55 protein-coding genes (1 of these 55 cut by a window edge) are annotated in these 56,665 nt (G+C 61.4%); 27 read left to right on the top strand and 28 right to left on the bottom strand.

The window, feature by feature from the left end:
• The 4 genes from AB3X95_RS37310 to AB3X95_RS37295 form a co-directional block, all read left to right on the top strand.
• Positions 1-421, top strand: the end of a protein-coding gene (locus tag AB3X95_RS37310) for an ABC transporter ATP-binding protein (protein ID WP_368623882.1). 755 nt of this gene lie to the left of the window's left edge; the window shows 421 of its 1,176 coding nt (coding positions 756-1,176); its start codon lies off the left edge, out of view; it ends in the stop codon at positions 419-421.
• Entirely contained in the window at positions 414-1,298 is an 885-nt protein-coding gene (locus tag AB3X95_RS37305; RefSeq protein WP_368623881.1) for a 2-aminoethylphosphonate ABC transporter permease subunit, read from the top strand. Before AB3X95_RS37310 ends, AB3X95_RS37305 begins: the two co-directional genes overlap by 8 nt.
• Positions 1,282-2,082, top strand: a complete 801-nt coding sequence (locus tag AB3X95_RS37300) for an ABC transporter permease subunit (RefSeq protein WP_176123549.1) — start codon at positions 1,282-1,284, stop codon at positions 2,080-2,082. The genes AB3X95_RS37305 and AB3X95_RS37300 overlap by 17 nt, the downstream gene beginning before the upstream one ends.
• A gap of 158 nt (positions 2,083-2,240) precedes the next feature.
• On the top strand, positions 2,241-3,884 hold the full coding sequence (locus AB3X95_RS37295) for a Na/Pi cotransporter family protein (RefSeq protein ID WP_176123550.1): 1,644 nt from the start codon (positions 2,241-2,243) through the stop codon (positions 3,882-3,884).
• Between the two features lie 30 nt (positions 3,885-3,914).
• On the opposite strand, the gene AB3X95_RS37290 is transcribed toward AB3X95_RS37295, so the two are convergent.
• Entirely contained in the window at positions 3,915-4,832 is a 918-nt protein-coding gene (locus AB3X95_RS37290) for an AraC family transcriptional regulator (RefSeq protein WP_184227730.1), read from the bottom strand.
• Positions 4,833-4,931: 99 nt separating this feature from the next.
• Here AB3X95_RS37290 and AB3X95_RS37285 point away from each other — a divergent pair, with 99 nt between their 5' ends.
• Complete coding sequence (locus tag AB3X95_RS37285; RefSeq protein ID WP_184227729.1) at positions 4,932-5,681, top strand: SDR family oxidoreductase; 750 nt, start codon at positions 4,932-4,934, stop codon at positions 5,679-5,681.
• Between the two features lie 38 nt (positions 5,682-5,719).
• Here AB3X95_RS37285 and AB3X95_RS37280 read toward each other — a convergent pair whose 3' ends face one another.
• The gene (locus tag AB3X95_RS37280) at positions 5,720-6,460 is read right to left on the bottom strand and encodes an SDR family NAD(P)-dependent oxidoreductase (RefSeq protein ID WP_176123680.1); all 741 of its coding nucleotides are present in this window, start codon (positions 6,458-6,460) and stop codon (positions 5,720-5,722) included.
• Positions 6,461-6,581: 121 nt separating this feature from the next.
• Here AB3X95_RS37280 and AB3X95_RS37275 point away from each other — a divergent pair, with 121 nt between their 5' ends.
• Positions 6,582-7,472 (top strand): LysR family transcriptional regulator, encoded by an 891-nt coding sequence (locus AB3X95_RS37275; RefSeq protein ID WP_176123553.1) that lies wholly within the window; start codon positions 6,582-6,584, stop codon positions 7,470-7,472.
• A gap of 33 nt (positions 7,473-7,505) precedes the next feature.
• Here AB3X95_RS37275 and AB3X95_RS37270 read toward each other — a convergent pair whose 3' ends face one another.
• Positions 7,506-8,396, bottom strand: a complete 891-nt coding sequence (locus AB3X95_RS37270) for a LysR substrate-binding domain-containing protein (protein WP_368623880.1) — start codon at positions 8,394-8,396, stop codon at positions 7,506-7,508.
• 101 nt (positions 8,397-8,497) lie between these two features.
• Between AB3X95_RS37270 and AB3X95_RS37265 the strand changes: the two genes are divergently transcribed.
• Positions 8,498-9,088 carry a LysE family translocator gene (locus AB3X95_RS37265; protein ID WP_176366770.1) on the top strand — a complete coding sequence of 197 codons (591 nt, stop codon included), beginning with the start codon at positions 8,498-8,500 and terminating at the stop codon, positions 9,086-9,088.
• A 52-nt stretch (positions 9,089-9,140) separates the two neighbouring features.
• Here AB3X95_RS37265 and AB3X95_RS37260 read toward each other — a convergent pair whose 3' ends face one another.
• The 4 genes from AB3X95_RS37260 to AB3X95_RS37245 form a co-directional block, all read right to left on the bottom strand.
• Positions 9,141-9,377: a hypothetical protein gene (locus AB3X95_RS37260; protein ID WP_368623879.1), complete on the bottom strand. Its 237-nt coding sequence runs from the start codon at positions 9,375-9,377 to the stop codon at positions 9,141-9,143.
• 76 nt (positions 9,378-9,453) lie between these two features.
• A complete protein-coding gene (locus AB3X95_RS37255) occupies positions 9,454-9,651 on the bottom strand; it encodes a hypothetical protein (protein WP_176111829.1) in 198 nt (65 codons plus the stop codon).
• A gap of 86 nt (positions 9,652-9,737) precedes the next feature.
• On the bottom strand, positions 9,738-11,087 hold the full coding sequence (locus tag AB3X95_RS37250) for an NAD(P)/FAD-dependent oxidoreductase (protein ID WP_368597624.1): 1,350 nt from the start codon (positions 11,085-11,087) through the stop codon (positions 9,738-9,740).
• 379 nt (positions 11,088-11,466) lie between these two features.
• Positions 11,467-11,937, bottom strand: coding sequence for a ribonuclease (locus AB3X95_RS37245; protein WP_176111827.1), 471 nt, complete (start codon positions 11,935-11,937; stop codon positions 11,467-11,469).
• Between the two features lie 257 nt (positions 11,938-12,194).
• On the opposite strand from AB3X95_RS37245, the gene AB3X95_RS37240 reads away from it, so the two are divergent.
• The 3 genes from AB3X95_RS37240 to AB3X95_RS37230 all read left to right on the top strand — a co-directional run bounded on the left by AB3X95_RS37240 (position 12,195) and on the right by AB3X95_RS37230 (position 15,145).
• Complete coding sequence (locus tag AB3X95_RS37240; RefSeq protein ID WP_368623878.1) at positions 12,195-12,815, top strand: NnrS family protein; 621 nt, start codon at positions 12,195-12,197, stop codon at positions 12,813-12,815.
• 465 nt (positions 12,816-13,280) lie between these two features.
• The gene (gene phbB / locus AB3X95_RS37235; RefSeq protein WP_368623877.1) at positions 13,281-14,024 is read left to right on the top strand and encodes an acetoacetyl-CoA reductase; all 744 of its coding nucleotides are present in this window, start codon (positions 13,281-13,283) and stop codon (positions 14,022-14,024) included.
• Between the two features lie 701 nt (positions 14,025-14,725).
• A complete protein-coding gene (locus AB3X95_RS37230) occupies positions 14,726-15,145 on the top strand; it encodes a DUF1810 domain-containing protein (protein ID WP_176366773.1) in 420 nt (139 codons plus the stop codon).
• Between the two features lie 72 nt (positions 15,146-15,217).
• Here the strand turns inward: AB3X95_RS37230 and AB3X95_RS37225 are convergent, their stop codons facing one another.
• Together AB3X95_RS37225 and AB3X95_RS37220 are read right to left on the bottom strand one after the other, a co-directional pair.
• Complete coding sequence (locus AB3X95_RS37225) at positions 15,218-16,180, bottom strand: lyase (RefSeq protein WP_368623876.1); 963 nt, start codon at positions 16,178-16,180, stop codon at positions 15,218-15,220.
• A 120-nt stretch (positions 16,181-16,300) separates the two neighbouring features.
• Entirely contained in the window at positions 16,301-17,140 is an 840-nt protein-coding gene (locus AB3X95_RS37220) for a quinone oxidoreductase (RefSeq protein ID WP_368623875.1), read from the bottom strand.
• A 368-nt stretch (positions 17,141-17,508) separates the two neighbouring features.
• Here AB3X95_RS37220 and AB3X95_RS37215 point away from each other — a divergent pair, with 368 nt between their 5' ends.
• The 3 genes from AB3X95_RS37215 to AB3X95_RS37205 all read left to right on the top strand — a co-directional run bounded on the left by AB3X95_RS37215 (position 17,509) and on the right by AB3X95_RS37205 (position 20,332).
• Complete coding sequence (locus AB3X95_RS37215; RefSeq protein ID WP_368623874.1) at positions 17,509-17,868, top strand: hypothetical protein; 360 nt, start codon at positions 17,509-17,511, stop codon at positions 17,866-17,868.
• A 581-nt stretch (positions 17,869-18,449) separates the two neighbouring features.
• Positions 18,450-20,135: an FAD-dependent oxidoreductase gene (locus AB3X95_RS37210; RefSeq protein ID WP_368623873.1), complete on the top strand. Its 1,686-nt coding sequence runs from the start codon at positions 18,450-18,452 to the stop codon at positions 20,133-20,135.
• A 5-nt stretch (positions 20,136-20,140) separates the two neighbouring features.
• Entirely contained in the window at positions 20,141-20,332 is a 192-nt protein-coding gene (locus AB3X95_RS37205) for a DUF2783 domain-containing protein (protein WP_013094246.1), read from the top strand.
• A gap of 7 nt (positions 20,333-20,339) precedes the next feature.
• Here AB3X95_RS37205 and AB3X95_RS37200 read toward each other — a convergent pair whose 3' ends face one another.
• On the bottom strand, positions 20,340-21,194 hold the full coding sequence (locus AB3X95_RS37200) for an IclR family transcriptional regulator (protein WP_368623872.1): 855 nt from the start codon (positions 21,192-21,194) through the stop codon (positions 20,340-20,342).
• Positions 21,195-21,199: 5 nt separating this feature from the next.
• A complete protein-coding gene (locus AB3X95_RS37195) occupies positions 21,200-22,003 on the bottom strand; it encodes an IclR family transcriptional regulator (protein ID WP_368623871.1) in 804 nt (267 codons plus the stop codon).
• Positions 22,004-22,208: 205 nt separating this feature from the next.
• On the opposite strand from AB3X95_RS37195, the gene AB3X95_RS37190 reads away from it, so the two are divergent.
• Both AB3X95_RS37190 and AB3X95_RS37185 read left to right on the top strand, forming a co-directional pair.
• The gene (locus AB3X95_RS37190) at positions 22,209-23,168 is read left to right on the top strand and encodes an MBL fold metallo-hydrolase (RefSeq protein ID WP_176123564.1); all 960 of its coding nucleotides are present in this window, start codon (positions 22,209-22,211) and stop codon (positions 23,166-23,168) included.
• A gap of 124 nt (positions 23,169-23,292) precedes the next feature.
• Entirely contained in the window at positions 23,293-24,618 is a 1,326-nt protein-coding gene (locus AB3X95_RS37185; RefSeq protein WP_368623870.1) for an MFS transporter, read from the top strand.
• Between the two features lie 83 nt (positions 24,619-24,701).
• On the opposite strand, the gene AB3X95_RS37180 is transcribed toward AB3X95_RS37185, so the two are convergent.
• The 9 genes from AB3X95_RS37180 to AB3X95_RS37140 form a co-directional block, all read right to left on the bottom strand.
• The gene (locus AB3X95_RS37180) at positions 24,702-24,926 is read right to left on the bottom strand and encodes a hypothetical protein (RefSeq protein ID WP_176123566.1); all 225 of its coding nucleotides are present in this window, start codon (positions 24,924-24,926) and stop codon (positions 24,702-24,704) included.
• 168 nt (positions 24,927-25,094) lie between these two features.
• Positions 25,095-27,869 carry a hypothetical protein gene (locus AB3X95_RS37175; protein ID WP_368623869.1) on the bottom strand — a complete coding sequence of 925 codons (2,775 nt, stop codon included), beginning with the start codon at positions 27,867-27,869 and terminating at the stop codon, positions 25,095-25,097.
• Between the two features lie 15 nt (positions 27,870-27,884).
• Positions 27,885-28,628 (bottom strand): hypothetical protein, encoded by a 744-nt coding sequence (locus AB3X95_RS37170; protein WP_368623868.1) that lies wholly within the window; start codon positions 28,626-28,628, stop codon positions 27,885-27,887.
• A gap of 13 nt (positions 28,629-28,641) precedes the next feature.
• Positions 28,642-28,971: a hypothetical protein gene (locus AB3X95_RS37165; protein WP_176123569.1), complete on the bottom strand. Its 330-nt coding sequence runs from the start codon at positions 28,969-28,971 to the stop codon at positions 28,642-28,644.
• An 18-nt stretch (positions 28,972-28,989) separates the two neighbouring features.
• Positions 28,990-29,397, bottom strand: coding sequence for a hypothetical protein (locus AB3X95_RS37160; RefSeq protein ID WP_368623867.1), 408 nt, complete (start codon positions 29,395-29,397; stop codon positions 28,990-28,992).
• 45 nt (positions 29,398-29,442) lie between these two features.
• Complete coding sequence (locus AB3X95_RS37155) at positions 29,443-29,733, bottom strand: hypothetical protein (RefSeq protein ID WP_176123571.1); 291 nt, start codon at positions 29,731-29,733, stop codon at positions 29,443-29,445.
• A gap of 13 nt (positions 29,734-29,746) precedes the next feature.
• Positions 29,747-31,126: an HlyD family type I secretion periplasmic adaptor subunit gene (locus tag AB3X95_RS37150; RefSeq protein WP_368623866.1), complete on the bottom strand. Its 1,380-nt coding sequence runs from the start codon at positions 31,124-31,126 to the stop codon at positions 29,747-29,749.
• Positions 31,123-32,889 (bottom strand): type I secretion system permease/ATPase, encoded by a 1,767-nt coding sequence (locus AB3X95_RS37145; RefSeq protein ID WP_176366782.1) that lies wholly within the window; start codon positions 32,887-32,889, stop codon positions 31,123-31,125. The genes AB3X95_RS37150 and AB3X95_RS37145 overlap by 4 nt, the downstream gene beginning before the upstream one ends.
• A gap of 2 nt (positions 32,890-32,891) precedes the next feature.
• A complete protein-coding gene (locus AB3X95_RS37140; protein WP_368623865.1) occupies positions 32,892-34,232 on the bottom strand; it encodes a TolC family outer membrane protein in 1,341 nt (446 codons plus the stop codon).
• A gap of 366 nt (positions 34,233-34,598) precedes the next feature.
• On the opposite strand from AB3X95_RS37140, the gene AB3X95_RS37135 reads away from it, so the two are divergent.
• The 5 genes from AB3X95_RS37135 (at position 34,599) to AB3X95_RS37115 (ending at position 39,412) form a co-directional block, all read left to right on the top strand.
• Entirely contained in the window at positions 34,599-34,748 is a 150-nt protein-coding gene (locus AB3X95_RS37135; protein ID WP_176123534.1) for a hypothetical protein, read from the top strand.
• Between the two features lie 68 nt (positions 34,749-34,816).
• Entirely contained in the window at positions 34,817-36,694 is a 1,878-nt protein-coding gene (locus AB3X95_RS37130) for an extracellular solute-binding protein (RefSeq protein ID WP_368623864.1), read from the top strand.
• A gap of 16 nt (positions 36,695-36,710) precedes the next feature.
• Entirely contained in the window at positions 36,711-36,920 is a 210-nt protein-coding gene (locus AB3X95_RS37125) for a hypothetical protein (RefSeq protein WP_176111811.1), read from the top strand.
• A gap of 128 nt (positions 36,921-37,048) precedes the next feature.
• Positions 37,049-38,944 (top strand): FAD-binding monooxygenase, encoded by a 1,896-nt coding sequence (locus tag AB3X95_RS37120; protein ID WP_368623863.1) that lies wholly within the window; start codon positions 37,049-37,051, stop codon positions 38,942-38,944.
• Between the two features lie 27 nt (positions 38,945-38,971).
• Positions 38,972-39,412 carry a MarR family winged helix-turn-helix transcriptional regulator gene (locus tag AB3X95_RS37115; RefSeq protein ID WP_176123576.1) on the top strand — a complete coding sequence of 147 codons (441 nt, stop codon included), beginning with the start codon at positions 38,972-38,974 and terminating at the stop codon, positions 39,410-39,412.
• 40 nt (positions 39,413-39,452) lie between these two features.
• On the opposite strand, the gene AB3X95_RS37110 is transcribed toward AB3X95_RS37115, so the two are convergent.
• From AB3X95_RS37110 to AB3X95_RS37100, 3 genes are all read right to left on the bottom strand, one after another.
• Positions 39,453-40,076, bottom strand: coding sequence for a c-type cytochrome (locus AB3X95_RS37110; RefSeq protein ID WP_368623862.1), 624 nt, complete (start codon positions 40,074-40,076; stop codon positions 39,453-39,455).
• The gene (gene soxC / locus AB3X95_RS37105; RefSeq protein ID WP_368623861.1) at positions 40,069-41,358 is read right to left on the bottom strand and encodes a sulfite dehydrogenase; all 1,290 of its coding nucleotides are present in this window, start codon (positions 41,356-41,358) and stop codon (positions 40,069-40,071) included. The genes AB3X95_RS37110 and soxC overlap by 8 nt, the downstream gene beginning before the upstream one ends.
• Positions 41,359-41,498: 140 nt before the next feature.
• On the bottom strand, positions 41,499-41,699 hold the full coding sequence (locus tag AB3X95_RS37100; RefSeq protein ID WP_184227714.1) for a hypothetical protein: 201 nt from the start codon (positions 41,697-41,699) through the stop codon (positions 41,499-41,501).
• A gap of 233 nt (positions 41,700-41,932) precedes the next feature.
• On the opposite strand from AB3X95_RS37100, the gene AB3X95_RS37095 reads away from it, so the two are divergent.
• Both AB3X95_RS37095 and AB3X95_RS37090 read left to right on the top strand, forming a co-directional pair.
• Positions 41,933-42,760 (top strand): MetQ/NlpA family ABC transporter substrate-binding protein, encoded by an 828-nt coding sequence (locus AB3X95_RS37095; RefSeq protein WP_368623860.1) that lies wholly within the window; start codon positions 41,933-41,935, stop codon positions 42,758-42,760.
• A gap of 104 nt (positions 42,761-42,864) precedes the next feature.
• Positions 42,865-43,830: a sulfonate ABC transporter substrate-binding protein gene (locus tag AB3X95_RS37090; protein ID WP_176366791.1), complete on the top strand. Its 966-nt coding sequence runs from the start codon at positions 42,865-42,867 to the stop codon at positions 43,828-43,830.
• 31 nt (positions 43,831-43,861) lie between these two features.
• Here AB3X95_RS37090 and AB3X95_RS37085 read toward each other — a convergent pair whose 3' ends face one another.
• Entirely contained in the window at positions 43,862-45,262 is a 1,401-nt protein-coding gene (locus AB3X95_RS37085; protein ID WP_368623859.1) for an MFS transporter, read from the bottom strand.
• 240 nt (positions 45,263-45,502) lie between these two features.
• Between AB3X95_RS37085 and AB3X95_RS37080 the strand changes: the two genes are divergently transcribed.
• From AB3X95_RS37080 to AB3X95_RS37060, 5 genes are all read left to right on the top strand, one after another.
• Positions 45,503-46,051, top strand: coding sequence for a DUF488 family protein (locus AB3X95_RS37080; protein WP_368623858.1), 549 nt, complete (start codon positions 45,503-45,505; stop codon positions 46,049-46,051).
• 45 nt (positions 46,052-46,096) lie between these two features.
• Positions 46,097-46,723, top strand: coding sequence for a uracil-DNA glycosylase family protein (locus AB3X95_RS37075; RefSeq protein WP_176366794.1), 627 nt, complete (start codon positions 46,097-46,099; stop codon positions 46,721-46,723).
• A 387-nt stretch (positions 46,724-47,110) separates the two neighbouring features.
• Complete coding sequence (locus tag AB3X95_RS37070) at positions 47,111-48,220, top strand: sugar ABC transporter substrate-binding protein (protein ID WP_176111801.1); 1,110 nt, start codon at positions 47,111-47,113, stop codon at positions 48,218-48,220.
• On the top strand, positions 48,220-49,230 hold the full coding sequence (locus AB3X95_RS37065; RefSeq protein ID WP_176111800.1) for an ABC transporter permease: 1,011 nt from the start codon (positions 48,220-48,222) through the stop codon (positions 49,228-49,230). The genes AB3X95_RS37070 and AB3X95_RS37065 overlap by 1 nt, the downstream gene beginning before the upstream one ends.
• Positions 49,230-50,060: an ATP-binding cassette domain-containing protein gene (locus AB3X95_RS37060; protein ID WP_176111799.1), complete on the top strand. Its 831-nt coding sequence runs from the start codon at positions 49,230-49,232 to the stop codon at positions 50,058-50,060. Before AB3X95_RS37065 ends, AB3X95_RS37060 begins: the two co-directional genes overlap by 1 nt.
• A 15-nt stretch (positions 50,061-50,075) precedes the next feature.
• On the opposite strand, the gene AB3X95_RS37055 is transcribed toward AB3X95_RS37060, so the two are convergent.
• The 4 genes from AB3X95_RS37055 to AB3X95_RS37040 all read right to left on the bottom strand — a co-directional run.
• A complete protein-coding gene (locus tag AB3X95_RS37055; protein WP_368623857.1) occupies positions 50,076-52,232 on the bottom strand; it encodes a TonB-dependent siderophore receptor in 2,157 nt (718 codons plus the stop codon).
• Positions 52,233-52,694: 462 nt separating this feature from the next.
• A complete protein-coding gene (locus tag AB3X95_RS37050) occupies positions 52,695-53,843 on the bottom strand; it encodes a hypothetical protein (protein WP_368623856.1) in 1,149 nt (382 codons plus the stop codon).
• A gap of 33 nt (positions 53,844-53,876) precedes the next feature.
• Entirely contained in the window at positions 53,877-55,115 is a 1,239-nt protein-coding gene (locus AB3X95_RS37045) for a lipopolysaccharide biosynthesis protein (RefSeq protein WP_176123586.1), read from the bottom strand.
• A gap of 68 nt (positions 55,116-55,183) precedes the next feature.
• A partial coding sequence (locus tag AB3X95_RS37040; RefSeq protein ID WP_368623855.1) for a polysaccharide biosynthesis tyrosine autokinase occupies positions 55,184-56,665 on the bottom strand: 1,482 nt, incomplete at its 5' end.

Genomic DNA, 56,665 nt, shown 5'->3' with positions numbered 1-56,665 from the left:
GAACCGCTTCGCCGCCGAGTTCCTCGGCCGCGCGAACGTGCTGCCGGCGCAGCAGCTCGAACCGATGGCCGACGGGCGTGCTCGCGTGCGCTTTCATGGCCAGCTGCTCGAAGGCTGCAACCATCACGGACTCGCGGCCGGCGCCGCCTGCTTCGTGTGCGTGCGGCCGCATCATCTGCAGTTCGTTGCGGGTGGCAGCACGCCAGGCGCCGATGGGCAACGCATGAACCAGATGACGGGGACCGTCGTCAGCGTGCAGTGGCTCGGCGAAATGCACAGCATCGTGCTCGACGTCGAAGGCGAGCTGCTGCGGCTCACCTGCGCGCCGCTCGCGGAGCCGCCGGAGCCGGGCGCGGCGCTCAGCGTACGTTTCGATCCCGCGGATGTCACGCTCGTACCGGAGGCTGAACGTCATGGCTGATATCGTCATCGCGCCGCCGGCCCCCGCGCGAGCGCCCGGCGCGGGGCCAGGCGGCCTGTGGATCGCGCCGCCGCTCGCGGTGCTCGCCGCGCTGTTCTTCTACCCGTTCGGGCTGATCGTCGTGCAGGCGTTGGGCGGCGACCAGCACGCGCTGTCGTTCGCGAACTTCGAGCACGTGCTGCGCTCACGCCAGTTCCTGAGCGGGCTTTATCACACGATCGCGATCGCGGTATCGGCCTCGGCGGGATGCCTCGTGCTCGGCTTCGTGTTCTCGCTCGTGATCGCGTTCGTGCCGTTCCCGGGCGCGCGTTTCGTGGGCCGGCTCATCGATACGTTCATCGCGCTGCCCACCTTCCTCGTCGCGCTCGCGTTCACGTTCGTGTACGGCTCGGCCGGACTGCTGAACCAGTCGCTGATGCAGATGTTCCATCTGCCGCTGCCGCCGCTCAACTTCCTGTACACGCAATGGGGTGTCGTGCTGTCGGAGATCACGGTCTATACGCCGTTCATCATGCGTCCGCTGCTCGCGTGCTTCTCGCAGATCGACAGTGCGCAGATCGAGATGGCGGGCAGCCTCGGCGCGCGGCCGCTGCGCATCATCCGGCAGATCATCCTGCCCGCCGCGTTGCCGGCGCTGCTGGCGGGCGGCAGCCTGTGTCTGCTGTTGACCGTCAACGAGTTCGGCATCGTGCTTTTCATCGGCGCGAAAGACGTGATCACGTTGCCGCTGCTGATCTACGACAAAGCGATCCAGGAATTCGACTACACCACCGCGTGTGTGATCGCCGTCGTCAATATCGCGCTGTCGCTCGGGCTTTATGCCTGCTACCGGGGCGTCGTGTCACTTTGCGGAGGTCGCCGTGCTGCTCTGGGCTAAATGGGGTAAATGGCTGACGTGGGGCGGCACGGCGTTGCTGTTCTGCGCGGTCTACGGGCTGCCGGTCGCGATGATCGCGCTCGCCAGCATCAGCGGACAGTGGAACGGCATCCTGCCGAGCCACCTGACACTCGAACACTACGCGCGGGTGCTGCATACCGATTCGGCGAGCCAGCTTCGCGTGAGCGTACTGACCGGCGTGGTTGCGAGCGTCGCGGCGCTCGTCAGCGGCACATGGGCCGCGCTCGCGCTGCGCCGCATCAAAGGCCTGCCGCGCCGCGTGCTCGACGTGATCTTCTTCGTGCCGAGCGCGGTGCCGTCGGTTTCGATCGGGCTCGGGTTGCTGGTCGCGTTCAGCCGGCCGCCGGTGTTGCTCAACGGCACGGCGACGATCGTCTTCATCGCGCACTTCCTGCTGATCTCGGCGTTCACCTACGGCAACGTGGCGGCCGGGCTTGCGCGGGTCGCGCCCGAATACGGCGAGGTGGCCCAGAGTCTCGGCGCCCGGCCGCTTTACCAGCTCTCGCGCGTGACGCTGCCGCTCGTCGCGCCGTACCTGCTCGCATCGTTCAGCCTGAGCTTCGCGCTGTCGATGGGCGAGCTCGGTGCGACGCTGATGATCTATCCGCCGGGCTGGGTCACACTGCCGGTGGGCATCTTCGCGCTGTCGGACCGTGGTGCGATCTTCGACGCCGCGACGCTCACGATGATCCTCGGTATCGGCACGCTCGCGGTGTTGATGGGGCTCTCGCGCATCTCGAACCGTGCAATGGTGCGTGGATGACGGTGTCGCTGACCCTCAGGGAAAGAGTCGCGAGCTGACGCTCACCGTCACAGCTGCGCAGATGCCGGAGGCGCCGCGCATACTCGGGGAGGCAATCGCGGCGGGCGCTGAGCGGGCCTGAAAGATGCGCACGACAAAAACATAAAGGGAGGTGCCGGATGATAATGATCGTGCTTCATCTCGCGGGTGGCGTCGCGCTGCTGACGTGGGGCCTTCATATGGTCGAGTCCGGTCTGATGCGCGCATTCGGCGCGTCGCTCAAGCGCTTCATGGCGAAGAGTCTCGGCAACCGGCTGAACGCGTTCTGCGCCGGGCTCGCGATCACCGGCGCGCTGCAGAGCAGCACGGCGACCGGCATGATCGCGTCGTCGTTCGCGGCACGCGGTTTGATGCGGCCTGTTACCGGGCTCGCGATCATGCTGGGCGCCAACGTCGGCTCGACGCTGATCGTGCAGGCGTTCTCGCTCGATCTGAGCTGGATCTCGCCGGTGTGTCTGCTGGTTGGCATGACGCTCTTCGAGAAGGGCAAAGGCTCGCGCAATCGTGATCTCGGCCGCGCGTCGATCGGGCTCGGCCTGATGCTGCTTGCGCTCACGCTGCTCGTCTCGACCGTGCAGCCCGCCGAGACCGCCCCTGCCCTGCGCACGGTGCTCGGCGCGCTGGCAGGCGAGCCGGTGCTGAATGCGGCGCTCGCGTGCGTGCTCACTTGGGCCGCGCATTCGAGCATTCCGGTCGTACTGTTCGTGATGTCGCTCGCCAACCTGCATACCGTGCCGATGGACACAGCGATCGCGATGGTGCTCGGCGCGAACATCGGCAGCGCGCTCAACCCGTATTTCGAGGCCGCGAAAGGCGCCGACCGCAGCCGCCGGCGCCTGCCGGCCGGCAATCTCGTGCTGCGCGGCGGCGTGTGCCTGCTGATGCTCGCCGCGTGCGCGCCGCTCGCAACGTTGCTCCAGCAGGTCTACGGCAGCCCCGCCCGTGCAATCGCCGACTTCCACACGGGCGTGAACGTGGCGATCGCCGTGGTCTTCATCGGGCTGCTCGCCCCTGTCGCGCGCCTTCTCGAACGGCTGCTGCCGGCGCCGGGCGCCGCCGAGAACGGCGACGCGCCGCGCTACCTCGACGAAGCCGCGCTGCGGGTGCCCTCGCAGGCGCTCGCATGCGCGACCCGCGAATTGATCCGGATGGGCGATATCGTCGAAGCGATGCTGTGCGCGAGCGTGCCGGTGCTGATCGCAAACGACCGGCGCGCGGTGCACGAGATCGCGGCGCGCGACGATGCGGTGGATATGCTGCACGATGCGATCAAAAGCTACGTGACCGAGGTGACGCGCGAGTCGCTCGACGACGAAGACCGGCGCTGGGCCTCGGCGATCATGACCTCCGTGATAAACCTCGAACATATCGGCGATATCGTGGACAAGAATCTGATGGAGCTGGCGCAGAAAAAGATCAAGGCACAGGTGAGCTTTTCCGCTGAAGGCGCCGAGGACTTGCGCGCGCTGCACCAGTTGGTGATCGACAGTTTTCACCGGGCTCAGGCGCTGCTCGTGTCGGGAAGAACGCAGACCGCGGAGCAACTGCTCGAGGACAAACAGGCGCTGCGGCGCCTTGAACGCGCCGCGCGGGATGCTCATCTCGACCGCCTGCGCGAGGGCAAGCCCGACAGCATCGCGTCGAGCTCATTGCATCTCGACGTGCTGCGCGATCTCGTGCGGATTCAGTCGCACATCTGCGCGCTCGCTTATCCGCTGCTCGAGCGCGAGGCAGCTAACGATGGCGATGCGCAGGTTGCATGAGGCGAGACACGGCGCTTGCGCTACGAAGCTTCATCGAGCGACGACGACATTCGCCGCGTCTCGAGCATACTGCGTCGGCGGCAGTCCGACATGACGCGTGAACGCGACGCTGAATGCGCTTGCCGAGCTGTAGCCGACACGTTCCGCGACCGCCGCGATGCTGACTTCGTTCGAGCGCAGCAGATTCTTGGCGATAGCCATGCGCCACGACAACAGATACTCCATCGGTGCGACGCCGACCGCGCGGCTGAATCGATCGAAGAAAGCGGACCGTGAAAGCGCGGCGGCTTTTGCCAGTTGCGCGATCGTCCAGGGCTGATGCGGGCTTTCGTGCATATGACGGATCGCGAGCGCGAGACGGGGGTCGGCGAGGCCGCGGACGAGTCCGGGCGATGCCCCGGTTCCCGTGGCTCGCAACGCTTCGATGAACAGCACCTCGAGCAGCCGCGCCAGCACGACCTCGCGCGCGGGCCGCTGCGCGCGCGACTCTTCCCTCACGAGCTTGACGAGTGTCGCGAGCCGGCGTTCACCGCGCACCTGCACGAGCTTGGGCAACAGCGAGACAAGCAAGGCCGCGTCCGGCGAACCGAACGCGCAGAGGCCCGCAAGCCATTGGGCTTCTGGCGCGACCGATGCATCGCCGAAACGAAAACTGCCGTCGGGCAGCGCCGCGGGCGCGCTATTGGAGACGTCGTCATCGTCGGGCGGATCGCTGCTCGTCATCGTGAAGCTGAACACCTCGGGCACGAGCACGAAGTCATCGGCCTGCAGAATCAGCGGCTCGCAACCATTGACGGATAGACGCAGCGATCCTTCGAGCACCACGCAGTAGAACGGCTGGCCGACTTCCGTGCGGCTCGCGCGCCAGCGCCCGGCGCCGCTGAGCACTTTCGAGAACGTGGGTGTCGGCTTGAGCAGTGTGACGATTTCGGCGAGCGGGTCGATCATGATCGGACGATTTCGAATGAAACCTGGACGCTCGATTGTAGCGAGTCCTCGCTGTCAGGACTTATTGTGTCGGGACTGTCACCAACCACAGGATTCGACATGAAGACCGTCTTGATTACCGGTTGCTCGTCCGGCTTTGGCCTCGAAATCGCGCGTTATTTTCTGGATCGCGACTGGCGCGTGATCGCGACGATGCGCACGCCACGTGAAGACGTGTTGCCGCGCTCCGATCGTCTTTCGATTCTCGCCCTCGATGTGAAGGACCCGCAAAGCATTCGCGCGGTCATCGATGCGGCCGGGCGGATCGATGTGCTCGTCAACAATGCGGGTATCGGCTTTCTGAATGCGCTCGAAGGAACGCCGATGGACACCGCGCGCGATATCTTCGAGACCAATACGCTCGGCACCATCGCGATGGCGCAGGCCGTATTGCCGCAGTTGCGCGAGCGCCGCGAAGGGGTGATCGTCAATGTGACGTCGACCGTCACGTGCAGACCGCTGCATCTGCTGTCGGTCTACACCGCGAGCAAGTCCGCGGTCAACGCGTTCAGCGAATCGCTCGCACTCGAACTGGAGCAGTTCAATGTGCGCGTGCGTGTCGTGTTGCCGGGACGCGCGCCTTCCACCCGCTTCGGCGAAAACGCGCGGGCACGCATGAAAGACGGATTTCCCGAGCCGTACGACGCGCTCGCGCAGCAGGTTTTCGCTAGGTGGGAGAAAGAAACGGCCGTCACGCATGCATCGGATGTCGCCGAAGCGGTTTGGCTCGCCGCGACCGATTCATCGAGCCCGTTCAACATCCCCGCCGGCGAGGACGCTGTCGAGTGGTACCACGCGCGCGTCAGATAGCACACGCCGGGCAAACATCGCCGCGGCTTTTTCGACCGTCACACCTGGCCGATGCCACCGTCATTCATCAAATCGGCACCCGTCATATAGGAACTCTGTTCTGAGGCGAGAAAGAGCGCCGCGCTGGCCATCTCCTCGGCGCGGGCGAGTCGGCCGATCGGAACCATGCTCTTGTACATGCTCACCAGATCCTCGCGTGTCGCCGACTGGGAATCGAGTATCGGGGTGTCGGTGACACCAGGGCTCAGCATGTTGACGCGAATGCCGCGATCCTTGAATTCGGCAGCCCACGTGCGGGCATAGGAACGCAACGCGGCCTTCGTCGCCGCGTAGGCGGTGTGTCCTGGGATGCCCATCACGTGCATGGCCGACGAAACCAGAATGATCGACCCACCACCCGTCATCATCGGCAGCAGCTTCTGCACCAGAAAGACCGGGCCGCGCGCCATCAGGTTGAATGCCTTGTCGAAATGCTCAGGCGTGATGGTGTCGATCGAAGCCTGCTCGGTAAAGCCCGCGTTCGACACGATGATATCGACGACACCCTTTTCTTCCCTGACAACCGCAACAACACGATCGAGGTCATCGAGATTCGCGGCGTCGGCCTGAATCGCGGTAACGTTGCGTCCGATCAGTTTGACGGCCTCGTCGAGCTGGCCTTGCCGACGGCCGAAGATAAAGACGTGAGCGCCTTCGGCGACGAACCGCTGGGCGATCGCCAAGCCGATACCGGTCGTTCCGCCGCTAATCACGGCGATCTTGCCTGCGAGAGTATTCATTGAAGCTTCCGTCCGATGTTGAATGGAAGTCCCATCGTAATTGCGGCCCCCACGAATGATAATCGGCGGATTTATCATAAGATCCATTCACCGAAAGAATAGGTCCCACGAGAGGAATGCAATGGATCGGTTTCACGAATTGAACGCCTTCTTCGCCGTTGTCGAAGCGGGCGGCTTTTCCGCCGCGGCGCGCAGAACCGGCGAGTCACAGTCCTCTATCAGCAAGTCGATCGGCGCGCTGGAAAAGCGCCTCGGGGTACTGCTATTCAACCGCAGCACACGCAGCGTGACCTTGACCGATCAAGGGCAGAAATACTACGAGCGGACCAAGCCGTTGCTCGACGAGATCGAGGTAGCCGACAGCGAACTGACCAGCAGCACGCTGGATGTCTCGGGCCTTGTGCGGATCGCCTGCGCTTCTACATTCGGCCGCCTGCACGTTCTTCCGCTGATTCCCGAGCTGCTGTCGCGCCATCCCGGTCTTCGGGTCGATCTTGTGTTGTCGGATTTCGTGCGCGATATGGTGGAGGATCGAATCGATCTCGCGATTCGAGTGGGCTCCGTCAACGATCCGGATTCTGTCGTGAAGCGAATTGCCAGCACGCCGCTGGTCTGTGTCGGATCGCGTCGCTATTTCGAGCAACACGGAGTACCGAGGGAACCTGCGGAACTCGCCAATCACAATTGCCTGCTCTACGGTGGTCTGCTGGAATCGGCGAACTGGCCTTTTCATGGGCCACGAGGCCGGTTCAGCGTGCCGGTGCGAGGCAACCTGTCGTCGAATAGCGTCGAGACGATCCGATCGGCCGTGCTCGGGGGCGTGGGAATCGGCCTCTTCGCGAAGCTCTCGCTTGCCGACGAACTCAAGCATCCGGACATCGTGACCGTGCTCGACGATTTCATTCGGGACGCCCGTGATGTGAGCATCATCTGGCCGCGGCGGCGTTTCGTGCCTGCGCGCGTGCGCCGGGTCACTGATTTTTTCGCGGCGGCGCTGCCGCAGCGCTTGTAGGAACGCTCCAGAACGCACTTCAAACGCAGTACGTCACGCGATGTTCACTAGCGGCGCGCGGCGCGTGCTTGCGTCGCTCGACATCGACTCGCGTACATGGCGCGCGAATTCCTGCGCCGCTGGCTGAACCGTCGCGGGCAAGCGCAGACATATCGCGAAGGGAGGCAGTGCAGGCAAGCCGCTTGCGCGAGGCGTGAGCGTCTCCAGATCGGCCGGCACCGTGGAGGCGAGCCAACTCGTGACCGCGAGGCCCGCGCGCACCGTTGCGGCGGTCGCCTCGATGTTTCCGCTCTCGAACACCGTTCGCCACGCGATGCCCTCGTGCGCGAGCGCACCGAGCACCACCGAACGGAAAGCGCAACGCTCGTCTACCATCGACAGCGGCAACGGCCGCTTCTGCCACACCTCACTGCCGCGCCCCTTGACCCACACCAACGGCTCGATGCAGACCACTTCACCTTCGGCTTCGCTCGCGACATATTCGACCAAGGACACGTCCACGCGACCGCTATTCACCGCCTCGCTCAGTTCTGGCGACGCCGCGCACATCAAGGTTATTTCGACGTGCGGATGCGCGTCGGCGAATGCCTTCATCGCGGGCGCGAGCCGCGTTACGAGATCGGGAGGCACGCCCACACGCAAGGCGCCGCGCAACGGCTGCGCGGTCATGTCGGCCCAGATTTCATCGTTCAACTGAAGCAGCTTGCGCGCCTTCACGAGAAACTGCTCGCCTTGGCGCGACAGTTCCAGCCGGCGCGTCTTGCGAACGAACAGAAGGCAATCCAGCACATCTTCGAGGCGCTTTACCTGCTGGCTCACCGCGCCTTGCGTCATGTGCAGCAAATTCGCAGCGACCGTCATGCTGCCGCTATCGGCGACGGCAACGAAGGTGCGGATCAGATCGAGGTCGAGATTTCGGCTCATCTATGCATTATGTCGCGTAATGTACCGCATCAATATTATTAGCTTTTGCGATGCTTTGACGATCCGTACAGTGCAAATTCCCTGATTTCGAATCTGCACCGATGACCTCGATACTCCCGCTTCTGCTCTTCGTCGCCGTCGCCACCGCGACGCCCGGTGGCGCGACCACGCTCGCCACCGCCTCGGGCGCACGTTTCGGTTTCGTACGCTCGATACCGCTGATGCTCGGCATCGCTCTGGGCCTTGCGTTGCTCGCTGCGCTCGCCGCGCTCGGGCTGGGCGGTCTGCTTCTGGCGCTGCCGTCGCTGCAAACGGCGGTGAAAGCGCTCGGCTCCGCCTATCTGCTATGGCTCGCCTGGCGCATCGCGCGCAGCGGGCCGCCAAACGCGGGCAACGGCCCCGCGCGTCCGATTACGCTCGTCAACGGTTTCCTGCTGCTCTGGCTCAATCCGAAAGGGTGGGCGATGACAGTCGGCGCGGCGGCGTCGTTCGCGCTGCTCGCAAACAACCCGAACCGCCTCGCGATGCTGCTCGGAGGAGCGTTCGGGGTGGCTGCCTGCGCTTCGCTCGCGCTATGGTGCGCGCTCGGCGTGCTACTCGCGCGGCTGTTTCGGACGCCACGCCACTGGCGCCTTCTCAATCTCGTGATGGGCGTGCTGCTCGCCGCATCCGTCATTCCGACCTGGCGATAAGCCTGAAGCCGCGTTCGTCGATGCATCGGATAGTTTGGTCGCCGCCCCGTTATCAACGAGGCTGATTCAAACGAACACCTTTTGGAGCCGACCAGGCGTTGGCTGATTCATATCGACTCCTCGACTCAACGCCACCGCAAACCAGGCTGACTCCGCGAATCTCGATGACCTCGACTATTGACGGCGATTTTGCCTGCGAGAGAGAGGCATGGAGATCTTCTGTCTGGTAATGGATGAAAGCCAGATCGTAGTTGCAAGATCGGGGAGTGATAATGCGCAGATTCTTCATAAGGCCAATTCCTGACGAGAATAGCCGTGAGCTCCGGCTCAATCGGTGAGTTGGCCGTTTCATGGCCCGAAGCGTGTCAGTTGTAGCCAAGAACAGCGGCAGACGACACATCTGGCCTCTCAGGCACATTCGAGGCGATCGTCGATACCGTCGATGCAAGAAACGATCGGTACACGGAGCGCGATCGATTTTCAGAGCCATCCTTGCCGTTTCGAGCGCGCGTGGCGCCACTGCTCGAGTCGACGCTGAAAGGCGATTGGTCGAAGCTGTTCATGGTCTTTCTCCGTCTTGCTGGTGTTTGGAATCGGTTGATTTATTCGTCACGGCCAGACCCTTCGGCCATTTACAACGAACTGTTGCTCAGTGCAGTTTGACGTGCGGCGCCGTGCTTCGACGGAGCCGATGCGCGAGGGTATTGACGATCATGCGTGCATAGCCATGCAGCGCCGCAACGTGCATCCGATACAGCGACAGGTACATGAAGCGGGCAAGCAGTCCGTCCACGAGCATGCTGCCGCCGATAAGGCCTCCCATCAGACTCCCCACTGCATTTGCATGCCCGAGCGACACTAGCGAGCCGAGATCGCGATACGCGAACTCCGGAAGCTTTCGTCCCTCGATGCGTCGCCCGAGTGCCTTGACTAAAAACGATGCCTGCTGATGAGCCGCCTGGGCGCGCGGTGGCACATTGCGCTCGAAGCCCAACCACGGACACGCCGCGCAATCGCCGAATGCAAAGACATGGTCGTCCAGCTCGGTTTGAAGCGTGCGACGCACACTGAGTTGCCCCAGATGATTGACTGTCAGACCATCGAGAGTTGAAAGCACTGTGGGCGCCTTGATACCGGCGGCCCACACAGTGAGATCCGCACGAATCGTCTTGCCGTTTTTCGTGCGGATAAATCCGGGCGTGACCTCCGCGACCCGCTCGTCGACCATCAACTTGACACTGAGTTTGCCCAGCAATCTTGCAGCCGCGGCAGACACGCGTTCTTTCAACGCTGGCAGAATCCGCGGCCCTGCTTCAATCAGCACGATCCCGACGTCGTGTGTGGGGTCGAGCCGATGCAAGCCGTACGATGACAGTACCTTCGCGGTATTGCGCAATTCCGCGGACAATTCCACGCCCGTAGCGCCACCACCAACGATCGCGACCTGAACACGAGGCGCGCGTTCGCCAGGCACTCCGCCAGCATCCCGCTCACCTGCGTTTTGTGTTTGTTCGGCGCGAATGCAAGCTGCAATCAGGCGCTTTCTGAAGCGTTCCGCTTGAGCGACGTTGTCAAGCGCGAGCGAGTTCTCCGCCGCGCCCGGCACGCCGAAGTAGTGCGTTGTACTACCGATGGCCAGAATCAACGAGTCGTACTCGATTCGGCGCGGCGGAATCAGTTCAGTTCCGTCGTCGTCGAGGAGTGGCGAAAGCAGGACGTGTCTAGAGCCACGATCCAGTCCGACGAGTTCGCCCTGGATGAACTGGAAGCCGTGCCACTGTGCTTGCGCGGCATACGCCAGTTCCTGTGCGAATGGATCGAGACTTCCCGCTGCGACCTCGTGCAGTAGGGGCTTCCAGATATGCGTCGGGTTGCGGTCGATCAACGTAACGGACGCACGTTGCGCCCCGCCTCTTCGTCGACCGCCATAACGATCGCCTAGCCTCGTTGCGAGTTCAATGCCACCCGCCCCTCCTCCCACGATCACAAAACGATGCATGAAGATTCTCCCTGGTCGACGACGCGCGGTACGGTAATCCAACACAGCGGTTGAGAACCACTATCGCAGATGCCCGACGGCAGGAAAATCTCATAGTTCTGATGGCTGCCTTCAGCTTTTCTGATTGACGGATCGCGCCGTCTGAAAACCGCTTGAGATCGTCTGCTGGGAGATAAGGATCGTTGTCAACGCAGACCCATGGGACAACTTCGGTCAGCGTCAATGGGATGAGGTCGCGGCGGCCATCGAGTTATCCATTGCTCAAACGCGACGACGCCATCATCGCCGGCGCAATCGGCATTGATCGCTAGCGCATGGTCAGGAGCGCGGGATTGATACGGTCGTCAGGCGTGCAGCGCTCGTGCAGTTGATTCCGTCTTTATTCTGCAATGCGCTTAAAGCTGGCGTAGTAATCGTCGGTGTAATAGCACTCGCCGATCTGCTTGCGCGGCCCGCCACAGACTATCCGGCGTTGCCCGCGATCCGTCGCGCCAGGTGTGCGAACCGTATAGGTGTGGTAGTAGCCGCGCGGATGTTTCGGCAGCAAGCCCGCGGTGTTACGAAACAGGACGCCGTCGTCGCTGAACGGGAAGGGGCCGCCTGCTTTGATCAGGCGCAGCGTTTCGGCAGCCTCCGCCGGCAACTGCGCTTTGGTAACAGTGACCAGCGCCACCGTGCCTTGCGCGCCCGAGGCGGCGGCCGCTTCGCTCGCGCTCTGTGCAGGTTGAACCGGCGCCGAGCTCGCAGATGCGCCCGATGCCTCAGTAGCGTTTTGCGGTCCCTGCTTGCCGCATCCGCCGAAGATCACGCTCAACGCGACGATGCAGGAGAAAGCTGACGCTCTCTTCACGAAACGGTTCTCCCTTCGTTGACCAGCGCCCGACGACCAGGATAGATGTAAAGGTATCGCTAATGACGGGGCGAATCAATGTTCGATCGGAAATTGGCACTTTTCCATGACAACCAGGCCGATGGGCTCCACCGCACCTGACGATGCTGTTAGTGAGGCTTCGTCTGGAGAGCGCCATCGGGCGGCCAGATGGCTCCGCTGGCGCGAACATTCGTCGCATGTGGCGAAAAGGCATCTAGTCGCCGTTTGGAGCAGTCATGAAGCGGACCGTCAGGATCGCATCAGGTCAAGTCGACACACCACCCCGCATCGCTCTGTGGGCGCTCGCGATTCATACCTTCACGGTGGGAGTCATTGGAACCGCGATCATCGCGATGATCACGCGGACCGCACGCGGACACACCGGACGCGAACTCGTGGCCGGTAAGGTCGAGGTCGCCTGCTACGGTCTGTTCATTCTGGCGACCTTGATTCGGATGCTCGGCCCCTGGCTCGCGCCGCAGTTCACGATGGCCTGGATATACGCATCCGGTCTATGCTGGGCGGCCGCGCTGGTTCTCTATTGCCGATACGGAGCGTGGCTTGTCCTCGCCCGTCGATGGCAAGCCGGGTTGAAGAACTCGTCCTCTTCGAAGCGGCCAGCAAGCGAGATCCGTCGTAGCCGCTTCGAACGCCTTCATTTCGCCCCGACGCCCGCTCGCTCGCGGCGTTGCCATCGAACCCGTCGAAACAGAGTCGCTTTCCCTGGCCCATCCGCTTTTGTGATCGGACGACCGGACGCGCGAACGATCGTTCGCACTGACTTCACGAATGCGTGGGCAATAGTCAGTAGGCCAACAATGTACAAAAACTACATTTCTTTCGTTGCAAAGATGTAGTTTTTCTACTACTATCGCCTCGTCGGTCGAACTTACGGCCGTTGCCAGACCTAGCCGACACGGTGCGCCTATCGCAATCGAAGGACAACAGACGGCTTCTCTGTACCTTCAATTGTTACCGGTAACATGAGGAGCAAGGTAAGCGTACGCGAGGCGCGTCTTCTCGTGCAATCAGGTCTATGTCGAATCCCTTTCGCGCTTTCATCTGATTAATTAGTCCTGCCAATGACGTCATCAGAAGCGGAGTGCTCGCCCCCTGGTCAGCAGACGAATGCGTGCGGAACCCGCGAGGCAGGCCGTGCCATTTTGTCCGCGACAGAGACAGAGGACCGATTCATTTTCGCCGGACGACCTGACGCAATTCAGGTCGCGGCAATACGTTGTGCCAAAGCAATGGCGCGTTGTGCGAGACGGCTATTGGGTTATTCACGTTCCTCGCAGATATGACGATCACGGACGGAAAGAATGACGAAACGAATTGCTGTGGTGACTGGCGGTATGGGCGGTCTGGGAGAAGCGATCAGTACGAAACTGCACGATGCAGGTTATGCGGTGGTAGTCACGTACTCGCCGAACAACACCGGCGCAGCGGCATGGCTCGCGAACATGGAGGCTAAAGGCAGGAACTTTCGCGCGTATCCGGTCGATGTGGCCGACTACGATTCATGCCAGCACTGCGCAGCCAAAATTCAGTTTGAAGTCGGCCCGGTCGACATTCTGGTGAACAACGCCGGAATCACCGAGGAAATGACGCTCCGGAAGATGAACAAGGTCAACTGGGACGCAGTCATCCGCACCAACCTGGACTCGGTGTTCAACATGACGAAGCCGCTGTGCGAGGAGATGGTCGCGCGGGGTTGGGGACGCATCGTCAACGTTTCGTCCGTCAACGGCTCGAAAGGCTCGATTGGCCAAACGAACTACGCAGCTGCCAAGGCCGGCATGCACGGCTTCACGAAATCGCTGGCGCTGGAAGTAGCGCGTAAGGGCGTTACCGTCAACACGGTTTCGCCGGGATACCTGGCCACCAAGATGGTCACGGCGATCCCTCAGGAGATCCTCGATACGAAGATCCTGCCGCACGTTCCTGTGGGGCGTCTGGGCAAGCCCGAGGAAGTGGCGGCGCTCGTGCTTTACCTCTGCTCCGACGACGCCAGCTTCGTGACCGGCGCCAATGTTGCGATCAACGGCGGCCAGCACATGCAGTAACAGTCGCGCGACGCCCGCGCCAGCCGGTTCGTGCAGAGACACCGCACGAACCGGCCCGAACCGCTGACGCAACACACCTATGCTTTCCAGAGAGGAACGTGTGATGAGTGAAACCTGGATGGGACTGGTGATCGGAGGCACTGCCCTTGGTATCGCAATGTTCATGGTCGTTAGCCACTATCGCCGCGAGCGAATGCGGGCACGAATGCTGCGGGAACTGAATCGTCACGACTCGTGGCATCAAACGCGCGCACGAAAGTGATTGCACGCCGTACATGGATATCCACCAGCGCATATGTATTGCCTGAAAGAAGCAGGCTCACCTGACGCCTGACGAACAGACCGGATTCAGTCGGTCACCACATTGAGAGAAGTGGATGAAAACTACAAGCAGAAAACCGTCTGGAGACAGAGCGAGCCCCTATTCGCCCCAGACTGCCGAGGATGCGATTTCCCATCTCGAACGGGTCCTGTCGGCGGGCGCCGCGGAATCCCTGTTCACCGGCGTCTACTGGCGCGCGCGGGTTCAGCAACTGAGCGCTACGCGAGGGCTGACTCCGTTGCAGCGAGCAAGGCTCGTGAGACTACTCAAGTCTCTTCCATTGCCGGTACGGGGCGAAGACCGATCGTAGACCTGTACGATCATGCGCGCGAGAATCGTGATTCAACGATAGGTTTCCACGTTTGGAGCGGAGTACGAAATGGACGATCCCTACGACCTTCAACGCTTCCTCGATGCACAGGACCCGGTCTACGCCCAGGTATGCGATGAACTGAAGCATGGACGTAAGCGAAGCCACTGGATGTGGTTCGTGTTTCCTCAAATCGAGGGGCTCGGCACCAGCGCAATGGCTCAGCGATTCGCGCTTTCGTCGCTGGCCGAAGCGCAAGCGTACGTGCGCCACCCGATACTTGGCGCACGGCTGCGCGAAACCACGCAACTGGTCAACCTCGTCAGCGACCGCTCCATCGAAGAAATTTTCGGCTATCCGGATCACCTCAAGTTTCGCTCGTCGGTGACCCTGTTCGCGCGCGCCACGAACGACAACGATGTATTTGTCGAAGCTTTGCGCAAATATTTCGGCGGCGAGGCCGATCCGCGAACCCTCCAACTGCTCTAGCCATTTTGGTAGCGGGCCCGCGCACGTGGGGCGCGGCGGACTGCGCAATTCCGTTCTCGGGGAAGTGTGGCGTCACTGCCGACCCGCACCGGCTGCACGGGACCGGTAAAGCAGCAGATGATCGGTCGCGGATTCGGACAGCCAGACCTCGCCTGGACGGCCCATCATCTGACGCACGTTCGCGTGGTCACGCGGCAGTGGCAAGACGTCGAACCGCTCGGTACGCGGATCGAAGCGCACGAGCGCATTAGCGCTCCATTCACTGAGCCAGACGATGTCCTCGTCGTCGACGAATATTGCGTACGCGTGCGGACCGTTGCCGGGCAGCCGCCATTCGCGCCATTGATCCGTCGCAGGATCGAACACGCCGACTTTGCCGGCGTTCCACTCGCTGATCCAGACGCGCCCGCTCGAATCGGCCCAGACGCGGCGCGCGCCCTGATTCGCCGTTGGCGGCTCGATGATCTGTGCCGCGCCCGTCGTCCGGTCGATGCGACCGAGGTAGCTTCCCGCCAGCGAAGCGAAATACAGATCCCCAGTGCGCGTCACGCAGATACCGTAGGGCCCCGCGCCGCGTGGAGCATCGAAGACGCGCATGCGTCCGCTTTGCGGATCGAGCTCGCCGTAGACACCACGTTGCCCGGTAAACCACAGATGCCCCTGTTTATCGAACACGGCAGTATTCAGATTGGCGTCTGACCGGTCCTTGGGCAGCGGAAAACGCGTGACGGCGAGCGTCTTCGGATCGATGCGCACGATTGCATTCTGGCCGCCGTCAGTGACCCACGCCGCACCATCGGGACCGACGATCACGCCATGTGGCGCCGAACCGGTGCCGAGCGCGATCGTGTCGATTTTGCCGCTGCGCGGGTCCAGCCGCCCGAGCGCTCCCCGCGCCTGGGCGGTGTACCACACGGTGCCGTCATGCGCCGGTGCGACGTCATGCGGTGCGCTGCCGGCCGGCACGACGAAGCTTTCGAACGACGACGGCCGCTGTGCTTGCGCCTGCGCGAGGCCAAGGTTGCCCGTGCTCATCGCGCAAGCGCTGGCGCAGATCATCAAGGCAATCACAAACCGGGCGGTCGATCGCGGGGCACAGTTCGTGAGATGAATCAGCATCTGCGGTCTCCGTCGCTGTCTGTGTCAGCTAACGTATCATGAATACCACTTGCCGAGCTCAACCCGACGCTTCAGCGCCCGGCAGCGCTCTACGCGTCTGCTTTCAGCCAGCCGCGGACGCGTGAGAAACAGCGAGCCCGCCTCACCAAGTTCGTAGGGACCGAGGTCGCGCATCGGCCCCGTGACCGAACCATAGTTGATGATCAGGCCGCGCACGCGTGCGGCGCGACAGCTATCGCGCAAGGTGGTCTTGCCGACCGCATCGAACACCACATCGACGCTCCTCCCGTGGGTCAACTCGCGAATCCGATCAGCGAAGGCGCCGTTTTTATAGAGCATCACATGATCCGCGCCGCGCTCTCGCGCGATAGCAGCCTTTTGCGGCGTACTCGTCGTCGCGAACACTTCCGCGCCGCGACGTCTCGCAAGCTGCACGAGCAACTGTCCGATGCCTCCTGAGGCCGCATGCACGAGACAGGTCATGCCCGCTTCGAGCTTCGCCACGTCTTTGATCAGATAGTGCGCCGTCGAACCCTGAAAGATCGACGCAGCCGCAATGTCGTAGCGGATATCGTCGGGCAGTCGCGCGAGCCGCGCGGCGGGCACGATCGCAAAGTCGGCGTATGCGCCCCACGATATGCACCATGCCACGCGATCGCCCGCGCAAAGCGACGTCACAGCTGTCCCGGTTTCGATGACCTCGCCCGCGCCTTCCATGCCCAGCGTGCAGGGAACCCTGACAGGATGGGTGCGCGAATCGCGGTACTTGCCTTGCCGCGTGTGGACGTCCATGAAGTTGACGCCCGCCGCGGCGACACGCACCAGCACCTCGCCGGAACCCGGCTTCGGTATGTCGAGTTCGACACGGCGCAGCATCTCGGGACCGCCGTATTAATGAATCTGGATCGCTCGCATCAACCCGTCTCCGTTGGTTTCGCTCAGTCGTGGTGGTCCGGTTGTCGATTCACACCCGCCGGACGGACGATCAGCGGCGACCCCGCCACGTCGGGCACTAAATTCAGCCCTGCCAATAGAGGGTTTACCCTAGCAAATTCCACTGAAAGCCATTTGAAATGAATGTGACGTTCGTTAGAATGGGTCCTGTGCTGAGACGAATGCGAAAGAGTCCATCAGCGCCTCGCTGTACCGGAGGCAACCGCAGTCGGCTGACAACCTCACATCACTTATGACTTGGAAGGCAGTCGTCATTATTCAGTAGACCTCAATTGAACGGAGAGTAAATCATGAGCCGCCTTACCAACCGAATCGCCACAACGCTCGTCGTGCTCGGCCTGATGACTTCGGGCGCAGCTATCGCGCAGCAGCCAACCACGACGGCGCCCCCGGTCGCAGAGGTTGCTACCGTACCGGCGACTACCCACAATGACCCTATCGTTCAGAAGCGAAACGAGATTCGCGAGGCTAACCGCGAACAACGCGCCCGGACCGCGGAAGCCAGAAAGGCATTCAGGGCCGAAGCTCGCGATGCCCGGCAAGAACGCAACCAGGCGGCGAGCGAATCCCGCGACCGCGCACGCGCGGCCTTGGCTGAATCGGCACAACTTGGCACGACTCAGGCCGGCGCGGCGCATACCACCCAATGAGTCATAAACGCTACGGGGTTTGTTCAGGAAGAGCGGGGGCCGGTCCTCAGCGGAGAAGAGTCCAATCGAAGATGATCAGTCGGCACCCGGCCCTTCCTAACAGCGGAGCCCTCGCATGCGCGAGCGGCTCCGCAATTTTTTATATGGCAGTTTTTAGCAACTTCACCGTAGCAAGCCGGCCGGCCACCTCACTCAAAACCTGAACTGTGCGACGCGGTCAACGAGGTTTGCAGCCTGTTGCCTCAAGCTCTCCGCCGCCGAAGCCCTTTCGTCGACGCGCGCTACGTTTTGCTGCCTTGTTTCGTCCATCTGACAGACCGTTTCACCGACTTGCCCTACGCCGACGCTCTGCTGCGCGCCAGCGTTGCTGATTTCCGAGACGAGAATACTCACTCGCTGAATCGCCTCCACGACGTGCGAGTCAGCGATTTCGTTGCAAGGTCAGCACATGCGGGAGCAAACCGCACCAGGGTAAATACAGATTCGATCGCTCGAAAAGCTTTATAAAATGAGCAGCATTAGCAAGGAGCAATAATGCTTGCTATAGATTAATCCAAGATATCCGCAGAACCGGAGACGCCATGCAGATCGACTACCAAACGATGCGCTTCGACTACGAGCGAGCCGCCGACCACGATGCCGGTGCCCCGCTCACCTATCCGGTCGTCGTGATCGGCGCTGGCCCGGTCGGGTTGTCCGCGGCCATCGATCTGGCCCAGCAGGGCGTTCGCACCGTGCTGCTCGACAACGACGACACGCTGTCGAGCGGTTCGCGCGCAATCTGTTTTGCGAAGCGCACGCTGGAAATTTTCGACCGCCTCGGCTGCGGCAAGCGGATGGTCGACAAAGGCGTGAGCTGGAACGTCGGCAAGGTGTTCCTGCAGGACGAGCTGATCTATACCTTCAACCTGCTGCCCGAAACAGGCCACGCGCGACCTGCATTCATCAACCTGCAGCAGTACTACGTCGAAGGCTATCTGGCAGACCAGGCGAAGCAGACCGCGAATCTGCAAATGCGCTGGAAAAGCAATGTGATCGGGGTGACGCAGCAAGACGACCATGTCGAGTTGCAGGTCGAAACGCCCGACGGCATTTATCCGATGCGCGCTCAATACGTGGTCGCTGCCGACGGCGCGCGCAGCGCGGTGCGCAAGGCGCTCGGTCTCGACAGCCACGGTCGAACCTTCAAAGACCGCTTCCTGATCGCGGATGTGAAAATGAAGGCGCCGTTTCCGACCGAACGCTGGTTCTGGTTCGATCCGCCCTTCCATCGCAATCAATCGGTACTGCTGCACAGGCAACCCAACAACGTCTGGCGCATCGATTTCCAGCTCGGCTGGGACGCCGATCCGGTCGCGGAGAAACAGCCTGAAAAAGTGATTCCGCGCGTCAAAGCGCTGCTCGGCGACGATGCCGAGTTCGAGCTCGAATGGGTCAGCGTCTACACGTTTTCGTGTTTGCGGATGGACAGCTTCCGGCATGGCCGCGTGCTGTTCGCTGGCGATTCGGCGCACGGTGTCTCGCCGTTCGGCGCGCGCGGCGCGAATAGCGGCGTGCAGGATGCCGACAATCTCGCCTGGAAGCTGCGGCTCGTCGTCAACGGCGACGCGCCGCCGGCGCTGCTCGATACCTATGCATCGGAGCGCGAATATGCGGCGGACGAAAACATCCTGAACTCATCGCGCGCCACCGACTTCATCACGCCGAAAAGCGCGGTCTCGCGGATGTTCCGCGACGCCACGCTCAAGCTCGCGAAGGAGTGCCCGTTCGCGCGGCGCATGGTCAACAGCGGCCGTCTGTCGGTGCCGGCGATTCTGCGCGACTCGCCGCTGAACACACCCGACGCCGACGCGTTCACCGGCGCGATGGTGCCCGGCGCAGCTAGCACCGACGCGCCCGTCAAGCTCGCTGGCGAAAACGCCTGGTTCCTGAATCAGACCGGACATGGCGGCTTCACGGGTGTGCACTTCTGCGGCCAGGGAGACGACCTGACGAAATGCGCCGAACAGCTTTGCGCCCTCGCAGGTCTCGCGGTGCCGGTCCACTCGTTGATCGTCGTGCCGCGCGGCGCACCCGTGACCGGTCTGCCGGACATGCCTCACGTCACGGTGATCGAAGATGTAGAAGGCATCGTCACGCATCGCTTCGATGCGCGGCCGGGCACGTTTTATCTGCTGCGTCCGGACCAGCACGTCTGCGCGCGCTGGCGCGCTCTCGACACCGCATCGGTCACCAAGGCCGTGGATCGCGCAACCTGCAACGGATAACCATCATGACCAAGCTGAACATCGAAACGAACATGGCCGATCCCGATGCGTTCTATGAAAAACTCATCGACGCGCACAACGGACTGACCGACGAGCAAAGCCACTTCATGAACGCGAAGCTCGTGCTGCTGCTCGCGAACCACATCGGCGATGCCGACGTGCTGCTCGAAGCGCTTGCGCTGGCGCGCGCGGATTGAACCAGGTTCAGCGCCCAATCCAGCCGAATCGCCACGACAGCCGTCGTGTCGTGGCGAGCAGCCTCTGCGCGGTCGCGCCGCTCAGGCTGAAGTCAGAGCCGCCCGACGGACCGATCACCGCGACCACCAGACTGACGCTGCCCGTGTGATCGAACACGGGCGCGGCCAACGCGCCGATGCCCGGCACCGGCGCATCGAGTGCGTCATCGATACCGTCGTTGCGCACTTTCGCGCGGCGTGCCAGATAGGTCGGGACCAATGACGGCGCGCCCTTTTTCGACGACACGAACACCTCCGCGGCCGGCGCGCCAGCAAGTCTGATCGATTCCTGCGACAACAGCCCGACCAATACGTCGTCCGCGAGATGCGCGGCGAACACGCGCCCTATCGCCGTGTTGACGAGCGACATCACGGTGCCCACGCGCAGGCTCACGTGTTGCGGTCGCGCCGATTCCTCGAAGCGGATAACGGTAGGCCCCAAAGGTCCAAGAATCGCCACTGCGACGCTCATGCCGGACTCCGCCGCGAGCGTGACGATCTCCGGTTCGGCATCGCGAATCGGCGACATGCGCTGCAACGCGATCAGGCCGAGCTCCATGCCGAGCGGTCCCGCGCTGAAAAGACCCGCATCGTCGCGGCTCAGCAAGCCCACCTTGAGCAGACTCACCAGATGCGGAAACGCCTTGGCGGCGGGCATATCGGCGGCGGCGGCCAGATCGCGCAGCGACAGCGGGCGGCCGGCGGCAACGAGTGCCAGCAGGAGATCACCGGTGTTGTCGAGCGCGCTGATGCCGCGCTGAGCTTTCGTATCGCTGAGTGGGGGCGTGTTTGCGTCGGACGCGTCCGGGGTTTCGATCTGCATGATTCTCAGGTGGGTATAACCAGCGCTTCGGTGATGCGTCGGGAAGTTTCGAGCAGCTGACGTGCGACCGCGCCATCCCACGCGACGTCGATCGAGCCCGACGAGCCGATCGCCGTCAACGCGAGCTGCATCCGTTGGTCGCCATCGAACACCGGCACGCTCAGACTGCTGATGCCAGGACTCGGCGCATCGATACCGCGCTCGAGGCCGCGCGCGCGGATCTCATCGAAGCGCTTGCGCCATTCGGCGCTAGCCGACCCTTTGGCAGCGCGGCCGCGCGCCGGCGTCGGCTCGGCCGACTGCGCCTGGCTTCGCGCCATTTCCGCGACCTGCTCGGGTGCGCAAAACGCGCAGAAGACGCGGCCCGTCGATGTCGCTTCGAGCGACATCACCGTGCCGATGTGCAGATTGACATGCAGTGGCGCACCGCTGCGCTCGTACCGGACGATGGTCGGTCCCTGCACGCCCGCCACGCAGATCGCGACGCAAAGACCGATCCGCTCCGCGAGCGCAGCCGCATGGGGCGCCGCGATCCGATAGACGGGTTGCTGTTCGATATGCATGAGGCCAAGCCGCAACGATAGCGGCCCCGGCTCGTAGTTTCCGGTTAGCGCGTCGCGCTTGACGAGGCCAAGGCGCGTCAGGCTCACCAGATACGTATGCGCCTGCGCCGACGACAACTGCGCCTCGCCGGCCAGTTCGGTCAGCCCGAGCGGCTCGCGCTGTCGCGCCAGCGCCTGCAGCAGCCGTCCGCCGACCTCGACGCTTTGGATGCCACGCTGTTTCTTTTCGCTTGTCGTATCAGCCATCGTGTTGTCCGACCTTGCCTCGAAGGAGATTCGGCCCGTTCGGTGTCGCCCGTGGAAGGCCTAGATGGTATCCGATCGGACCGTGCCGACCAACCAACGGAGTTTACCCTAGCTTAGTTAATGACAAGGTATTTTGTCATTGACAAATATCCGTGCGACGACGATTATCAGTCATCCCCCAACGAGTCGCGAGACGGAGACAGACATGGCGAAGGCTTTCGCATCCCAGGCCGACCTGGAAGAAAAGAAGATCACGTGGACCCAATTGTCGGAAAACGCGTATGCGTACACGGCCGAGGGCGACCCTAACTCGGGCGTGATCGTCGGCGACGACGGCGTGCTGATCGTCGACACCACTGCCACGCCGGCCATGGCGCAAGACCTGATCGCGAAGATTCGCAGTGTCACCGACAAGCCGATCAAATACGTCGTGCTGTCGCACTATCATGCGGTGCGCGTGCTGGGCGCGTCGGCGTACTTCAAGGAAGGCGCGCAGCAGGTGATCGCCAGCCGCGGCACTTACGAAATGATCGTCGAGCGCGGCGAAGCCGATATGAAGTCGGAGATCGAACGCTTCCCGCGCCTTTTTGCAGGCGTCGAAACGGTGCCCGGCCTGACGTGGCCGACGCTGGTGTTCGAAAAGGAAATGACGCTCTTTCTCGGCAAGCTGGAAGTGCGCATCGCACATCTCGGCTCCGGCCACACGAAGGGCGACACGATCGTCTGGCTGCCATCGCAGAAGGTGTTGTTCTCCGGCGACCTGGTCGAGTACGACGCGGCCTGTTACTGCGGCGACGCGCAACTCGAACAATGGCCGGCAACGCTCGAAGCATTGCGCGCGCTGAATGCGGAGAAGCTGGTGCCGGGTCGCGGCCCCGCGCTGCTGTCGCCGGCGGAAGTGAACAAGGGCCTCGACTACACGAAAGACTTCGTCACCACGCTATTGCAAGCGGGCCGTGACGCATTCAGGGACAAGCTCGATCTGAAGGGTGCGATGGCGCTCACGCGCAAGGCGATGGACCCGAAGTTCGGCAATGTCTTCATCTATGAGCATTGCCTGCCGTTCGACGTGTCGCGAGCCTACGACGAAGCGAGCGGCATCACCCATCCGCGCATCTGGACCGCGCAGCGCGACAAGGAAATGTGGGACGCGCTGCAGAGCTGATCGCCCCACGCACTCCGGGAAAGACCGTCCGGTCTTTCCTTTTCCCGTTCAAACCATGAAGGCGCGCTAGACGCCTCGGGCGCGCTCGTCTTCGCACAGGCGCGCTCCGCACCTGGAGCGAGACATGCAGCATTCCCTCGATGGCAACGCCATTGGCCACGCCGCGTCCGTCGCGAGCGACGATTCGATGTTCAGAAAGGTCGCGTGGCGCATCGTGCCGTTTCTGTTTCTTTGCTACGTCGTGTCGTTTCTGGACCGGATCAACATCGGCTTCGCGCAATTGCAGATGAAGCATGATCTCGGATTCAGCGACGCGATGTACGGACTCGGCGCAGCCGTGTTCTATGTCGGCTATGTTTTGTGCGAGGTGCCGAGCAACATCCTATTGGCCAAATACGGTGCGCGTAAAACCTTCATGCGGATCATGCTGCTGTGGGGCATCGCGTCGATGTGCATGATGTTCGTGTCGAAGCCCGCGCACTTTTACGTTCTGCGCTTCATGCTGGGCGTGTTCGAGGCGGGCTATTTCCCAGGCATCGTGCTGTATCTGACGTACTGGTTTCCGGCCAGCCGGCGCGCCGCCGTGATCTCGGTGTTTTTCGCGGGCGTGGCGGTCGCGGGCGTGCTCGGCGGACTTTTCTCCGGCTGGATCATGCGCGACATGGGCGGCGTGCTGCAGCTGTTCGGATGGCAGTGGATGTTTGCGATCGAAGGCGCACCGGCTGTGATTCTCGGATTGCTGTCGTGGCGCTATCTGGTCGACAAGCCGCACGACGCGAGCTGGCTCACGCAGGCAGAAAAGGACCGGCTCATCGCGCTTTGCGCGCAAGGTCAGGCGAAAGACAGTGGGCATCACGGTCGCAGCTTCGCTGCGGCGTTGCTCAATCCGCGCGTCTATCTGTTCGCGTTCATCTATTTTTCGCTGACCTGTGCATCGCTGACACTCAACTTCTGGATGCCGTTGATGATTCGTGATTTCGGCGTTCAGGATGTGGTCGCGGTGAGTCTTTATACGGTGGTGCCGAATGCGATCGGCGCGGTGGGTCTGATTCTGATTGCGCGCCGGTCGGATCGGACCGGGGAACGGCGCAGGCATTTTGCTTTCTGCACGGTGGGCGGGGGTCTCGCGCTTGCGGCGCTTACGCTGCACCTGGGCAGCTTTGCTGCGATGCTGGGTATCTTGTCGCTGGCTGCCGTGTTGATTTTCGCGGCGCTGCCGATCTTTTGGGCGGTACCTACGGGCTGTCTGTCTGGGAAAGCGGCTGCGTCGGGGATTGCGTTTATTAGCAGTATTGGGATTACGAGCGGGATCGTCAGTCCGTGGGTGATCGGTCAGATACGTACGATGACGGGGAATATGGATGTCGCCATCTATTTGCTTGCGGGTTTGCTTGTGGTTAGTGGGGTTGCGTTGATGGTTGGTGTGAAAGCCGAGGCGGGGCGGCGTTAAAATGCTCGCCCAGCGGTAGTCATACTGCACCGTTCGACCTACCGCGCTGATCATCTTGACGAAATCAGGCGATTCTCGTTGTTTTATGTGTGATGGACGCGCCGGTACAGCTCGTCCACCGACGTGCGCAAAATGCCCACGGCGTCGCAAGAGAAGCTTTTGCTATAACCCATCGCATACGACGACTTCGACACCGCGGGCTGCGCAAGACCGTATTTCCCCTGCTGCGTGCTCAGATGCCCGTTTGCATCCTTTAGGCCTACGAGGTTGCCGGTCAGATCGTAGTAGTACGTGGCGAGCGGAAGCATCTCAATCTGCGCCCCGTTCTCCAGGTAACCATCACAGTCGACTCGCGCTTGGGAGTGAGAAAACCCATCGTGTCATACGACGAGTTTCAGACTCGCATCCCAGCTTTGTTCCTGCGCGGAAATACTTCGGCCTTCATCGACGGCTGGTACGGGACTACTGCTGCCGCTTTAGATCTGGCCGCTGAACATCAGATTCCCGATCGGAAATGAACCACCATTGCCAGGGATGTAGATGCCGCCGTTCTGAAGCCATTGCCCGGATGACGAGTATTCCGACTTTCCGATCGCATGGCCGGTCGCGTCGTACTGAGTTGACCAGTAGCTGCCGTCATTGTTATAGCTGTACTTGTAGAACCCCGTCAGATTCCCAAGTGCATTGAACGAGTCAAATTCTGTTTCCTGCAAGGCCGAGTTAAACAGATATGCATCGTAACTATTGTCTGCGTGGAACTGATAGACGGTGCGACCTCCGTCAGCGTTGAAGTTGATCTGCTGCGTGATGTGACCGGACGAGTCCCACTGGAAGTCCTGGTACAGTCTCCCACTGGAATCGTACTTTGCGAGTTCCTGTTGCATTCCGTTCGCGCCATATAGCGTTGCGGTTTGCGAATTGTCACCGTTGATCATATGGACAATGATGCTGCCGTTACTCTTAAAGTCGTTTTCCTGCGTCAGATGGCCGTTCGTGAAGAACTGGTCCTGCGTCTTGAAGCCATTGGCGGCGAACGTCGCGTATTCGATGATCTGGCCGTTCGGACCGTACAGCGAGACGTTCTGCGTGCCATCCACGTGGAAGTCATACTTGGTGGTGTTGCCACCTTGCACGTAGTCGTAACGGGTGGTCTCGGTCCCGTTCGTGAAAAACAGGTCCTGGGTCTTGAAGCCGTTGGCGGCGAACGTCGCGTATTCGGTGAGCTGGCCGTTCGGACCGAACAGGGAGACATTCTGCGTGCCGTCCACGTGGAAGTCATACTTGGTGGTGTTGCCGCCCTGCACGTAATCGTATCGCGTGGTCTCTATCCCGTTTGAGAAATACAGGTCCTGCGTCTTGAAGCCATTGGCGGCGAACGTCGCGTATTCGGTGAGCTGGCCGTTCGGGCCGAACAGGGAGACATTCTGAGTGCCGTCCACGTAGAAGTCATACTTGGTGGTGTTGCCACCCTGGACGTAGTCGTATCGCGTGGTCTCCGTCCCGTTCGAGAAAAACAGGTCCTGCGTCTTGAAGCCGTTGGCGGCGAACGTCGCGTATTCGGTGAGCTGACCGTTCGGACCGAACAGCGAGACGTTCTGCGTGCCGTCCAAATGGAACTCATACTTGGTGGTGTTGCCACCCTGAACGTAGTCGTATCGCGTGGTCTCTATTCCGTTCGAGAAAAACAGGTCATGCGTCTTGAAGCCGTTGGCGGCGAACGTTGCGTATTCGATCATCTGGCCGTTCGGATCAAATACCCCTGCAACCTGAGTGCCGTCCGTATGAAATTCGTACTCGACATAGCTATGATCAGGGCGGAAGTCGTACTGCTGCGTCTTTTGGCCGTTGGCGTAAAAGACGTCCTGAATCAGGAAACCACTCGCATCGTACGCTGCATACTCGGAGATGATCCCGTTCGGCCCAAACAACGCCAAACTCTGTGAGCCATCGAGATTGAAGTCGTGCTGAAGTATGCTGCCATCCAGCCCGAAGTCGTATTGCCGGCTTGTCGATCCATCGGACCGGAAAATGTACGCAGTCGTCTTGTTGCCGCTCACGTCAAAGAATGTATTCGAGATCGCTGTTCCGGTGGCGTCATACACCATCGCGCTCTGTGTCTTGTCGCCGTTGATCGTGTGAATGACGGACGTGAGATCGTTGGAATAGTCGTTCTGCTGCGTCACTTGTCCATTGACGATGACTTTTTCCGAAACTCCGTTCGCGGTGACGGTCACCTGCGAGGTCAGGGAACCGTGTGTGTCGTACACCGAGGTCCGCACATTGCCGGACGGATCGGTCACGGTAACCTGCACACCCTCGGTCGTCACGACGACCTGCTTTCCGTCTCCGGAAATGATGGCCCCACCAGTGTTGGACACGATAGAGACTTCGTCGACCTGGGAGCCGAAGAAAACTTCAAGCGCGACTTTCAGCGCATACTGGTTTGCCGCCTGCTGCTCTGCCGTTCCATCCGAAACGCCTGCCACCGGAAGATCGGGAAATACAGTCTTTGCAATCGCTTCCGACGTAGCATTTTTGAACTCCTGCTGATTGCTGATATCGCCGAAATTGATGTCATAGTGCACCAGAGCGCCGGTCACGCTATCCAGGAGTAGCTTGAGCGCCGTGCCGACAGCCGCGCCAACAGTGGCCGGAGCTTCGATTCGCATTGCCCAGTTGGCGATCTCTTCTACCTTGTCGAACTTGCCGGCCTGCACGTACGCGATATTCGCCTTCGTCACGGCCTCGAAAAGCGAGAAGGCCGCCTTGGCGTCGCCAACGACGCTTCCATCGGATTGCAGGATTTGCTGCCAGAGTGCCTCGCGGTCAACGTCGTTCAACAGTGCAAATGGTGTATCTAGCGTCCATACGTCATGGCTAAGGTTGTGCGACTCGAACACCTGGTTGTGGATATTACAAGCCTGCTCGGAGTTCAGATCCTTTGTCGCCACCCCGTTCGATAACTGATTTTGAGCCTGCACTATCAAGGCATTAACATATGCCTTGGCGAGGTCTAATTTAATTGATGCCATTTCCGTACTATCAACCGGATGGCCAGTCTGAGTTCCCGATAGACTGAGAAATTCGATTGCAGTGGAACCGCTTACTGTGTTGTTTAAATCCACCCCAAGCGCGAGGTTGGCGTAAGAATAACCTTGCGACTTGAGATAATTGTAAACACCCGCAACGTCTCCGGACGCCAGCTGATCGCTGAGGCTGTTGAGAGTCGCAAGGGATATTGCATTTGGCATGACAGACGTTTCCTATTATTTATTTTGCTTGAACGAAATGACGATACGACGTGTGTTTTTCTGGATTTCCCTCCAATATTTCAAATTGTCTTTTGCATAGTTCGCATCAAGGAGAATGCCGAGTTCAGGAATGGTGAATGTTTGGTGGCAAAACTTCGGACCGCCGGCCCCTGCTCCACAGACGATGTAGGTTGTGGACCTGAGTGGGTCATAAAATATCTCAATGTTATCGACGCTTGTCTTTGAATAATCCGGGCCAATTTTCTTCTCGTTAATCAATCCGTACATCGCATTCGGACTTTTCTGAAAATACCAATCGTGTTTAGGGCGCCAAGAAATCTGGCCAATTTTTTGCCGATCAATGAGATCGGAGAACCAACGTCCGGGGTCGCTTCCAATGCCGTCGATAGGCTGGATGTCTACCTGAGTCCATTCATTCCTCCTAGCATCGCGGCCTTTCCGACCAATCCAACTGTCACGGTTTGAATCATTCAGCGGCGCGAAGTCCGGCAGATGCAACATGATCGAGAAAGAACGAATCGGTACATCCGGCCCCGGGGCATGGCGCTTCGGCGGTCGCGCCCAGATATCGTCGCCCTCGTACTCCACTCCAAAAAACTTGTATTCGGCTGGAATCACCATTCGCACGCCATGGATTGTGCCCATACCGGGCATTGGTGGCTTTGCCGGTTCTACTCTGGAACATCCAGCCGTACCCAAGCTGAATGCGACGAGAAACGTAATCAGTGTCTTACGCATAACTTTTTCGCAATTAATCACGCACGGATGTGCGGATGCCATCCTTCATCGGCTCAGGCAGGTAGTGCAGCGCCGAGCGCGCATAGGTCTGGATGAATACCTCTGCGCGCAAACCGGGACCCAGTACGACTGCTTTTTCGAAATGCCCGTTTGCATTCCGGAGTGCTGCAGGCGATAGGTCAATGCGCGCGGTGTAGAAAGGCTGGCAGTGGTATCCTTGTTCACGAGCGTATCGAGATCGATATCCTCGAGTTTTGAGGTAGTTATAGACACCCGTGACATCACCGGATTTGAGCGGGGCGTCGAGGTTACTAAGCGTGGCGAGGGAGATTTCATTTCGCATGACAAACATCTCCTGTTCTTAGTTTTGCTTGAATGAAATGACAATACGACGTATGTTTTTCTGAATGCCCTCCCAAAATTTAAGATTGCTTTTTGCATAACGGGCGTCAACGAGAACGCCAAGCTCTGGAATAAGGAAAGTTTGATGGCAATAATTTGGTCCGCCGGCCCCTGTTCCACACACGATGAAAGTCGCGGATCGGTTCGGGTCATAAAAAAACTCAACGTGACGAATGCTGACCATTGAATAATCAGGACCGACGATTTTTTCGTTGACGAGGCCATGAACCAACATCGGCTCTTTTTTGAAATGAGAGTCGCTTTCAAATTGCTGCTCAATCTTCCCTTCCATCTGCCGTGTAATATAAAAATCCGAGAACCACCTCTGGGTATCTTTCCAGACACCCTCAATCGGATGTATGTCCACCTGAGTCCATTCATTCCTCCTAGCATCGTCGCCTTTCCGACCAATTCAACTGTCACGGTTTGAATCATTCAGCGGCGCGAAGTCCGGCAGATGCAACATGATCGAGAAAGAACGAATCGGTACATCCGGCCCCGGGGCATGGCGCTTCGGCGGTCGCGCCCAGATATCGTCGCCCTCGTACTCCACTCCAAAGAACTTGTATTCGGCCGGAATCACCATTCGCACGCCATGGATGGTGCCCATACCGGGCATTGGTGGCTTTGCCGGTTCTACTCTGGAACATCCAGCCGTGCCCAAGCTGAATGCGACGAGAAACGTAATCAGTGTCTTGCTCATAACTTTTTCGCAATTAATCCCGCATGGATTTACGGATTCCATCCTTCATCGGCTCAAGCAGGTAATCCAGCGCCGAGCGCGCATACGTCTGAATGAATACCTCCGCGTGCAAACCGGGACCTAGTACGACTTCTTTTTTTGCAATGCTGTTTGCTTTCCGGAGTGCTGCAGGAGATACCTCAATGCGCGCGGTGTAGAAAGGCTGGCGGGTATCCTTGTCCACGAGCGTATCGGCAGCGATATAAATGACCTTGCCTTCAAGAATCGGCGTTATGCGTGAGTTATAGGCAGTGAGCCGCACGTCGGCCGCACTCTGCAGCGCAATCTCCCGGATGTGGTCCGGCTTGATTTTCGCTTCGATCACCAGTGGAGTATTTTCCGGGACGATATCGACGATCGACTCGCGCGGGCCAATTACAGCGCCGACCGTATGCACATTCAGCCCGACAATGACGCCCGCAACCGGCGCCGTAATCTGCGTACGCGTGCTCAGATCCTTCGCTGGACGGATCTCGTCGGCGAGTTGGAATGCCTTGCTGGTCGCTTCCTTCAGTTCGTCGCTGGCAGCTTTCGAATAATCGTTTTTCAGGCTGCTTATCTTCAGTTCGATGTCAGTCCGCTTCTGATTTGCGCGCACCAGTTCGGCCGAGCCCGAATGGACGCGGGAGAGCGACTCCGCCTCGGCACGTCGTAAGTCCACCACCTTCGTTTCGGCCACAAACCCTTCTTTCAGCAGTTGCTCGTTGGTGTGCAACTGCTGCTCTGAGAGCGCATGTCCACGACTTGCCGTAGTCACCACCTGCTGACTGAGTGCAATCTCCTGTCGGGTCTGTCCCAGTTCCATCTGCAGGAGGGACAACTGATCGAACAACGCCCGCTTGCGGGCGGTGAACAGCGCCATTTCATGCCGCAGCAATTCCGCCACACGCGCGTCGTCGCGCTGGTCCGTCAATCGTTCCCGGAAAACCGGGGCCTTTTTCAGGTCCCGCTCGGCGCTCAGGCGCGCGATCTTCGCTTCTTCGGCGTCGAGTTGGACCTCCAGGGCTGCTAGCGCAGCACCGGGTCGCACGTTGTCCAGAACAAGCAGGGTTTGTCCAGCTTTGACTGCATCACCGTCGTTGACCAGGATTTCTTTCACGATGCCACCTTCCTGATGCTGGACGGTCTTGCGCTCGCCGTCGGTCTGTACGACACCTTCGGCGATAACTGCGCCCGAGAGCGGTGCAAGTGCCGCCCAACCTCCTACCGCCGCAATGCCTAGTGCGATACCCAGGCATCCATTCACGATGAGCTTTCGTGGCAATGGCAGGCAGTCTGCCTGGTTGTCTTCAGTCGACTGTAACCATCGCTTTGTTTTTTTGACAGCATTTGCAACAAGGTTTGATGCTTTCACAACAGGGTTCTCACTGCAGGGTCCAAAGCTCTCGACATCGCAGGCGCGATGGATGAAGAACGGATTGCGGGTGTAGGCGGAACGGCAATTTCGTCAGCTGTGTTCTGACCGGTTTTCGTCGCGAACTCATTGCGTGTTCCGAAACGCTCGACCTGACCAGACCTCATCAATAGCACCCGGTCGGCAATCGCCATCAATGCTGGTCGATGCGTGACCGCGATGACCGTGACTCCGTCCGCCCTGATCTGCCTCAGGGCTGCATCGAGCGTTTCTTCGCCATCGCTGTCGAGATTGGCGTTTGGCTCATCCAGAAGCAGCAGCTTCGGGTCTCCGTATAACGCTCGCGCGAGTGAGATGCGCTGCCGTTGTCCACCAGAGAGCGTTTCGCCTGACTCCCCGATCTGCGTGTCGTAGCCGTTGGGCAGACCGAGAATCATCTCGTGCGCCCCCGCGCGCTTCGCTGCACGCACTATCGAATCGGAATCTAGCTGCAAAGGCCGTGCAGTTCTTCCAATATTCTCCGCGACCGTCCCGGCGAAAAGCTCGACATCCTGGGGCACGTATCCCAGGTACTGACCGAGTCTGTCTCGTGGCCACTGCGACACATCCGCGCCATCGAGCCGTACCGCCCCAACCTGAGGACGCCACAGGCCGGCAATTACCCGCAGGAGCGTCGATTTTCCCGACGCACTGGGACCGATGATCACCAGCGTCTCACCCGCACCGAGGGAGAACTGCACATCGCGCAATAGAAGCCGACCGGCCTGCCCTGGCACCCGGGACGGAACACTGAAGGTCACTCGCTCAACACACACAGCCCCAGCCGGGGCTGGCAATGCGATAGCGTCGTGTTCAGAGGAGGGTTTGAGAAGTTCATTGAGTCGCCCCCACGCCTGACGGAGTTCGCCGAATTGCTTCCAGCTTCCGATCATCTGTTCGATGGGCGCGAGCGCTTTGCCCAGCAGGATAGTGGTAGCGAGCATGACACCGGGCGTTGCGTGTTCGTTGATCACGAGCCATGCGCCAGCAGCCATCATGATGACCTGAATCGCCTGCCGCAAAACCTTCGTCACGTTCCTGTAGAACGCGCTGCTGTCTGCCACCTGCTGCTGTGCCTCGATGTATTCGCGCTTGCGGATATCCCAGGCGCGCACGATTTTTTCCGCCATGCCAAGCACCGTTACGACCTCGGCATTCCGGACAATCTGGCTGTAGGCGAGGTCGCATTCACGCTGCTTGTCCGTGTAAGTGCCGATGTTCTTCGCGATCACCCGGTCGTTGAGTAGGGCCAGTGCGAACAGTACGATTCCGCTGATCGCGGCGATCAGACACAGTACCCAATGAAAGAGGCAGATGATGACCAGATAGATGACAAGCCAGGGCGCATCGAGAAATGCGATAACCCCGGGCCCTGAGAGAAAGCCACGCAATGTGTTGATGTCCGTCTGGGTCGCGACCAGGGACGACTGACGCTGCCTCGCGCTGGCATCAAGCCGCGCCAGCAGCGCGAGCCGGTCCAGCCGGGCGCAGAGTTGCAGGCCGAGATCCGCCAGAATGCGGCCGCGCACCACGTCGACCAGCAGCATCATGGCTAGCGTGATAGCCATAAAGGCCATCAGCATCAACAGCGTCTCAATGCTGCGGCTCGGCAGTACGCGGTCATACACCTGCAGAAGATAGATCGTCGGGGTGAGCACCAGAAGATTCGAGATGACACCAAATCCACTCGCCAGAACCAGATGGCGCCTGATCAGCAGATACATTCTCACTCCCCCGCGTTTGAATTCTGTACAGGCCGTTCTGCATCGCTATTGCTCGCGAGCAACGCATTCAGGGATTCAATGTCTGTCCGCTCGAGACGCGCAGCACTTGCCTTGAGCCGCAGGCCCTGAACCAAAGTTTCCTGACGCGCTTTGGCGAGATCGCGCCGCGCGCTGTAAAGCTTGTCTTGGGCCGATAGCACGTCGGCGTTCACGCGGACGCCCACGCGGTAACCGGTCTGGTTTGATCTGAGAGCAATCGCCGCGGACTTCACTGCGGTCTTCAGTGCATCGATCTTCGCTAGCCCCCGCGTCACTCCGAGCCAGGCCTCATGCGCTTCGAGTTCGGCGCTGCGCCGCGCATCGTCGAGATCGTGTTCGGCCTTCTCCCTCAGCGCAGCGGCCTCGCGCACCCGACTTCGGGTCATCAGTCCGTCAATGAGCGGTATGGTGATCTGGATGCCAAGTGCACTCGATGTCCCGCGATTGCCGCCCGTATTGAAGTTTGATTGCCCATTGACGTATGCGGCATTGCCGTGATTCACGTTTCCGACGAGAGAAATGGACGGGTAGTCGCCCGCGCGTGCCTTCGAGCGCTCACGTTCGGCAATTTCGAGTGCAACCTGCCTCTGGCGGACACGATAATTAGCGTCAGCCGCGGCATCGATCCATGGATCGGCATCGGGCGGATCAACAGGGGGAATATTAAAACCGTCCCGCATGCCATCAACCCGCGTGACAGGGCTTCCTACGATCTTCTGCAGGGCGGCATATTTTTCATCGAGCTGGCTGTGTGCGGCGATCTCGTCAGCCTGCGCAGAATCAAAACCGGCCTGTGCCTCATTGACGTCCACGACAGTAGCGTCACCCAGTGAAAACCGGCGCGTTGCAAGCGCCAGCTGTTCTGCAACGGCCTCCCTGTGTTTTCGGGACAGCTCGACATCGTCCTGCGCACCAAGGGCTGCGAAGTAGGCTTGTGAAACGCGCAAGAGCAGGTCCTGCTTTGCCTGTGCCAATGCCAGATTTGCTTCGATGACCGACAGCTTGCCCTGTTGATACGTTTCCCATGCATCCCATCTGAAAACCGGCTGAGTCAGGGAAAGCGTGAACCCGTTCGTTGAATAGCCCGGATAACTCATCCCGGGGACTCTCACGCCATTGCGATAGTTTGATTGCTGAAGAGTGACCCGAGGAAGAAGCCCGGCGCGCCCCTGAGGTTCCTTTTCGATCTCTGCATGCCAGGTAGCTTCCGCACTTTTGAGCTTTGCGTCGTTCGCCAACGCGGAATCGGTGAGTGACGTGAGGTCTGCGGCACCACCGGCATTGAACACACAAACCAGAACCATAATTAATACTCGCCTCATTCGGCCGTACTCTCTTCTACCAATAAGCTTTCGGGCTGTCGAAGATATGCCAAAAAGCCCTTTGGGATTATTAGGTACTGTCAATTGAATGCGAAATGACAACGGATTTCGAAAATCGGATAGGTCCGATGGACGATTTTCTGGATATGTGAGGAATCGAATGCCCGACAAGATGACTGCTTGCTTTACCGCCCGCCACTAGCTGGAAGGCGGCATTGCGCCGCCTTTGTCGAGCGTCTATCGTTCGCGACGACGCTGCCAACGGGTGAATCCAATCTCAGCACCGGCCATGCCCAACCGCGCAGACCACGCAGACCGACAGTCAACTGAAGCGTTCAGGCATGGCTAATGCGGACGTATCGCGGCGGCGCGTTCATCGGCGAGCACTGCAGTTGGGACCGCTCGCCGTTGAGCGGTTACGTGGTCTCGTACGTGACGTTCGAGAACGGCAAGCCGGTCGGCGCGCCAAAGGACGTCGTGACGGGCGCCGGCGGCTGATGCGTGCAGCGCGATCGCCTGCCGTGTGGATACACTGGTGCGAATACCGCGACGGCGTGAGGACTTCCATGACGAACCCGGCGAACCGCTCGTCCAACAGCTGGCGCTTGCTGCTCGCGCTCGTGCTGAGCGGATCGGCGCTATGGAGTGCCGATCCCGCTTGCGCGGTGTACGCGATCGCGCAATACGGCGAGCCCAAATATCCCGCCGATTTCAAACACTTCGATTACGTCAATCCCGACGCCCCCCGCGACGGCACGCTCGTGCTCGCGAATCCGAACCGGCTGACGAGCTTCGACAAATTCAACCCATTTACACTGCGAGGCAATCCCGCACCGGGACTGGGACTGATGTTCGAAAGCCTGACGACCGGCAGCGCCGACGAAGTGGCGAGCGCGTACTGCCTGCTCGCCGACGACATCGACGTCGCCAGGGACGGCCTGTCCACAACCTTCCACATCAATCCGAAAGCGCGCTTCTCGAACGGCGATCCGGTCACCGCAGCGGACGTGAAGTTCTCGTTCGAGACGCTGAAAAGTCCGCAGGCGCTGCCGCAGTTCGCGGTGTACTTCGGGCAGATCGCGCGCGCGGTGGTGATCGACCGGCTCACGATTCGCTTCGATTTCAAGGTCGCGACACGCGAAATGCCGCTGCTCGCGGGCGGAATTCCGGTGTTTTCGCACAAGTGGGGCATGCGGCCGGACGGCACGCGCATTCCTTTCGATCAACTCGCGTTCGAGAAGCCGATCGCAAGCGGCGATTATCTGATCGATCGATACGACAACGGCCGAACCATCAGCTACGAGCGCAACCCGAACTACTGGGGTGCGTCGCTGCCGGTCCGCGTGGGCACGCACAATTTCGCGCGCATCGACTACAAGCTGTATGCGGACGCGGTCGCGCAACTCGAAGCGTTCAAGGCGGGCGAGTACGACGTGCTCGTCGAACACACCGCACAGAGCTGGGTACGGCGCGATGTCGGCAAGCGCTTCGACAGCGGCGAGCTGATCAAGCGCGAGTTTCCTCATCACAACGGCGTGGGCATGCAGGGCTTTTTCATCAACCTGCGGCGGCCGCTCTTTCAGGACGTGCGCGTGCGCGAGGCGCTCGATCTCGCGTTCGACTTCGAGTGGCTCAACCGGCAGCTTTTCTACGATCAATACAAGCGCACCGACAGCTTCTTCGTCAACACGGACCTTCAGGCCAAGGGCAAACCCAGCGCAGGCGAACTCGCGATTCTCGAGCCATTGCGCCAGGAACTCGATCCCGCCGTGTTCGGCGAGATGCCGCAACAGCCCAACACCGATCCACCGGGATCGCTGCGCGCCAACCTGATCAAGGGGCGCGAGCTGCTGGCCCAAGCGGGCTGGACGTATCGCGACGGCGCGCTGCGCAACGCGAACGGTCAGCCATTCGTCTTCGAGCTGCTCGGCGACACGGGCGGCGGCGTGTCGATGGAACCGGTCGCCGCCGCGTTCGGCCGCAATCTGCAGAAGCTCGGCATCACGATGAACTTTCGCACCGCCGATTTCGCACTGATTCAAAAGCGCATCGACGCGTTCGACTTCGACATGACGACCGTGCGCCTGCCCGACGTGCAGGTGCCAGGCACCGAGCAGCTATCGCGTTTCGGCAGCCAGTACGCGGACGAGCCCGGCTCCGACAATCTCGCCGGCGTGAAGTCGCCGGCCATCGACGCGATCCTGCGCAAGGTGCTGGGCGCGCAAACGGATGAGCAGCTCGTCGATGCGACCCACGCGCTCGATCGGGTGTTGATGAACGGCTACTACGTGATCCCGCACTGGTATTCCGCGGTTCATCGCATCGCGTACCGAAACAGCCTCGCCTATCCGGCGATGCTGCCGCTTTACTTCTCCGCCGACGAATGGGTTCTGTCGACGTGGTGGCGGAAGGCGGCTGGATCGAATCTTGCACGCCCTCCATGATTGGAGGACAACGATCATGAGCAGACTACTCTTTGCAATCACCGTATCGGTCGGCCTCGCGGGCTGCGTCGTCGCCCCGCCGCCGCCCAGCTATGGCTATGGGTATGAGCCAGCGCCCGCTTATGGCTATGCGCCCGGGTACTACGTCGCACCGCCGTCCGTGAGCCTCGGCATCGGCATTGGCGGCTACTGGGGTGGCCATGGAGGCCATTGGCACGGCCATTGAATCGGACGATCCGAGAGGGCTCTTCTAAACCAGGGTAAACATCCATCCTTGCACGAAGCACTTCAAAATGGTTGGTGTACGGAGTATATTCGCGTTCAGCAGATATTTACTGAACGGAGGAGGACGTCATGCAATTTCATCTCAACGGTTTCCGGGTCGGCGATCCGACAATCGAGCCAGCCATCGGCAACGCACATGCTGCGCAGATGCCGGAGAAGGTCGACGTGCTGATCGTCGGCAGCGGCCCTGCCGGAGTCGTGCTGGCGGCGCAACTGTCGCAATTCCCGTCGATCAACACGCGCATCGTCGAGCGTCGCGACGGACCGTTGCAGATGGGACAGGCCGATGGCGTAGCGTGCCGTACCGTCGAGATGTTCAATGCGTTCGGCCTCGCGGATCGCCTGCTGCAAGAAGCCTATTGGGTCAATGAAACGGTATTCTGGCGACCCGATGCAAATGACCGCGGCGCGATCAGTCGTACCGGCCGGGTTCAGGATACCGAAACGGGTCTTTCGGAATTTCCGCACGTCATCGTCAATCAGGCGCGTATTCAGGAGTATCTGCTCGACGTGATGCGTCGCTCCGCGCGCCGGATCGAACCGGACTACGGCCTCGAACTGGTCGACGTCCAGCGCGACGATACGAATGAATACCCGGTGCTGGTCACGCTGCGGCGCACCGATCCCGCACGGCTCGACGAGACCGTGACCGTGCGCGCGCGCTATGTCGTCGGTTGCGACGGCGCGCGTAGCCGGGTACGCACCGCCATCGGACAAACGCTGCGCGGCGACGCGGCCAACCATGCGTGGGGCGTGATGGACGCGCTGGCCGTTACCGACTTCCCGGACATCCGGCTGAAAGCGGCGATTCAATCCGCGAGCAAGGGCAACCTGTTGATCATTCCGCGTGAAGGCGGATATCTGGTCCGCTTCTATGTCGACCTCGGCGACGTCACCCCGGAGAATCGCGACAACCTCAAGCAGATCACGGTCGATCGCATCATCGAGACGGCGCAAAGCATCCTCCATCCCTATACGCTCGACGTCAAGGAAGTCGCGTGGTTCTCGGTCTACGAGGTCGGTCAGCGTCTCACCGACCGCTTCGACGACGCGATCGCCGCCGACGGCACTTCGCGCGAACCGCGCGTGTTCATCGCGGGCGACGCCTGCCATACGCATAGCGCCAAAGCGGGCCAAGGCATGAACGTGTCGATGCAGGACGGCTTCAATCTCGGCTGGAAGCTCGGCGCGGTGCTGGAAGGCCGTAGCGACGCCGATCTGCTGCGCACGTATTCGGACGAGCGCCAACCCATTGCGCAGGAGCTGATCGATTTCGACAAGGAATGGTCGGCAATGATGGCCGCTCCGCCGAAGGACCCCAACCGGCCCGAAGCAGGTGGTGTCGATCCTGCGGAGCTTCAGGCGTACTTCGTTCGCGCTGGCCGCTACACGGCAGGCGTCGCGACGCGTTACCGGCCGGCCACACTGACCGGCGAAGCGACGCATCAGGCGCTCGCCAAAGGCTTTACGATCGGCACGCGCTTTCACTCGTCGCCTGTGGTTCGCCTCGCTGACGCAAAACCGTTCCATCTCGGGCATGCGGCGCAAGCCGACGGCCGTTGGCGTCTGTACGCTTTTGCGGACGCGTCAGGTCGTGCGCTGAATGCGTTGTGCGAGCATCTCGACGAATCGCCGGAATCCGTTTTGCGGCTCTTCACGCCGCAGGACGCCGACGTGGACAGCGTTCTCGATCTGCGCGCGGTATTGCAACAGCCGCATCGCGAAGTCCGTCTCCAGGACATCCCTGCTCTGCTGCTGCCGCGCAAGGGTCGCCACGGTCTGATCGACTACGAAAAGGCATTTACGAGCGACGCGACGACTGATATCTTCGACGAGCGCGGCATCGATCGCGAACAAGGTGCGCTCGTGGTGGTACGTCCCGACCAATACGTGGCCCATGTTCTCCCATTGAATGCGTACGCGGAGTTGAACGCCTTCTTCCGGCCCATCTTTCGCGTGCGTTAAACCATAAGTAAATTCGACACTCCGAAATTGCCGATCAAACCTGAAGACGCCGGCGCGCTCCCCAAATTTACTGGCAGTCTGGTGCGCCGTGCCCAACAGCGCCATGCAGCGGTCTGGCTGAGCGAGGTTTCCGCGGAGATCACGAGCGTGCAGTACGCGGCGCTCGAGGTCTTACACGAGACACCAGGCGTCAGTCAGCGGCAACTCGGAGACAAGCTCGATGTGGATCGTTCGACGATCGCCGATCTGGTTGCACGTATGGTGCGCAATGGCCAGATCGAGCGCGCCGACGATCCTGTCGACAAGCGCAGTTATGTGCTGTATCTCACCGCTGCCGGTAAGAAGCAGCTTGCGGCTTTGCGTCCGCGCGTCGAGCAGGTCGAGCGCATTCTCACTGAACGGCTGACGGCAAGCGAATTGGCGCAGTTGCGCCGGCTGCTTGCGGCACTGTTGCCGCCGCAGGATTAATTCCCTTACTGCTCCAATAAGCCCGCCGGCCGAACGCCTGTCAAAGCTTGCCCGGTCGAGGGTCGGGCACGAAGCCATCCCGGTTCGGCATGCGGATAGCGGCGAGCGAATGCGCGTCGAGGCGCGCATCGTCCGGCACGATGCCGTTGCGGTTCAAGATCCACGCGCTGAGCGCATACACCTCATCCGCGCTCAGCGACTGCGGCGCGTTATACGGCATCGCCCGGTTTATATAGTCGAACAGTGTCGTCGCATACGGCCAGTAGCTGCCAACGGTGCGCTTCGGATTCGCGGTCGTGAGCGTGCCCGCTCCACCGATCAGTTGATCGCCGATCAGCCCCTCGCCTTTCGCTCCATGACAGGCCGCGCATTTCGCCGCGAAAATGCGGCCACCCGTTGCGACGTCGCCGCTGCCGTCGGGCAAGCCGTGGCCGTTCGGTGCGACATCGATATTCCACGCGCTTAGATCGGCTTCGCTGACAGGCTTGCCGATCGCGTCGACGGATGAACGCCAGCGCGCTTGCGCGGCGGCAGCGGACTGCGCGTCGCGGGTTGCATCGAATGAAGACGAACAGCCAGCGAGCAGACTGCTAGCCGTGACCCATGCCAGCAGAGCGCGCATCGTTTTCGATTTCGAAGCACCGAACCGCACATGCTCACGCATTTTTAACGCTCCCATCGGCTTCGATGCGCCACTGCTGAATGCCGTTGTAGTGATAGTTCGAGTTCAGACCACGCGCCGCGACGAGCGCCTCGCGTGTCGGTTGCACGTAGCCTGTCGAGTCCGTTGCGCGCGAGAGGATGACGGTCGGCGCACCGTTCCACACGAAGCCGGCCTGGAAGCGCGTCAACGCGCGATCGCGCGCGGGTTCATCGAGCACCGCGGCTTGCCATGTCGCGCCACCGTCGGTCGATACCTCGACCTTGCGGATCGCTCCGCGCCCTGACCACGCGAGTCCGACGATCGGATAGAAGCCCTGCACCGTGAGCCGCTGTCCCGCGGACGGCCGCGTGATCACCGACTTCGCGTCCATCTCGAACACGAATTGACGCGCGCGGCCGTCGGGCAGGATGCCCGTGTATTTCGACGTCTCTTCGCGCGTCTGCAACGGCGCATCGACGACTTTCAGCCGCCGCAGCCATTTCACGTTGGTATTGCCCTCGAAGCCCGGCACCAACAGACGCAGCGGATAGCCGTTCTCCGGCCGCAGGCGTTCGCCGTTTTGCGCATAGACGACGAGCGCGCGGTCCAAAATCCGATCGAGCGGCAAACTGCGTGTCATCGCGGCGGCGTCCGCGCCTTCGGCAAGCAGCCATTGCGGCGTTCCGCCGTCGCTGGTCACCGTGCGTCCGCCGACGGCTTCGAGCAACGTCGACAGCCTGACGCCGGTCCACTCGCAGCACGACAGTAAGCCATGCGTGATCTGCACAGGCAGCCCGCTCGGTCCTTTCCATTCGCTCGCCGTGTTGCCCGAACACTCGAGAAAATGAATGCGCGACTCCGAAGGCAGGCGCAGCAGATCGTCCATCGTGAAGAGCTTCGGCTCGCGCACGAGACCATGAATCACGAGCCGGTGCGTGTCTGGATCGATATCGGGCACCCCGGCATGATGCCGCTCATAGACGAGCCCATTCGGCGTGATCGAGCCATGCAGATCCGCGAGCGGCGTCAGCGACGAGGCGGCGCCCGGCATCGGCCATGCCCGCGCGGCACGACGAATCACGTTCGACTCGCGCGGCGACGGCAGCCCGTACGGATGCTCGAGAATCGGCGCGCCGGGAGTTTGTGTCCACGGGTCGACGCCCAGCGGCTTCAGCAGCGTCGCCGCCTTCAGGTTCGGCGCGGCCAACGCGGACAGCGCGAGACCGCCCAACAGGCGCCGACGCGGCGACGCGGGTTTCGACGCATCATGCGCGTCGCTAGTGATACGTGGAGGTCGCGACATGCTCGTGCCGGCGAGGCGGCCTGGGTTGATCGACAAGCGCACGAGTATAGGTAGTGTGCGCGCCCCGATCAAAGCCGATTGCGACTAAGGTTATGACGGCCGGCGATATGCCGCGCGCGCACAACTCACCGATGACACCGTCAATCCGGTGCGATTTCCGCGATCACGCTAAACGATTCAAGCGTATAGCCCATATTGAAGTATCCCGCGCGCGCGTAAGTCGCAATGCGCTCGAGTCGCTCGGGATCGTCGCGCGGCGGGTCGCGATGGACCCGCTGCCGCACGGCTTCGAAGGCAGCGGACACGGCCCGGCGATAGAACGATGCGAGATTCATTGACATCGTGCGCCCTCCTGCTGATGGCATGCATTCGAATCTAGTCAGCAGCGCGTGCTTGTGCAAACAAGCATTTGTGCAATGCTTTGCGCCGCCGATGCAATGTCGGTCTGGCGGTGCCGGCGAAACGGGTTGTCCGCTTACGCTCAACCGCGATAACGATAGCGCTCGATATTATTTGTGCGCTAACGAGCGCCTCTCTACGATCTCCGGACCTTCACTTCGATCGCATTTCAAACATGACCACGACCAAAGCACTCAGGGCCGCACTCCTCTCGGTTCTCGTTACATGCGGCATCGTCAGCGCGCAACCGGCGCTTGCGGCAGGACAAACGGTGCGAGTCGGCATCATGTCCGGCGAGGACGAAGACGTGTGGCGTGCGGTCGCCGCCAATGCGGCCAGGCAGGGCATCACCGTCAAGATCACGACCTTCTCCGACTATACGCAGCCGAACGAAGCGCTCGCCGAACACGACCTCGATGCGAACTCGTTCCAGCACAAGCCGTATCTCGATGCGCAGATCGCCGCGCGCCACTATCAGATCGTGCCCGTCGGCTACACCTACGTGCAGCCGATCGGTCTCTACTCGCGCAACGTGAAATCGATCGCGGCGCTGCCGCAGAATGCGACGATCGGCGTGCCGAACGATCCGAGCAACGAAGGCCGCGCGCTGCTTCTGCTACAGGCGAACGGGCTGATCAAGTTGCGCCCCGACGTCGGCCTGCTGCCGACCGCGCGCGACATCGCGGACAATCCGAAGCACATTCAGATCAAGGAGCTCGACGCGGGCATCGTCGGCCGTGCGATCGGCGACCTCGACGCCGCCGTCGTCAATACCGACTGGGCGATCAAGGCGGGCATCAAGATTCCGCAGGAACGCATCGCGCAGGAGAAGGTGCCGGGCAATCCGTATCGCAACTTCATCGCGGTCAACGCGAAAGACGCGAACGCTGCGTGGGTGAAGACGATCGTCGACAGCTACCAGCAGACCAACGTCGCCTCGGCGATCCTGACCGTCTATCACGGCGCCACGCTGCCCGCATGGGATGGCGCGCCCCAGCACTGATCCGACACGCGAATCACGCACGAATCACTCGCGACTCGAGCGGCGGCGCTTCGGCCGCCGCGCATCCTGCCTTCTTCATTGCCCTCCCGATCGTATTGCCCGTCATGTCAATTACCAGCACGCTTCACGACCGCCGCACCTTCCTGAAACTTTCGCTCGGCGCCGCGGCGGCCGCGGCAGCGCCGCTTTCGTTCGCGCAAGGCAATGCGCGTACGCTGCGCGTCGGCAACCAGAAGGGTTATCTGAATCTGCTGAAGGGCCGCGGTACGCTCGAGAAACGGCTCGCGCCGCTGAACGTATCCGTCACATGGACCGAGTTCGCGGCGGGCCCCGTGCAACTGGAAGCACTGAACGTCGGCTCGATCGATTTCGGCGACGTCGGCGAAGCACCGCCGATCTTCGCGCAGGCCGCCGGCGCACCGTTGGCCTATGTGGCGGCGACCGACAAGCGACCGCAGTCGGAAGCGGTGCTGGTGCCGCCGCAATCGACGATCCGCTCGGTCGCGGACCTGAAGGGCAAGCGGATCGCCCTCAACAAAGGCAGCAATGTCCACTACTTTCTCGTCAAGCTGCTGCGTCAGCATGGCCTGCAATACGGCGACGTAAAGCTCGTGTTCCTCGCGCCCGCCGATGCGCGCGCGGCGTTCGAGCGCGCGTCGATCGACGCGTGGGTCATCTGGGATCCGTTCTTCGCCGCGGCGGAGCATTCGCTCGGCGCTCGCGTGATTGCCGATGCGAGCGGCGTAGTCGGCAATCGCGCGTTCTACTTCTCGTCGCAGAGTTATGCGGCGAACAATCCCGACGTGATCCGCATCGTGATCGAAGAGCTCGACAAGGTCGATGAGTGGGGCAAGCAGAACAAGGATCAGCTCGCGAGCGAACTCGCGCAGCTATGGGGTCTGCCAAAGCAGGTCGTCGACGCGGCGGTGCGGCGTCAGCAGTTCGGCACGCAGCCGATTACCCGCGCGATTCTCGGCGAGCAGCAACAGATCGCCGATACGTTCCTCGATCTCGGCCTGATTCCGAAGCACGTCGACGTGCTGAAGGCGGCGCCTTCGAATCTCGCGTAAACGCACCGGCGGCGCAACGACGCCGCCCCCGTCAACGCTCGGAGACCGGCCGCGTTGGCGTAGCCTGTGGTTCCTGCGGGGCGTCGCTGTACTCCGTCATGCGCCGCACCGAACTCACGCAGGCCGCGATCAACGCGAGCGCCGCACCAATGCCCGCAATCAGCGTCAGGTGCCGGCCGTGCACGAGCCCGAACACGATCGACACCGCCACCGCGCCGCTCGACTGGCCGAGCAGACGTCCCATCGCTTGCAGGCCGGAGGCGCCGCCGCTGCGATGCCGCGGCGCACTGCCGATGATTACGCGATTGTTCGGCGACTGAAAGATGCCGAAGCCGAGGCCGCAGACCGCGAGCCGCCACACGATGTCGAAACGCGTCGCCGTGTCGCCGAGCTGGCAGAGCATCGCGAGTCCGCAGCCGAACACGACGAGCCCGACGCTGCTGATGCGTCCCGGAGCCCACCGGTCGGACAGCCGGCCCGCAACCGGCCCGATCAACGCGGTCACGAGCGGCCATGGTGTCATCAGAAAGCCGGTTTGGGTTTCCGATAGCTTCAGCGTCTGCTCGAAATAGAACGGCAGCACGATGTACGCCATCGTCTGTGCCGCGAACGAGCAGATCGACGTGGCCATCGACAATGAAAACACCGGCATGCGCAGCAGGTCGATGGGCAGCATCGGCTTCGCGAGCCGGCTTTCGCGCCGCACGAACAGCACACCGGCCACCAGTGCGAGCGCGACCATCGCGACGCCGCGCTGCGTCGCCCCCGGCTGCTTGAAAGCGGCGAGACCCGAGATCAGCAGGCCGAAGGTGAGCGCGTTGAGCAGGACGCTCAGGCCGCTCAGGCGAGCGCCCGATTTCGGTGTCACCGGCAAAGTGCGCGCGCCGATCGACAGCGCCAGCACGCCGAGCGGCACGTTGACGAGGAACAGCCACTGCCAGTGCGCGACCGACAGAATCACCGACGCGATGCTCGGCCCCGCCGCCGACGAAACGGCCACCACCAGGGACGATAAACCGACGCCGACGCCAAGCCGTGCCTTCGGAAAAACGAAGCGCACCAGCGCGATACTCACGCTCATGATGCCGCCCGCACCGAAGCCCTGAAACACGCGCGCGACCGCCAGCACCAGCAGCGTGTGCGCATTCGCGCAGGCGAACGACGCCAGCGTGAAGAGCACGAGTCCGTAGCAATAGACACGCTTGTAGCCGAGGCCGTCGCCGAGCACCGCGAGCGGCAGCAAAGACACCGTGATCGCCAGCTGATACGCGTTGACGACCCAGATCGCATTCGCCGGCGATACGGCAAGGTCGTTGCTGATGGTGGGCAGCGCGACGTTGACTATCGAGGTGTCGAGCACCGACATCGTCATCGCGATGGCGATCGCGAGGTACGCAAACGCGCGTTGGGGATTGGGCAGGCCGTCGGTCATGATGCAAGCGGGTCGAAAGAAAATACGCGGGCGACGGCGTGCCGCGCGGCGGCCATCGCGGGTGCATTGTTGCAACTCTGACTCGCGGGAGCAAGATTGCACCGGATACCGGGATGATGGCCACCCGGCTCGTCAGGCATGGCACGTGCGGCGCCTGAATCGGGACGCAGTTGACCTTACTGCGCCAAAGGTTGTAACCGTGTAGGAATCGTCGCCGCGATCGAGGTCGGCGAGGCACGCATGAAAACAAAACGCCCTTTTTACACGATCGGCCATTCGACGCATCCGTTGCAGGAATTCGTCGACTTGCTGAAAGGCGAGCAGATCGCCTTGCTGGTGGACGTGCGCAGCATCCCGCGCTCGCGAACCAACCCGCAGTTCAATCGCGACACGCTGCCCGCCTCGCTCGCAGCGGAGCATATCGACTACGTGCATCTCGCCGCACTCGGCGGACGCCGCAGTAGGCGCAAGGACGACGCGCCTTCGCCGAATGCGTACTGGACGCATCCGGCCTTTCGCAACTATGCCGACTATGCAATGAGCGACGCGTTCCGCGAGGGACTGGCGCAACTGCTGACGCTCGGTCATCGGCAGCGCTGCGCGATCATGTGCTCGGAAGCGGTCTGGTGGCGTTGCCACCGGCGTGTCATTACGGACTATCTGCTGATGCACGATGAAACCGTGCTGCACATCATGGACGCGCATCACACGAACGCCGCCACGCTGACGCCTGGCGCCGAGCCCCAGGCCGACGGCACGCTGATCTATCCGGCTCAGGCGCAGAACTGAGCCGACTCACGACACGACTGCACGCCAGTCGCCCCGCACCGCTTTATGGCCGTTACCACCAAACGTACGTCGAAACACGACACGTCGCTCGACACGCTGCTTCACGATATCCGCGCCTGCACGCTGTGCGCACCCATGCTGCCGCACGCGCCCCGACCCGTGCTTGCGGCATCCGCGAGCGCGCGTATTCTGGTCATCGGGCAAGCTCCGGGCGCGCGCGTGCATGCGTCCGGGGTGCCCTGGAGCGACGCGAGCGGCGCGCGCCTGCGCACATGGCTCGGCGTCGACGACACGACCTTCTACGATGCGTCCAGGTTCGCCATCGTGCCGATGGGCTTCTGTTTTCCGGGCCGCGGCGCGAGCGGCGACCTGCCGCCTCGGCCCGAGTGCGCGAGCCGCTGGCATGGCCAATTGCTCGCGCGGATGCGTTCGGTGAAATTGACGCTGCTGATCGGACAATACGCGCAGCGCTTTGGCCTCGGCGACGCGTTTGGCCCGACCTCGACCGATACGCTCGTCAGATGGGCCGAGTTTGGACCCCATGTGATGCCGCTGCCGCATCCGTCGCCGCGCAATGTCGCGTGGTTCAAGCGCAATCCGTGGTTCGAAGGCGAAGTGTTGCCGACGTTGCGTGCGCATGTGGCGACGGTGTTGGCGGGCGAAACGCTTTGAGCGCCGCGCACCACGAAGCGGCGGCCGCGGGCGCGTCCTGTGTGCTGCGGTGCGCCACCCGGTGCCGCGCCGCGCTTTCGCCAGTCCGCCGACAGCGGCGCAGACCATCCATTGCACCCCGTCGGGCGCCACTATCCACAACTTCGTAACCCCGCCGTCCCACTCTTCGGAATGGTGCGGGTATACATGGATTAGGCGGTGCAACCGCACTGCACTAACATTTTTGCGGTACCGCACGGCGCGTATCGAGCGCCTCGAATCGGGGTTGCACGTCGCCACGCCAAAGTCTCGCGCTGCCCAGCGCACTCCCGGTGCCTTCCAGCATCTGCACACGATCGACGCAACGTCGAGCGCATCGACCAACGAAGAGAAGAATCGGAGGATGAGATGGCACAGCAACGGGATGACAACCAGCAACAAGGCAACAACTCTTTCAATCCGACGCGGCGCGGGCTGATGCAGGGCGCCGGACTCGGCGCGGCGCTTTCGCTGATGGGTGCGCTAGGCGGCGCGGGCGGGCTGATCGGCAGCGCGCAAGCAGCGGAGTCGGCGTTTCCGTCGCACAAGAAGTGGAAGATCGTGTTCGTCAATCACGTCACCACCAACCCGTTCTTCGTGCCGACGCAATACGGCATTCAGGATGCCTGCTCGCTGCTCAACATGGATTATCAGTGGACCGGCTCGGCCACCTCCGACGCCGGCGAAATGGTCCGCGCCGTGAATTCGGCGATCGCCGCGAAGGCCGACGCCATCGCGGTGCCGATCGTCGATCCGAGCGCTTTCGACAAGCCAATCCAGGCCGCGCTCGACGCCGGCATTCCGGTGTTCGCCTATAACGCCGACGCGCCGCGCGGCAAGAAGAATCCGCGCCTCGCGTATATCGGCCAGGACTTGTATCTGTCCGGCTACCAGATGGGCGAGCGCATCGTGAGCCTGATCGACAGCGGCATGGTCGCGCTGTTCATTGCGACGCCGGGGCAGCTCAACATTCAGCCGCGCATGGACGGGGCGAGCGACGCGATCAAGAAGTCCGGCAAGAAGATCGACATCCAGACCGTGGCCACGGGCGCGACCGTCAACGAGGAACTGTCGAAGATCAAGGCGTTCTATCTGGGACACCAGGACCTGAAGGGCATGTTCGCCGTGGATGCGGGCAGCACGCAGGGCGTCGCGCAGGTGATGAAGGAATCGAACCTGCCCGCGAAGGGCGTGCACGGCGGCGGCTTCGACCTGCTGCCGACCACGATCCAGCTGATCCACGAAGGCTACCTCGACTTCACCATCGACCAGCAGCCGTACGTTCAAGGTTTCTATACGGTGATGCAGGCGTTCGTGTTCCTCAGCTCGGGCGGCCTCGTCGGGCCGGCCGAAATCAACACCGGCCTGAAGTTCGTGACCAAGGAGAACGTCGAGCCGTACCTCAATACCTCGACGCGCTTCGAAGGCAAGACCGATAAGCAGCAAATCGTCCCGCGGTCCGGCGCAATCAAGTCCTGATGAATACAGTGAACGAAACCAGCAACACCGAAGCAGTCCGCGCGCCCCGGCGCGCGGGCGTTTCATTCGCGTCTCAGTGGGCGGCCGAGCTGCGCATCCTGCTCGTGGCCGTGCTGCTGGCCGCCTACTTCGAATTCGCGAACCACGATTTCCTGCTCACCAACGCGAGCCTCGTCAACCTGTCGCAGTTCATCGCGCCGGTGGCGATCATTGCGTTCGGCGAAATCATGTTGATGATCGGCGGCGACATCGATCTGTCGGCGGGCATGGTGTTCGCGTTCGCGCCATTCATGATGGTGTTCGCGAATGACGCGGGCGCGCCGATGTGGCTCGCCGTGATCGCGGGGCTCGTGGCGGCGGGCGCGGTCGGCTTCGTGAACGGAGCGGTGACGGTGTGGCTGCGGCTGCCCTCGTTCGTCACGACGCTCGGTACGCTCTTTCTGATCAACGGCATCACGCTCACGATCTCGCGCGGCACGCCCGCCCCCACGCCGGGCTCGCCCGCGTTCGCCGCGGTCATGGGCGCGTGGGGCTACAGCGAGATCATCTGGACCCTCGTGATCGCGTTCGCGATGCACGTGCTGTTGCGGCATACACGCTGGGGCCTGCACACGCAGGCCGCGGGTGCGAATCCGCTCGGCGCGAGCGAGGCCGGCATTCATGTGAAGCGGCTGCGCCTCGGCAACTTCGTCCTCGCCGCGGTGCTGGCGGGCTTCACCGGCATGCTCGAAGCCTTTCGCATTACCTCGATCGACCCGCAGGCGGGCGGCAACCAGATCATGTTCCTTGCGGTGGCCGCCGCCGTGATCGGCGGCACCCCGCTGACGGGCGGCTCGGGCACCATCGTGGGCGGCCTCATCGGCGCGGCGGTGCTCGGCATTCTCAACGACGGCTTTACGCTGATCGGCATCAACGCGTTTACGTTCAACATAATTCTTGGCGCCGCGATTCTGGCGGCGATGATCTTCAACATCCACGTCGGGCGCATTCGCCGCAAGGGTGGACGCTGATGGACCAATCGCAAACCTCCTCGGCGGGCGCGAACGCCACCTCCGCTGCGCTCGGCGGCGCGAACACGCCGCTCGCGTTGCAAGGCGACAACCTCGTCAAGCGCTTCGGCGCGGTGACGGCGCTCGACGGCGTCTCGCTCACGCTCGGCAAGGGCGAGATCCTCGGCATCCTCGGCGACAACGGCGCGGGCAAGTCCACGCTCGTGAAGATCCTCACGGGCTTTCATCAGCAAACGAGCGGCACGCTCCACATCGACGGCGAGGAGACGCTGTTGCGCTCGGTCGATCATGCGCGCTCGCTCGGCATCGAATGCGTGTATCAGGATCTCGCGCTCGCGAATTCGCTGAGCATCTACCACAACATGTTCCTGAACCGCGAAATCGTGCGGCGCGGACCGTTCAGGCTGCTCGACCACAAGCAGATGCGCGAGCGCGCGGCGCAATGTCTCGACGATATCGGCGTGCACGTGCCTTCGGTGGATTTGCCCGTGGAACGTCTGTCGGGCGGCCAGCGCCAGGCGATCGCCGTGGCGCGCGCCGTGCATTCGAACGCGAAGATCCTGTTGCTCGACGAGCCGCTCGCCGCGATGGGCGCGCGCGAGGCGGGGCTCATCATCGACCTGCTGATGCGCTTGAAGGAAAAAGGCGGCCTGTCGATCATCATGATCATGCACAACTATGCGCAGACGCTCGATATCGCGGATCGCATCATGTTGATGCAGCGAGGCCGCGTGACCTACGAGCAACAGAGCGCGCTGACTTCGGTGGCGGAACTGATGGACATCGTGCAGCGGGAATACCGGGCCATGCGCGCCGGCGGCGCGCAGTGAGCCCGTTGCTCCGAATCAGAAATCGATCTTCGCGTTCACGCTGACCATGCGCGGATCGCCCGGGGCGATGTAGTCCGTGTACTGGAACATCCAGTAGCGGCGATTCGTGATGTTGTCGATCGCCGCGCGCAGCGTCACGTCGTGCCCACCGATGCGCGTCAAATAGTTCGCTCCGACGTTCACGATCATGTAGCCGCCCGTCTGCAGGTCGCCGGCCGGCCGCACCTTCGTGCTGCTCGTGAACTTCGCGTCCGCGCCGACCTGCAGGCCCGGCACGGCGGGCACGTCGTAGGTTACGCGGCCGGCGGTGACGAACAGCGGCGCTCCGGCCACCCGGTTGCCGTTAAAGGCCTGTCCCTTCGCGTACCAGGTGTCGAGCAGCATCAGGTTGCCGGTCACCTGCCAGTTGCGGCCGACGCGCACACTGCCGCCCGCTTCGAGACCCTGGTAGATCGAGTTGCCGTCCTGCACGTAGACATTCTGGCTGTTCGCGTACGCGGCCCCGCGTTCGATGCGGAACAGCGCGGCCGTCGCCGCCCAGCGCTCATGCTCGCTCTTGATGCCGACCTCGTACTGACGCGAGCGCAGCGGACGCAGCAGCGCGCCGGCATTCGCGTAGATGTCGGCCACCATCGCGCCCTGCTCGAGCGATTCCACGTAGCTCGCGTAAAGCGTGGTGTGCGGCTCGAGCTTGTACATCAGCGCGACGGTCGGCGTCAGCACGCCGTTCTGCCCGTACGAAGACGACAGCGAACCGTTGATGTTGTACGACTGCTGATCGTAGTTCGTGTAGCGCAGGCCCGCGAGCAGTGACCAGCGATCCGTCAGCTGGAGCGTGTCGCTCGCGAACAGCGCCTTCTGTGTGATCTCGTTGGCGCGATATTTGTCGAGTCCTGCGCCCGAATAAAAGCGCCACGGGTTTGGCTGATACAGGTTGCCGTTGCCCAGCGTGAAGTAATTCGACACGGCGCTGTAGTCGTTCGTCTGGTACTGCCACGACGCGCCGAGCGCCAGTTGATGCGTGAATATGGCGGTCTTCACCGTGCCTTCGAATACGCCCTGCCAGTAGATGTCCTGGTGGCCTTCGTCGCCGTTCCAGCGGCTGTCGGTGTAATCGCCCGCCTGGTTCAGCAGCGTCAGCGTGCTTTCGTTGCGGTCGCGCGAGGACTTGCTGTAGCTCGCCGACGTGTTGAACGACCAGTTCGGCGTGATCTGATACCTGACGCCCGCCGTGTACAACTGCAGGTTCGTGTTCAGATGCTGATCGGTGCCGCCGAGCAGGTTGGTGCCGCCGCTGATCGGCGCCGGCAGGCTCGTGCCCGTATATCTGCCCGTGTAGATCGCGGGCGTCTGGCCGCTTGAGCGGCTTTGCTGATAGATCGCGTCGAAGTAGACATCGAGGTCGCGCGTGAGGCGGCCGTCGAGCGACACCGCCAGCGAATTGCGATTGATGTCACCCGCGTTATAGGTCTTGCCGGCCTCGTGCGTGTAGTTGATGCGCGCGCCGAACCTGTCGTCCGGGCCGAAGCGCCGGCTCAAATCGACGTGCTGGCTGAACACGCTGTCCATCCGGTAGCCGGCCGACACGCTCGTCACCGGCTGATCCGCCGGCTTCTTCGTCACATAGTTGACGACCCCGCCCGGTTGCACGAAGCCGTACATGAAACCGCCAAGGCCCTTCAGCAGTTCGACGCGTTCGAGGTTTTCATAAGGCATCGTGATGCCGTACGAGATGAACGGATTGCCGTTGATGCGAAAGCCGTTCTGCCAATCGATTGGCAGGCCGCGAATCGAGATGTACGTGGCCCACGCGCTGTACGCATTGGTGCTGTCGGTGACCGATGCATCGACCGCGAATACGTCGCCGAGCTTGTTCGCCTGACGGTCGGCGAGCTCCTCGCCAGTCACGACGGTGGTCGAGAACGGCGTGTCGAGCTGCGAACGGGTACCCAGCGCACCGACCGACACGGGCGTGCGCAAGTGCATCGGCGAATCCGTCTGGGCGGCCGCGTTGACGTTGACGGCCGGTAGCGCCTGCTCGCCGCCGCTAGCGGCCTGCGCCGTGGCAGCTGGGCTACTGGCTGGCGCCGCGGCTTCTTCCCCGCCGGAGGCGCTTTGCGCGAAAGCGGATTGCGCGGCGCCGGCAAAGACCAGCCAAACCGCAATCTGCATGTGACGATGGACTGTGAGCCTTATTGGACGTGTGGTTTTTTGATTTTTCATGTCTACCAGCGAGCAAGCGCCTCCATCTGTTGTCAATGCGATTGATTCGCATTTATGCGGCGCGATGGTAGCAGAGGCTTTTGCATTTTGAAAGCATTACGGAGGGATTCGAATCGCTTTCGGTGGTGACGGCGCCACAGAAGTGGCGCCCCGCGTGGGATGCGCGGCTCTAACGGGGGTGGATGGACGAAGCCCCACTGAATTGAGGGTTTCTGTCTGGAAACTTATCGAAGTCGACGAGGCCGGCGAGCGTTCCGTCGGAATCCGCTGAGGTTACTAAACGAGCGCGCTGGCCTTCCGTGGCCAAGCTGTTCGACATCGTGAAGAGGGAATAACGGGCCGTGCGCGCCGGCGGTGCACAGCTGGCGGCAATCGCTTCACCAACGGCACACAGCGGCCCGTTATAGCGAATCAGGAGGCGCTGCGATGTCTCGACAACGTGGACTGGTGATGAGTGTCGTCGTTCACTAGCGCGGCACCCTCAGCCGATACGGTCAAGTGTCCTTCCAATGAGAGCCGCAGGACGAGAAGCATGATCAACGGCGACACCGGCGAAAGATGTCGCAGGAATGATCCGTAGTCCGGCTCGAAAATAGCTTGCGTTGACAGGAAACTGACCAGAAAACAGAAACACAGAGTCTCGAATCGGCCCACCGGAAATAGTGTCGCAGCGGCGCGATATCGCAAGAACACAGCCGCAAAAGTGAAAAACACGCCAATGCCGCCCAGCATTTGCAACGGAGAACCCGACGTGATCAACCGCAACGGCAAAACGAAAGTCGCCAGCGTGATGGCTACGTTCGCCACGCCAACGAACATACTGCTGCCCGGAATGAACTGTACGATCATCGACCCCACTTCCTCGGGGTCCCGCCACTCATTGGCACTCTGCCTCGCGAAATCCAGTGATTCGCCATAGGCCTTCTGGAACACGAAGGCCACAATCACAAACATGGCTAGTGCGAAAAGGATCAATGAAATCGGCTTTCTGAAGCCATTTGGCGCCAAATAAAGAAACACCGTCGCGGCCAGCGTAATAGCCCAGTACGATCTGAAGTACACAGCCACCAGAGTCGCCAGGACTACAAACAAAGCCAATATCGCGCGCGATGAGTTGTAAAACAGCAACAAGAAAACCACGATCGAAATAACCACTTCTTTTGACGGAACGCCGATGTAGACAGTCTGATTGACGAGCCAGAAGGCGACCAGAACGAACTCGATCGGCTTCAGCGAAGTGACACCAGACCTCCAGATGGCGAAAAGCATGCCGATAGTCGACGCGAGAAAGCCCATCAAAGAAATAGAGAAATTCTGGAGGCCGAAAAAGTTGAAAAACCACGCGAGATTGTCGAATGAGTCGCCAAACGCCTTGAAAGCCGTGACGGTCTTCATCCGGTCGAAGATCACCAGTTCGTCAAACAGAAACCGCGCCGGCAACGTGCTATCGTGAAACGCGGAGATCGCATACAGCGCGATGAATAGAATGAACCAGACCGCCGCCGACACGCCTGGACTCGCATTCCTGCCGATGATGCCGGGGAGTTTTACAATGCGCATTCTTTTTCCCTGAACGATTGAGCGACTCGCCTGTCACGGCGCTTCAAAGCTAGGTTGTCGGTTCGGATAGGCGTCCGGCCCCTTGCCGATCTTGAGCGCCTGGTAAGTACCCACGCTTGCCACAAGCGTTCCACAGACACTGAGCAGAACAAGCGATTGGATGAAACCGACGCCGAGGAAATGAGCCGTCGCAAAGATCAGGAAAATCGATACGGCGTTGACCATTTGAAACATCAAGTCGATCTTCAGCCGGTTCGCAACAATGAATACCTGAGCCATCGAGCCATAGATCGCCATCGTGATGAAATAGGGAATAAAGATCAGGTACACCGACATCGACGGTTCCCATTCGTCGCCCATCTTCACGTGGATAATGAGGCTAAGGCCTGCATAGCACGCTGCTACCAGACAAATGCTGATCAACGTCAGCATAGAGAAGAACTGCTTCGATGGATTCACTCCGTCTTTTTTGTGGCCGTCGAAATAGTCGATCAGATCACGGCGGAAGACGGCGCCCAAACTTTGCGACAAGAGGGACGCAGGGAAGTAACCCACGCGATACGCCAGCGCGAAGATGCCGGCGTCACGATGATCGAAGATCATCGGCATCAGGATCGCGGACGCATAGATCACGAATGAATTCAGCGTAGTGGTCGGAATGCCAAATTTTGCATACTGGATCTGAAGCGTGGAGAACCTAAGGAAGGACACCGGGATCAACTGGCGGGCCGAATAAAGGCAGATCACGGCCGGCACAACGGACGAGACCAGAAAAATCCAGCTATAGATGTTGAATACGGTGGTGCCACTGACCTCGCCTTTCGAAAACATCATCATACAGACAAAGTAGACGGCGAATGCGGCATTGGGAAAGAACCGGATCGTTGCGATCTGCGTGTACTTTCGTTCGGTGGTGAGCGCTCCGCACAATGCCTGTTGCAGGAACACGCCCAGTGCCAAACCGATAACAGGTATGTATTCCGTGTGGCCGGCGGCTGTGGTGGCCACCACGAGTGCCACGCCGATCATGATGGCGACCGCGCTGGAACTCGTCATTGCGCGCACGGCTTGTGCCTTGTCCGCCGCCATGCAGGCGACCTCCAGACGCAAGCCGATCACCGACCCGATAAAAAGACCACCTGCCATGAGTTGGCTGAAGTACCCGAGAGCCGTCGGTCCGCAAAACTTCCCGATCAATAGAATCGAAACGAAATTGAGCGCCTGACTCAGCACCACTCCAGCGACACTTACGATCGAATGTTTGATATTCACAATTTATCTACGTCGAAGTCCGGGTGAATTTTTTTTCGCTCTACACGACGATGGTGGTCGTCTGAGAGCTAGCCTTTCTGCGTCCTTCCGCTGGCCGGCAATGCGTCGAGATAGGAAGCATTGCGATAGAGGCCGGCGCGCGCACCCAGACTGTAGCGATAGACATCCGTATCGATCCCGTTGAAGATCACACCCTTCACCCGGGCATTCGCCTGCTTGAGCTGCGCGGTCGCTTCCAGCACCTGCGCGATGGAAGTCGTCTCGAAGCGCGTCACCAGCAGCACGGTGCCGCAGCTATCCGCGAGCGCGGTCGCGTCGGATACGGCCAGCACGGGCGGCGTATCGATCAGCACGATATCGTAGTCGCTCGTCTTCGCGAGGAACTGCTGCATGCGCTCGCCCACCAGCAGCTCGGCCGGGTTCTCCGGGATCGCGCCGCGCGCAACGAAGTCGAGGCCCGGGCGCACGTCACGCATGATCACCGCCTCGGACGTCACCTCCGACGTCAGATAGTCCGCCAGCCCCGGTGTCGAGTCCAGCCCAAAGTACTGCTCCAGATGGCCTTTGCGCAGGTCCGCGTCGATCAGCAACACCCGCTTGCCGGCCGCCGCGACGACCGCCGCCAGATTCGCGGAGAGGAACGACTTGCCCACCTGTTCGGTCGGCCCCGTCAGCAGCACGCGATTGTCGCCCGACTCCGATTCAAGCATTGCAAAATGCAGCGCGGTTCTGAGCCGGCGCAGGCTTTCAATCGACGGGTCGCGCGGAAACTCGCTCGCCAGCAGGAACTTCCCGTCAGCGGGCAGCTTCGGCGCCTTGCCGATGCGCGCGACGTTCGCCTGCGACAGCGGCACGGTCGCGTACACGTTCAGGCCGGTCTGTTCCTCGATCTCCTGCGCGTCGGTCACGCCCCGATAGAGCGCCGTCCGCGCGAACGCCGCACCCGCACCCAGAATCAGGCCGCCCAACGCCGCATAGATGATCACCAGCAGTTTGTTCGGCTTGATCGGGTCTTTCGGCACCACCGGGTTATCGATCAGCCGCGCCGTCCCCACCTTGCCCGCGCGAACCAGCTTCAGCTGTTGCATGTTGTTCAACATGCCGACATAAAGCTCGTTGTTCACGTTCATGTCACGGGTCAGGCGTACCGCGTTCTGCTCCAGCTCCGGCAGCGCCTGTTCCTGCTGCGACAGGCTGCCGATCCTGCTGCCCAGCATGCCAATCTGCTGATCGAGCGCCTGGATCGCCGGGTGACCCGGCGCGTAGATCGCGCTCATTTCCGCGCGCTTCTGCTTCAGTTCCAGCAGGCTGCGCTGCGTGGCCACGCTCTGATCCAGATAGGCCTTGCCCTGCTCACTCAGGTTGAACACGCCCATGCGGTTGCGCATGTCGTTATAGCGCCCCTCGGCGCGCTCCAGGTCGCTCTTGAGCTGCGGCAGCTGTGCGCTCAGGAACTCGAGCGACTTCTCGGCTTCCGCCGCCTTGCGCTTCAGATTCTGGTCGACATACGCATTGCCGATTTCGGCAAGCGTGCTGGCCGTCAGCATCCG

Source organism: Paraburkholderia sp. BR13444 (assembly GCF_040948755.1).
Classification (GTDB): Bacteria; Pseudomonadota; Gammaproteobacteria; order Burkholderiales; family Burkholderiaceae; genus Paraburkholderia; species Paraburkholderia youngii.
The sequence above is the reverse complement of the archived record's forward strand: the minus strand, read 5'-3'. Positions and strand labels throughout refer to the sequence as shown.

Coding starts and splice junctions, on each gene's coding strand:
- AB3X95_RS37305 (WP_368623881.1), top strand. CDS start 414: ATGGCTGATATCGTCATCGCGCCGCCGGCCCCCGCGCGAGCGCCCGGC.
- AB3X95_RS37295 (WP_176123550.1), top strand. CDS start 2,241: ATGATAATGATCGTGCTTCATCTCGCGGGTGGCGTCGCGCTGCTGACG.
- AB3X95_RS37290 (WP_184227730.1), bottom strand. CDS start 4,832: ATGATCGACCCGCTCGCCGAAATCGTCACACTGCTCAAGCCGACACCC.
- AB3X95_RS37285 (WP_184227729.1), top strand. CDS start 4,932: ATGAAGACCGTCTTGATTACCGGTTGCTCGTCCGGCTTTGGCCTCGAA.
- AB3X95_RS37280 (WP_176123680.1), bottom strand. CDS start 6,460: ATGAATACTCTCGCAGGCAAGATCGCCGTGATTAGCGGCGGAACGACC.
- AB3X95_RS37275 (WP_176123553.1), top strand. CDS start 6,582: ATGGATCGGTTTCACGAATTGAACGCCTTCTTCGCCGTTGTCGAAGCG.
- AB3X95_RS37270 (WP_368623880.1), bottom strand. CDS start 8,396: ATGAGCCGAAATCTCGACCTCGATCTGATCCGCACCTTCGTTGCCGTC.
- AB3X95_RS37265 (WP_176366770.1), top strand. CDS start 8,498: ATGACCTCGATACTCCCGCTTCTGCTCTTCGTCGCCGTCGCCACCGCG.
- AB3X95_RS37260 (WP_368623879.1), bottom strand. CDS start 9,377: ATGAAGAATCTGCGCATTATCACTCCCCGATCTTGCAACTACGATCTG.
- AB3X95_RS37255 (WP_176111829.1), bottom strand. CDS start 9,651: ATGAACAGCTTCGACCAATCGCCTTTCAGCGTCGACTCGAGCAGTGGC.
- AB3X95_RS37250 (WP_368597624.1), bottom strand. CDS start 11,087: ATGCATCGTTTTGTGATCGTGGGAGGAGGGGCGGGTGGCATTGAACTC.
- AB3X95_RS37240 (WP_368623878.1), top strand. CDS start 12,195: ATGAAGCGGACCGTCAGGATCGCATCAGGTCAAGTCGACACACCACCC.
- phbB (WP_368623877.1), top strand. CDS start 13,281: ATGACGAAACGAATTGCTGTGGTGACTGGCGGTATGGGCGGTCTGGGA.
- AB3X95_RS37230 (WP_176366773.1), top strand. CDS start 14,726: ATGGACGATCCCTACGACCTTCAACGCTTCCTCGATGCACAGGACCCG.
- AB3X95_RS37225 (WP_368623876.1), bottom strand. CDS start 16,180: ATGAGCACGGGCAACCTTGGCCTCGCGCAGGCGCAAGCACAGCGGCCG.
- AB3X95_RS37220 (WP_368623875.1), bottom strand. CDS start 17,140: ATGCTGCGCCGTGTCGAACTCGACATACCGAAGCCGGGTTCCGGCGAG.
- AB3X95_RS37215 (WP_368623874.1), top strand. CDS start 17,509: ATGAGCCGCCTTACCAACCGAATCGCCACAACGCTCGTCGTGCTCGGC.
- AB3X95_RS37210 (WP_368623873.1), top strand. CDS start 18,450: ATGCAGATCGACTACCAAACGATGCGCTTCGACTACGAGCGAGCCGCC.
- AB3X95_RS37205 (WP_013094246.1), top strand. CDS start 20,141: ATGACCAAGCTGAACATCGAAACGAACATGGCCGATCCCGATGCGTTC.
- AB3X95_RS37200 (WP_368623872.1), bottom strand. CDS start 21,194: ATGCAGATCGAAACCCCGGACGCGTCCGACGCAAACACGCCCCCACTC.
- AB3X95_RS37195 (WP_368623871.1), bottom strand. CDS start 22,003: ATGGCTGATACGACAAGCGAAAAGAAACAGCGTGGCATCCAAAGCGTC.
- AB3X95_RS37190 (WP_176123564.1), top strand. CDS start 22,209: ATGGCGAAGGCTTTCGCATCCCAGGCCGACCTGGAAGAAAAGAAGATC.
- AB3X95_RS37185 (WP_368623870.1), top strand. CDS start 23,293: ATGCAGCATTCCCTCGATGGCAACGCCATTGGCCACGCCGCGTCCGTC.
- AB3X95_RS37180 (WP_176123566.1), bottom strand. CDS start 24,926: ATGCTTCCGCTCGCCACGTACTACTACGATCTGACCGGCAACCTCGTA.
- AB3X95_RS37175 (WP_368623869.1), bottom strand. CDS start 27,869: ATGCCAAATGCAATATCCCTTGCGACTCTCAACAGCCTCAGCGATCAG.
- AB3X95_RS37170 (WP_368623868.1), bottom strand. CDS start 28,628: ATGCGTAAGACACTGATTACGTTTCTCGTCGCATTCAGCTTGGGTACG.
- AB3X95_RS37165 (WP_176123569.1), bottom strand. CDS start 28,971: ATGCGAAATGAAATCTCCCTCGCCACGCTTAGTAACCTCGACGCCCCG.
- AB3X95_RS37155 (WP_176123571.1), bottom strand. CDS start 29,733: ATGAGCAAGACACTGATTACGTTTCTCGTCGCATTCAGCTTGGGCACG.
- AB3X95_RS37145 (WP_176366782.1), bottom strand. CDS start 32,889: ATGTATCTGCTGATCAGGCGCCATCTGGTTCTGGCGAGTGGATTTGGT.
- AB3X95_RS37140 (WP_368623865.1), bottom strand. CDS start 34,232: ATGGTTCTGGTTTGTGTGTTCAATGCCGGTGGTGCCGCAGACCTCACG.
- AB3X95_RS37135 (WP_176123534.1), top strand. CDS start 34,599: ATGCGGACGTATCGCGGCGGCGCGTTCATCGGCGAGCACTGCAGTTGG.
- AB3X95_RS37130 (WP_368623864.1), top strand. CDS start 34,817: ATGACGAACCCGGCGAACCGCTCGTCCAACAGCTGGCGCTTGCTGCTC.
- AB3X95_RS37125 (WP_176111811.1), top strand. CDS start 36,711: ATGAGCAGACTACTCTTTGCAATCACCGTATCGGTCGGCCTCGCGGGC.
- AB3X95_RS37120 (WP_368623863.1), top strand. CDS start 37,049: ATGCAATTTCATCTCAACGGTTTCCGGGTCGGCGATCCGACAATCGAG.
- AB3X95_RS37110 (WP_368623862.1), bottom strand. CDS start 40,076: ATGCGTGAGCATGTGCGGTTCGGTGCTTCGAAATCGAAAACGATGCGC.
- soxC (WP_368623861.1), bottom strand. CDS start 41,358: ATGTCGCGACCTCCACGTATCACTAGCGACGCGCATGATGCGTCGAAA.
- AB3X95_RS37100 (WP_184227714.1), bottom strand. CDS start 41,699: ATGTCAATGAATCTCGCATCGTTCTATCGCCGGGCCGTGTCCGCTGCC.
- AB3X95_RS37095 (WP_368623860.1), top strand. CDS start 41,933: ATGACCACGACCAAAGCACTCAGGGCCGCACTCCTCTCGGTTCTCGTT.
- AB3X95_RS37090 (WP_176366791.1), top strand. CDS start 42,865: ATGTCAATTACCAGCACGCTTCACGACCGCCGCACCTTCCTGAAACTT.
- AB3X95_RS37085 (WP_368623859.1), bottom strand. CDS start 45,262: ATGACCGACGGCCTGCCCAATCCCCAACGCGCGTTTGCGTACCTCGCG.
- AB3X95_RS37080 (WP_368623858.1), top strand. CDS start 45,503: ATGAAAACAAAACGCCCTTTTTACACGATCGGCCATTCGACGCATCCG.
- AB3X95_RS37075 (WP_176366794.1), top strand. CDS start 46,097: ATGGCCGTTACCACCAAACGTACGTCGAAACACGACACGTCGCTCGAC.
- AB3X95_RS37070 (WP_176111801.1), top strand. CDS start 47,111: ATGGCACAGCAACGGGATGACAACCAGCAACAAGGCAACAACTCTTTC.
- AB3X95_RS37065 (WP_176111800.1), top strand. CDS start 48,220: ATGAATACAGTGAACGAAACCAGCAACACCGAAGCAGTCCGCGCGCCC.
- AB3X95_RS37060 (WP_176111799.1), top strand. CDS start 49,230: ATGGACCAATCGCAAACCTCCTCGGCGGGCGCGAACGCCACCTCCGCT.
- AB3X95_RS37055 (WP_368623857.1), bottom strand. CDS start 52,232: ATGCAGATTGCGGTTTGGCTGGTCTTTGCCGGCGCCGCGCAATCCGCT.
- AB3X95_RS37050 (WP_368623856.1), bottom strand. CDS start 53,843: ATGCGCATTGTAAAACTCCCCGGCATCATCGGCAGGAATGCGAGTCCA.